A 57,671-nucleotide genomic window follows, 5' to 3' on the forward strand; every position below is an offset into this window, starting at 1 on the left:
ACTGGTCCTACGGGAGCCACTGGTTCTACCGGAGTTACAGGTCCTACTGGAATTACAGGACCTACTGGAGCTACCGGAACAACTGGTTCTACAGGACCTACCGGAGTTACAGGACCTACGGGAGTTACAGGTCCTACGGGAGTTACAGGTCCTACGGGAGCTACTGGTCCTACGGGAGCCACTGGTTCTACCGGAGTTACAGGTCCTACTGGAATTACAGGACCTACTGGAGCTACCGGAACAACTGGTTCTACAGGACCTACCGGAGTTACAGGTCCTACGGGAGTTACAGGACCTACGGGAGCTACTGGTCCTACGGGAGTTACAGGACCTACCGGAGCTACAGGACCTACCGGAGCTACTGGCGCTACAGCAACAACTTCTACAAAGGCTATCCTTTTTGGTGGTACTAATGCGGGATTTCAGCGCATAGCAGGATCACCTGGTGCAGATTCACAAACGCTCCCTTATGTAACAGCAGGAGCTGGTAGTGTTGTTGCGTTTTCTGCTTCTATAAATGTAAATAACTTAGGTACAGGTGTATATTTGTTGCGAGTATGTGATAATGTACCTACTAATCTAGCTTCACCGGGTGCTGGTCAAATAGTCTCTACAATTACGCTTACACTTACAGCCAATATTACTGGAACTATAGTGTTTTCGATTAAACCAACTGATATTGGAGCACAACCTGTAAAGGTATTTAATCCTAATCCAGTGGTAGCCCCTGCAACAGTTACATGGACTAGTACAATACCTGGTAATCCAGTTGCAAGGACAGATGCTATCTCACTTTTTATAACTCCAGGAATTACTCAAAGTGCTGTATACTCTGTATTTATATCTACTGCAGTTTAAAAAAATTAATACTATATACATACAATACTAGTTTTGAAGGACTAATATTGTATACGAATTTATGGTAGAGCCCAAGGGATATAGGGCTCTTTTTTTATGGATTAAGACTGGGATTTTACATTTGATATATACTAATCAAATTATACTTAGTTAAATGCTATAATTTGTATAATAAAGGCTATTCTCATGTCCCCTTATAGCATCTGCAGAGATCTTTATTAACCGTATATACAACATTGCGCTCCATAACTTTAAACAATTTAAACTAAAAAATAAAAATAAATTCTTAAAGAGAGGAAAAAAGAAAGAATGGGAGTTAAACAATTACTGTCGGAGGCACAACGAAATGAATTAATGGATTTATCACGTTTAACAGAATGGGATTTGGTAACATTTCATACCTTTTCTAAACATGACTTACATTTAATCTTCAAGCATCGTAGAGGATATAATCGTTTAGGTTTCGCTCTTCAACTGGCATTAATTCGTTATCCTGGATGGGCTTTAACTGAGTATAACGATATTCCTATGTCAGTAATCAAGCATATCGCAAGACAGCTACAGATTCCTGCAGAAGAGTTTTCTAAATATGCCAATCGTAATAACACATTATGGGAGCATCTTAGTGAAATTCGTGAGGAGTATAATTTCACTAATTTTTCTTCTAGCCATGAAGAAAATCTGTTGAAACATCTCACACAACAAGCTATGGAAAACAGCAATTCACTTCATTTAATTGAAATAGCACTGTCCATGTTACGGAAATCAAAAGTTATTCTTCCTGCCATGTATGTAATTGAAAATATAGTTTGGGAAGCCAAACAGCAAGCAGATCAAAAAGTATACAGTATTTTGTATGATGACTTAACATCTGAGCAAAAGAAAAGAATAGATGCTTTACTTCTACCCACAAATAATGGAATTTCGCCATTGGCTTGGTTAAAACAACTTCCCTCTCAACCATCACCAGAGTCTTTCCTCAAGGTTGTGGAGCGATTTGAATATGTAAAAGATATAGGGCTTGTAGTTGATACGAGCAAGATTAATTCCAACCGCCTTCGGCAGCTTGCAAGATTAGGATCAAAATATGAACCATATGCCTTTAGAAGGTTTGATGAAGTGAGAAGATACAGTATTTTAGTTGCTTTTATGCTAGAAATTACACAAGATTTAATCGATTATGCAATTGAAATACACGACCGTATTATGATGAATCTTCAATTAAAAGGAAAAAAAGCACAAGATGAGATGCAAAAAGTAAATGGTAAAAAACTGAATGAAAAACTTGTACAATTTATCAAGATATGTGGAGCACTTATTGAAGCGAAAGAAGTAGGAAAAGATGCTTTTACAGCTCTAGATGACGTTATGCCGTGGGATAAAATGGTGGAATCGGTTGAGGAAGCCAAACAGTTATCAAGACCTATAAGCTATGATTATTTAGATTTGTTGGAGACTAGATATTCTTATATCAGGCGGTATGCGCCTACCCTATTAAGGGTCTTCCAGTTTGGATCAACTAAATCGGCAGAGCCAGTACTTCAAGCGCTTCATACTATACATGATTTAAACATAAACGGAAAGCGAAAAGTACCGATGAGTGCACCTTTGAATTTTGTATCAAATCGCTGGCAAAAACATGTGTATGACGACGAAGGGAATGTTAACCGACATTATTACGAACTTGCAGCATTAACAGAGTTGCGAAATTACATAAGATCAGGAGATGTATTTGTTTCAGGAAGTAGACAGCATAAGGCATTTGATGATTACTTAATATCTGAAGAGGATTGGAGAAACATAATAAATGCGGAAAATTACTTGGCAGTTCCTTTAACGGTCGAGGAGTACTTAACAGAAAGGATTACTTCGCTAAACCAACGTTTGGACTGGTTATCAAAAAATAGTGAAAAATTAGAAGGTGTTGATATCAGCCAAGGAAAGCTATATGTGGAGAGGTTAGATAAAGGGACTCCAGAAGAAGCAAAAGCATTTAGTATCCGTCTACATAATATGTTACCAAGAATAAAGCTCACAGATTTACTATTAGAAGTTTCCAGCTGGACTGGATTTCATGAGCAATTTATTCATGCTTCAACGAACAAATCTCCTGATAAAGAAGAGAAGAATGTAGTATTAGCAACTCTGATGGCAATGGGTACAAATATTGGTCTTACAAAAATGGCAGAGGCTACTCCTGGAATCTCTTATAGACAAATGGCAAACACTGCACAATGGAGAATGTATGATGATGCTATGGTTCGAGCTCAGTCTGTTCTAGTTAACTTTCAACACAGGCGACAATTAGCAACATATTGGGGAGACGGTAATACATCGTCTTCAGATGGAATGCGGGTACCTATTGGCGTTCGCTCTTTACATGCTGATTCAAACCCGCATTATGGAACAGGAAGAGGAGCAACTATCTATAGGTTTATAAGTGATCAATTTGCTTCCTTCTATTTAAAAGTAATTAATACAAATGCCCGAGATGCACTATACGTCCTTGACGGTTTACTTCATCATGAAACAGACCTCATGATTGAAGAACATTATACAGATACCGCCGGATATACAGATCAAGTTTTCGGATTAACACATCTTCTAGGCTTCCGCTTTGCACCACGTATTCGTGACTTAATGGATACAAAACTTTTTACTATTAACGGTGTGCAAGAATATCCAAATGTTCAGTCACTATTAAAAGGGAAAATTAATTTAAAGGTTATTCAAGAAAATTACAATGATGTTTTACGGTTAGCATACTCCGTAAGAACAGGTAAAGTATCTAGCTCACTTATAATGGGGAAACTTGGATCTTATGCAAGACAAAATAAATTAGCAACCGCCCTTGGTGAAATGGGTCGAATAGAAAAAACGATCTTTACCTTAGATTATATTTCGAGTAAATCAGTGAGGAGAAAAATACAAAAAGGCTTAAATAAAGGCGAAGCCACAAATGCCTTAGCCAGAGCTATATTTTTCGGAAAGAGCGGAGAGTTTAGAGAAAGAGCCCTCCAAGATCAATTGCAACGGGCCAGTGCACTTAATATTATTATTAATGCGATAAGTGTATGGAATACGGTCTATATGGAAAAAGCCGTAGAAGAATTAAAAGATACAGGCGAATTTCGAGAGGATTTAATGCCGTATATATGGCCTTTAGGTTGGGAACACATCAATTTCTTAGGTGAATATAAGTTTGAGGGATTACATGCAACAAGTTTACAATCCTTACGCCCTTTGAATATAAAAGAGCCGATTTACTCTTAACGGAGTAAAATACGGCTCTTTTTTCATATAAATTTGCTTAGCGTGGTTTTTTTCCGAAATGCTGGCTGTACCCCTAGAAGTGATTAAGTAATATTTTAAAACTCTATATTTTGTTTTTTTACAAACCAAAAAGCCTCCAATCTAACTTGGGGGCTTTTGCTGTACAAATATATTTATCTAAACTAAAGGATTGAACAAAGACATTTCATCTAATGTTTAATTTATGGACTCGTGAATGGAGACCAGGCAGGACTACTGTCCGGAGTCAGGTTAATAGTAAGGCGAGACTGGTTGGATCCGTCGGCATTCATCACATAGATCTCATTGTTTCCGTCCCGATTAGATGTAAAGGCAATCTTTTGTCCGTCCGGAGACCAGGTAGGTTCGCTATCACTATTTGGATTATTGGTAAGGGGGATCTGATTAGATCCATCGGCATTCATCACATAGATCTCTAAGTTTCCGTCCCGGACGGATGTAAAGGCAATCTTTTGTCCGTCTGGAGACCAGGCTGGTTGGGTGTCACCACCCGGACTATTGGTAATGTTAGTCTGGTTGGATCCATCGGCATCCATTACATAAATCTCATTGTTTCCGTCCCGAATGGATGTAAAGGCAATCTTTTGTCCATCTGGAGACCAGGTAGGTTCGCTATCACTATTTGGATTATTGGTAAGGGGGGTCTGGTTGGATCCGTCAGCATTCATCACATAGATATTAAAGTTTCCGTCCCGATTGGATGCAAAGGCAATCTTTTGTCCGTCCGGAGACCAGGTAGGCTGGATGTCACTAGCCAGATTATTGGTAAGGCGTATCTGGCTGGACCCATTGGCATTCATCACATAGATTTCTTCGTTTCCGTTCCGGTTGGATGTAAAGGCAATCTTTTGTCCGTCTGGAGACCAGGCTGGTTGGGTGTCACTATCCGGAATATTGGTAAGGCGGGTTTGGTTGGACCCATCAGGATTCATCACATAGATTTCTCGGTCTCCGTCCTGGTCGGATGCAAAGGCGATTTTGCTAATTAAAACCTTTTTAATAATTGAGCAGATCGTTTTGCAACAAATATTTATGTTGTTTACAGTACCAGAATTATCGGTCGTTTCTTTAAGCTGAATCACTCCCTCAGTTATCGATTCTAATGTGCCTGATTCAGGTCCACAAGCTGTTTTAACGGTTATAAAATCATTTAATTCTATATTAGCTAATAGATTGCTACATGAACATGAACATTCACTTTGAGGCCCAGTAACTCCTTGAGGCCCTGTAATTCCTTGTGGTCCCGGAATCCCTTGCACTCCTGTAGACCCCGTTGCCCCTGTTAGTCCCGGAATCCCTTGCACTCCTGTAGACCCCGTTGCCCCTGTTAGTCCTGGAATCCCTTGCACTCCTGTAGACCCCGTTGCCCCTGTTAGTCCTGGAACTCCTTGTGAACCTATCGGACCCGTTGGTCCAGTAATTCCTTGATCTCCTTGTGAACCTATCGGACCCGTTGGTCCAGTAATTCCTTGATCTCCTTGTGAACCTATCGGACCCGTTGGTCCAGTAATTCCTTGATCTCCTGGAATTGGAACAGGAAATGCGCAAGGCATATCACAAGGGTTGAAGTGTTTTCTATAATTGGAGGACATAAACAAACTCCTTTATCGATCATATTTATTACATATAATGCAAAGGCAACATTTTTTCTTGTATGTTTATCCCCGCTTATCCAATAAATAGTCAGAACGTACATTATATTCATAAAAAATTAACATGATACTCCACTACATAAATTGTAGTTATTAAGTCGGAGGAAGGCACCTTAGGGTGTCTTTTTTCGGTAATTATATTAATCATTTGTAATGCATTCAAAGAGTTTATGAGAAGCTTGCTGGACGTCAACAAGGGCGATTCGCTAAACAATGTTACGAGATAACAAGGACATACTATGATTTGATTTCATCATAAAATATTTAACAATTATTACCATCTAGAGCAAACGCTCTCTTTTTTTATTTCCTTTCGACAAAATATGACATTATTCAAATGATATATTTGCTATGATTAGCTCGGAAATCTTACATTTTACATAACTGGAGGAAACGTAATGTATAAAAAACTAGGTACGATTGCTTTAACTGGAGCACTTGCTTTTAGCTTAGCTGCATGTGGAGAAACAGAAGTTAAAGAAGTGAGCAAAAATGATGCCCCTAAACAAGAGGAGAAAAAAGATAAAAAAGCATCTACTGAAAACAAAGTTTATAAAATTGGGGATACAGTAGAAGTTAATGGTCTACAACTAACTTTCAGTTCAGCTAAATTCGTTGAACCTAACGAATACATCAAAGCTGAAAAAGGAAAAGTTCTAGAAATCGCGTTCAATGCTAAAAACAACGGTAAGAAAGATATATACTTCGGAACTTCTGAATTAAAAATCGCTGATGCTGAAGGCAACCAATTCAAAGAGTACTTTGGTGGAGAAAATACTTTTGTAAACGAAAATATCGCACCGGGTAATCAAATCACTAACAAAATGTTATTTGATGTTCCAGAAGGAGATAAATTCGTAGGTACATTCAAACCTACATTTACTTTTGATGAAAAATCAGTGAAATTTGAATTCGACGTGGCTAAATAAGGAGAAATTTAAATGAAAAGAACAGCTGAATTTGTATTAGGGCTTATTGGTGGGATTTTTGGTATTATTTGTGCGTTTGTTGCATTATTAATCGGTGGTATGGGAGCTGCTTTCGAAGCTGATGGTGCAAACACTGTTATTGGCTTAGGATGGGGAGCTGTTGCTCTATCTGTATTAGGAATCGTTGGATCTGTTATGGTAAGAAGTAAAGCGAAAGTAGGCGGTATTATGATGACCGTTGCTGCTATTGGTGGATTTGTTTGTATCTCTATCATTTACTTATTACCAGGAGTTTTATTATTAATCGGTGGATTAATGGGAATCTTCCGTAAAGATAAAGCTGCTGTATCTGCGTAACACGAGCACTCGAAAGAGTGCTTTTATTTTACTCTCAGACATAAATAAAATTAGGGGTGATATATGTGAAAAAGGGATTTATGGGGATATTATTGGCTACTACATGTCTTATATTAACTGGATGTTTCGCGGACATGAAAGTCGTAGAAGAAGATGCTGCAGGAAAATTACAAGACAGCAAGTTGTCACCGTATATTGAAGAAGCTAGTTACAAAGCAGGTGGCCAAAAGGAAGATCTAACTCCAGTAAACATTAATCTAATTGTAGACGAGGGATTCTCTAATTTAGAAACAATGGAAAAATACGAAGTAATACAAGATGCTATTACTAAACTTGATGGATTGTCAATTGAATGCGGGAATGACAATCGATGCGTTTACGACACTCTACATGTTACTTATAACGACGACAAATACAAAATGAATGTTTATGATAAAGAATTAGTTATTAACGATAACGAAAAATACACTAGGTCAGATTATAATTTTGATATGAATAAAGTAAATAAAAAAGAAGAAACTGTTAATGCTACTACGAATTATGACTCAGCTCCTTTGTCACCTAATGGACAATATGCAAGTAACGGAATAAGCTATACGGTTATATTCGATTTTATGAAACAACAATATAACATCCTTACAAATAATGATGAAAATTACATCCCTGAAGTACATGATCCTCAAGTTGCTGAAATAGCTGCTAAACGTTTTGGAATTACAGCTGAAGAAGCTGGATCCATTTATGAGAAGGTACAAATGGATGCTTTCAACTAAAATATAGATTTGAACAACATTTCTCAATGTGTAAAGTAACTTAACATGGTAAAATAATATTTGGATGAGGGTCCGATACATATTATTAAAATTAAAGTGGTTCAAGTCGGAGGAAGGCACCTTAGGGTGTCTTTTCTTTAATAATACAAAAAAAGACGCATATAGCGCCTCTATGTTTTTAAAATATATCACCTATGTCGCTGTTCCACATACCTTCACGACAATTAATCCAACTATTCTCATTTAAAACTACTTTACGGTAACCTCGTAAAGAAACAGCATAAGTTCCGTCATACAAATCTTCAATGTTAATAATTTCATGAAGACCATCATATTCTCCAGAAGGCATCAATTGTACAATATCACCTTCACTTAATTCACTAATACTTGGTCTTGATAAAACTGGACTATGTTCCCCTTGTCTTACAAAAATCCTAAGTTGTTCATTACAATCAGGACAATCCCAAATTTTCTCCCTAGAATCCTCATCCCCATAAGTATTCAGATCAATTTTTTTCCATTCTTTTTTGCATTTAAAACACGCTATTAATTCATCTGAAAAATGAAACTTCAAATTTATTGCCATAATCCCACATCCCCTAAATTTAATTAATACATATATATTTTACATTTTAAATATGACAGGTACTAGTAGTATTTTAAACAAAAAAATAACAAGCTCTTATTATTGTATTTACCATAAAACTTCAATAAAATTTCACGTACTATATCTAATTGGTAAAACCAAATTCCACAATAAGGCATATTCTAACCTTATCCCAAACATAATAAAAACCCCCTAAATAGGAGGTTTTTATTAACTACTTATTAGGATTTAAATTATTCGACTTAATTCCATCTGGATTACTACGCATATACCCCTCTACGTAAGTCCCATCACTTCTGTAATAACCTTTTACACTATGTACCCCAGGATTATTATTGCGATCATTCGGATGTTCCGGAACTTGATCTTCTTCATATCTTTTATATTCTTCACAAGTAGTACAAGTATAATCATTTTTATCATCATAATATGTAAACCATTTATAAATACCAAAACCCGCTAATATAAATAAGCCAGTACAAATACCTAAAGTCACTAAAATCCCTAATGCTGATACTTTATCCCTCACAGTTTTATAAGTTAATAATTTTTTAAATAACCTAATAAAAAAAGGACCTAAATAACCTATCGCAAAAATACAAACAAGCCACACCCAAATTTCCATGTAAACAGTCCCTTCAAAATAACTAAGCACAAACACATAACTTCATAATAGCACAGTTAATAATTAAAACTCATTCTACCATTCATCCCCTTATCCTCTAGCCAAGTAAGTTATAATTCCCTTATTTATTCCTCTATCTTAATAAGTAGTTCCTTCTAAAGCTTAAACAATCTCATGTTTTTTTTGTTTTTCTTCGTAATTAATCTTGACTGAAGGTTTTGAGGGTTTTTATCATGTGGGAACGATTAAGGAACACGGCTGGAAGGCAGATTTATCCCCTACTTTGAAAGACTACAAAAAAGCAATCGATCAAAATAGATGGATAAGCGTCTTGTTTTCGCCATGCGGTCACTTATAAGGTATCCGTATGTATAGACCCTGTTCACTCAGCGATCTTCACCGCATACATCCTTTTTCTATGGCTTGTCCTTGTAATATCGTCCCTACACGACAAACTGAATGTACTCCCTAACACCGTAATGCTAACGATAACCATCCGAACCTTTTAGAGAATCGTCCCTGGGCAAGTTCTCGCCCTCCCTCACCAGAAGAACAGGATTCCAGTGAGGGGTGCTGTTTTTGTAGGCGTATACTTTGTACCCCCTGCACGACCAACAGCTAGCCACGCCGTAACACGTTCCCGCTAAATGTATGGCAGCACGGAATTACGGCTTATCAGTTTTTATTTACGTGGTATCAGGCAATTCCACGCGAACAAAAAACAAAAAGGCATCTCTAATACCTAAATCGTCTGTACATTCACAAGACTTCTAGGTTTAGAGATGCCCGTTATATATCTTTTGGACTATTAAATAATCAAAACTAGTATTTACTAGTTGATATTTATCCAAACAATGATAAAATGGGTATATCAAAGAAGCCTCGTGAAAAGGCATAGTTGTTTAAGGTTAGTGGTGGTACACTCCTTAAACGTTAACACTGTGGGTTAATACAGTTCATTTCTAGCCAAGTGGTGGTACACTAGCTAGAGCAAGTCATTCCCGCTAAAGGTTGGTAGCCGTTAGCATATGGGAGTGGCTTTTTGTTTTGTGTTCATATTCAATTGTTTTTAATTTATCTCGTTCAATCTTCATGATCTTCGTTTATGTAAAATATCAAATTGTGTTTTGTTTTGTAGAATGTTTCTTGTTGTTTATTACGTTACAACAAGCATTACCCTTTGTAAACAGCGAATTTGCGCACTTTACGAATAATATCCCTATTTCCCTATTTCCCTATTTCTACTTATAGATATAGGGATATTTCCCCTTTTCCCTATATCTATATTTCCCTATTTTCTTTGTTTTTGTGTCTACTATCTTCTCTACGAAATTACATATTTATTTCTTAACTCTCTATATTTCAGACATCAAAAAAATCTTTTGATACCAACGTTTTTTGTTATTAATTACTAACACTACGATTCTATTGCATAACCCAAATATCATTGTTATAATTTCTTTAAAGATATAGAAATATCCCTATTTCTATAGTTAGAAATATCCCTATTTCCCTATTTCTATTTTTCCCTATTTCTATAAAGGGATATAGGGAAATTTCAAAAACTATAACTGGAGTGTTAAAAAAAATGGCTATTACAATTACGGTAGGTAATTACAAAGGTGGAGTCGGTAAAACCACAAATGCTGTATTGAACTCTTATGAATTTGCTAAAAAGGGCAAGCGCACATTACTTGTTGACCTTGATCCGCAAAGTAACGCAACAAAGTCTTTAATGTTAACAAAATCCATTCTTAACCCTGATGAAATTGTTACAGTAGAAAAAACATTAATGAAGGGAATACAAGAGGGGAACCTAGACGGATTAGAAGTAGAAATTATGGAGAATTTACATTTACTTCCTTCTTACGTTGATTTCCAGGATTTCGCAAAATTCCTTTATAAAAATTGTTCTTCGGAAGCTGAAGAAGATCATTACTTTAAGGGATTGCTTGAAAAGATAAAACATAAATACGACTACATATTTATCGATGTCCCTCCAATGTCACTAGAAGTTACAAAGAACGCCGTTGTAGCTTCTGATTATGTTCTAATTGCTTTGCAAACTCAAGAACGTTCTCTAACTGGTGCTGAGAATTATGTTAATGAACTTATTAAGCTAAAAGAGCAATATGATCTTGATATTGAAGTAGTTGGTGTTCTTCCTGTCCTATTAAAAAACAACGGTAAGGTTGACGAATATATCATGGAAAATGCTCGTGAAATTTTCGGTGAGGAAAACCTATTCAAAAACATCGTCCCTCAAATGGAACGTATTAAACGATTTGATGTGAATGGTATTACTGAAAAAGATAGACATGATATGAATGTAATTGAACTATACGAAACGATTAGTGATGAATTGTTATCTCGTATTGATATGTTCGAAAAAATGAAGGTTGGTGTGTAAAATGGCGAGAACTCCTGGTTTGTTAGGTAGAAAGAAAAGTAACTTTGAACCTACTGAGCCTTATGTACCAGAGCAAGGACAAGCTGTAGTGGAAAATACTGAAGTACCAGCTGCTCCTTCTCAACCTAAGACCGAAGAAAAACAAGTAACTCGAAAAGAAAAAAGAAACGAAAAAACTGAATCAAAAAAGAAATTTAAAAATCAGCAAGGCAGCATTAAAATTTCTAATCAATCCAAAGAAGAACTTGAAGTATTAATGAAACTTACAAACACAAAATTCGCTTATGAAATCATCGATTTACTTATAGATCGCTATGTAGAAAATGAGCTAACGCCTGAACAAAAAAGGAAATTCAAACTGTTAACAGAGATTTAAAAATATAGAAATATCCCTTTATAGAAATAGGGATATTTCTATATTTTCGTCTTCCTCTCTATATAACAAGCAAAATAGTTTTATCAGTTTAAGATCAAAAAACTAAATAGGAGTGGTACCTGTGGAAAATAAGAGTAATTCTTTTGTAGTGACTTTGACGCCTATTACCGAAAGTTCAGATTTAACTATTCAAAGCGATCATACTGACATGGAAAAGGGCAAGCAAGACCGAACTTTACCAGAAGAGGACAAGCTCTTTGAAAAACCTAAGAGAAAACTTACTACGAAAGAGTTACCAAAATCTTTCCGTGTCTCATTAGAAACACATACAGCAATTTCAACACTTGCCACAATTGAAGATATGAAAATTTATGAAGTTATAAATATGTTAATCGAAGAAAAAGTTGCTGCATTACCTGAACCAAAACAACAGCTAGTAAAAAACGCTGTAAAACAGGTGCTTGAAGTGAAGAAGAGTCGAGAATAGGAATGAAGTTATACTTTATTCCTATCTAAATAAACTCATTTATAAAAAAGGAATGGCATCTTCGGAAAATAAAAGTAAACCTTTTGCAGTAACTGCGATGCCTATTTCCGAACGTTAAAATTCAACCATTCAAAACGATTACACTAACACGGAAAAGGAAATACATAAAACAGCAGCACCCCATGTGACTGCGAAACATATGAGGGAATAATAATGCGTAAAACAATTAAGGTTCAAAGAATGATTAATAGTAATGGCAGAACTAAAATGAAAACAGACTTCACGTTGAGAGCACCGAATCTGCCGAGATTTACTAAGAGAAGAAATAGGCGTTCAAACGTGCCACTAGATGATTCTGCAGCGATGGTAATATGGATTGCTTCGGGTTTCGCTTTCCTATCTTTTACAGTGATGTTACATTACCATGATTTCTGGGCAACTGTGTTCGGTGCTATTTTCTTATTGCACTTAATACCATTTTTAACTGTCTATCCAAAAAATCTTACAGCTTATGGCAAGTTGTTAATGAAGAACTTAAAGTCTAAATTAGACCTAAAACAAACTATAGTAAGCGTACTGGTAACGTTAGTATCTATCATTATATTACTTCGTTTCGTGATGTGGTTTCAAATTAAAGCATGGTATATAGAATATACATTAGGAATTTCATCACCATTCTTAATAATCGCACCTCCATTCGCACTATTCATTGTTGTTGCCTTTATTAAGAACAGGTACACAAAAGACATTGCGAACTCTATACTATTTTTAATTGTAATAAGTAATATCTTATTCTATTTGATTAGCATTACAAAGAACATACTCCATCCTATGTCGCTCTCATTTACTACACTTATGTTTGGAATTCCATTCTTAACTTGTGTAATTCCATTGGTATTTTTCATCTTCGCTCTCGTAGTTGTAGCCTTGGACAAAAGGAAGGAAAAATATAAAAGTATCACCTGAAACACTTAATAAAATAAAAACCATTTGCACAATGAAAGACATGGGAAATTATGAGCTTATTGATGAAATATTAGATTACTACATTTCTAATAAATTGAATGCACATGAGCAAAACATCCTAAATGACATAGTTTCTGATAAAAAATAAGCCCTACATATGTAGGGCCTTCTTCATATTACTCTACTCACCAAAACTTCCACCACGGCTTCTTCTCTTTCGCTGCTGCAACCTCATCCCGAAATTCCTGCATCATTCTCTTCGTCTCTTGCATCTCACGTAATGTCTTCATAAGCGTTTCATCCCGCGCTTCCAATCGTTTTTCCACTCGTTCATTATGCGCTTCTACACTTGCTTTGATTTCTTTGTTGTTTTGCTTCGCCTGGTCACTCAATCGCTTCTCCATCGCTAGCATGCTCTGATTCATTTCTTGCGCCATAACGCTGTACTGTTCCTGTAATTGCTGTTTAATGTGGAATGGCACTAAATCCGTTTCCTCGACTTCTTCTTGAATTAGATCCGGATTAACTTTTTCTATTTGCTGCGCAATCATCTTCGCTGCCTTTTCTAGCGTCATACCGTCATGCTTGCTGAGTTCAATTAATCTCTCAATAACCATAATGTCGCCTTCTGAATATTCCCGTCGGCCGCGCTTGTCCTTCTTTACAGTAAATCCCTCTCGTTGTAACACTTCCATGTACTTTCTGAGTGTACTATCGGATATTCCTAGTCGTTTGTATACTTCACTAGCGGAATAAACAATCTCGTCCGTCATAGCGTCACAACACCTCCTAGTGAGAGTATTCCATGATGTTTAAGATTTTCCTGCAAAGAAAAATCCCTATTTGTACAAGGATTAAAACTAATTGTTATTACATTTGTAGAAACGATGATGAGCTAGAAGTACTTATAACCCACTGAGATAATATGGAAGTCAATACTAACTTTACAAATTAATTTATGCTATATTCACATTTATAAGTGGGCCATATTAGTATTACATCATTAATAAAAAGAGGTGTTTACGTGAAGGTTAGTAAATTAAAAGTTATTTGTTTATGCTTGATTTTGTCTACTGTGATTATGGGATGTACAGAGACACAAGATACTTCCACAAAAGAGACGGTTTCTAAGGAAAAGAATAAGAATGATGAGGCAAAAGAGCGTTCCAGTTCGAAGGTAAATGCCGTTCCTAACATCGATGAGAAATGTGCAGATGTATACAGTAAAGAAGAGTGCGAGCAGTTTGCGGCGTATACACAGTCGGATGCGGGTAAGCAAGAGGCGCAGGTATCTAAAGAAAAACCTGTACAACAAGAAGGTAAATTTTCAGGTAGGGAAGTGTACGAGAAGATGTACTGGGTATTAGAGCAATGGGGGAGCGGAAAAATATACCCTGCTCAGTATAAAGAAGGTATGGTACGGAAAAGACAAGATGGGCTATACTACATCAATTCTACGTACGAAATCCGTGGAACGGTGGGAGGGGATGGTGTATATCCATATGAAATGTTAGTGAGTGATACATTTGACCTTAAAGATGCGTACCTCCCGGGGACATACGGAAAGTATTCCCGACCAATGCAGTATGATGCAATAAACGAGTACAACAGGAAGTTAAAGGAACAGGAAGCGATTCGAAAAGCACAGGAAACACCGGAGGATAGGGAACGTCAGCGACAAGAGGAAGAAGAAAAAGAGAAAAAACGCAAAGAGGTCAATGAAAGTATCTATGGGAAAGATGCCGTAGAAGGTAAGGAGATTGACATGGATAAGAAGTCGTTTGGAGAATAATAAGCCGGAGGAGTTCATATGTGGGATAAGATTTTAGATGCTCTTACTACTGCAGCAGTAAGAAGCCCTATTGGGAAACCACCTACGACAACAAGGAGATCTAGAGGTACAGTTGAAATGGCACTTGATATTGGTAGAGAGATTGAGGCTAAACGATATGCCGAGAGGAATCCAGGGAATCAAGAGCCATTACCAGGTGCGTTTGTGTACTGTATGTTAGGTGTTGTGGTGGAGCATTCGGGTATTTATATTGGCGGGGGTAACGTGGTACATCTGAATGGACGGGGGGAAGTAGAGGTTGTAACGGTTGCTAGTTTTACAGACCATTTCACAACAATAAACCGAGATATCTTTATACCTATGGATGCAGGGGATAAAGTTATTGGTAGTAGTGAAACTTTGGTGAGATCGCTTAGTATGGTGGGGAAGGAAAGAGATTATAATATATTTCTAGATAATTGCCATCAATTTTCTGCGGGTTGTATTACAGGTGATTACGAGAGTGCAAACAACTTTTTGACCTGGGTTAAAAACGAGTTCAATAAAGAAGTGGGAAGGAGTTGCCGTTGGGGGCGTTGGGATTGGAAATCTAGCCCTTTTAGGAATATGGATGAAGGTGTTATTTACCTATAAATATGTAATAGGGTAATAAGCATACAGCAAGATAGCGCATATTATTAAGTCAAATATACGAAGAAATGGTAAAAAAACTTTCAGAGAATAAATTAAAAAAAGCCGCCCAATTAAGGACGGCTCTTGTTTTACTTGTCAAATCTTACATAGTCATCTAAAATCCATTGACTACCATCAACGTTATACAAACCATCGTTATATCCCTTGATTGCTTCGCGTTGTAACACTTCCACGGACTTTCTAAGGGTGCTATCACTTATTCCTAGTGTTTATATACTTTACTAGCGAAATAAACAATTTCGTCCGTCATAACGTTACAACACCTCCTAGTGACAGTATTCCATGATAGTTAGGATTTTCCTGCAAAGAAAAAAGCTCTTGTTTTTTCAAAGAGCTTTTTTACGTGATATGAAAATAAATCATATTAATTTAACAGCATCTACTACATTAAGGGGTATATAATTTCCTTCTAACATAGGTTTAGTAATCATTTCTCTTTCGCGACAATTACGGATTCTTTACATAAGACTTTCTTTACTTGCTTGCAGACTTTAACATTTCTAATATCTTTTTATTATCAATTTCAATATTACCATCAAATGGCGTTAAATTTGAATATTTACCTAAATTAATCTCTTTAACCATTGGTATATTAGGGGTCACTATACATGTCCATCAACTTAAGAAAACTCACTACCCCCAAGTGTAAAAAACGTTATCCTTTCTAATCTAGCTTATTTAGAAAGAATAACGTTCCTTTGGGAGTGATTGGCATGTATGGTGACCCCTAAAATACCATTCTGTTAGGAATATATGCGTTTTACTGGTTTTCATTTTATCTTTGCACCAGAACCCTCCTTATAACCAAAAACGAATTAAGGTAAAATTAAAAGGCATGAGCCCGGTAAGCAATACCGAACTCATGCCCTAACAGTTGCCTAATGAAATAACCTGTCTAGCTTTATGGGGTCAGTTCACTTTAATGCTGTCTTATCAACTTCGTCTTCTTCAACTTACCTTTCCTTTCTAAAGTTATTCCATATTTAACTTCTTTCAGTCCATCTTCAGACCTTACAATAACATCTAACTTCTCTGAATTATTTACAGTATAAACTACAGATGATGATGCATTATTAGTTGCATCTACAGTTATTTCTGGTAATTCTTTATTAGCAGCTAATTTAATTGTGTAGTTGTATTTATCAGCTGCAAAACCTTCTAAACCTTTCCCATTAACTTTTATATCATTTACAACAAAATCTGAATTTTGTTTTTCCCTCTCTTCAAAAGCTTTTATTTCTTTTATTCCTAAAGATTTACCACTTGTAGATTTCATCTTTATTCTTAATACCTTTGTCTTTACCATATCAAATTTATATTTATTTGGAGTTGTTGATGATGTTACATCCGGATTCGCAACTAAATTTGTTACAGTTGCCCAATTTTTATCATCATTTAATGGGTTTTCACTATCGCTCAATACTTGTCCCGGATTGCTTGGTAAAATAAGATCTTTACCAATATAGTATTGGATTTCAAAATTACTTGGAATATTACATCCCAAATCCTCATAGAAACTAATTTGTAAATTATTTATATATTTTTCTTCTGGTACTCCAGTTCCAAATATAATTCCAACCCAATCACTATCTCTAGACGTACTTTGCCAGTTTGTCCACCTTGTATCATCCTTATTATCATTTATATGTTTTACACTATCATTTGGAACTTCATTGGTAAATGAAGCTATTGCCATAGGTAAACTAAATCCATTCTTAAAACCGGCAATATTATCCCCTTGCACAGTTTCATTAGTTACTCTGATACTTGCAGTTACAGCTTTATCTGTTCCGTTTACTATTCCATTTATAACAAAAATTCCAACTTTACTTAATAACTCTTTATCATAATCTTTCCAAGTAACAGGAAGATCAACTATTGTTCCATCTGTATAGTAAGCCTTTACCGTTTGTGGAAGATTTGGCTCTACCTTTACATTCGTTGCCATTGAAATATTTTGTAATGCTGATAATCCTTTTACAACAACGCTTGCCTTCACTTTTAAAGCTTGTCCCTCAACAGTTCCTTCCACTTCAAATACTCCATACTTATTATATAATTCTTCTTTTACTTCACCCCAAGTAACTTTTACCTCTCTAGGTAATCCAGTATCATAGATCGCCTTTACCTTTTCTGGTAATATTGGTGCAACTCCCTTATCAGTTTCTATATTTACTTTTTCATAAGAAGTAATAGTCTTTTGGGTAGTATTCTTTCCAATATTTATTACGATATCGTTAGTAGTAACAGTCTTACCTCTATAAGTTACCTCTGCATGTAAAGTTACTGTTCCTTCTTTATAAGCATATAACTTACCATTTTCTATTTTAGCTTCTCCTGTATTATCTGAAGATAAATTATATTTTATTTGTAGCTGATCTGATCCAATTAAAGAATCATCTTCTAGTTTACCCTCTACTTTAACATTAACAATATCATCTTCAATTATATCCTTCTTAGCTAATTCTATTGTTGCTGAAGTTAATTGTGGCTCACCTTCTGAAAAATTAACGATATAATTATTAATTGTTCCGTCTGCTGCTATTACAATAATAGTAGCGATACTATCAGCATGTAACGCCGGAACTACAAATACACTTGCATTATCCTTAGCAGTAGCTGTAACTACTGGCACTTTTGATCCATATGGTAGATTCATTCTGTATTCATTACTATTTTCATTAAAGTTTTCAACAGCTACACCATCTACTTTAATATCACTTAGTAGTGCTGTTCCTACCTTTTCTACTACATCAGAATAAACATAGAATTCAGTAAGCCCAACTGCTTTATTAGCTGCCGTATCTTCCTTTAATAAAGCTCTTATTTTTGTTGTGTTTACTTCATCAAAAGTAATTTTTTCTATACCTTCTGCTGAGAATCCTTTTGTTTTACTTTGATTAGAAACTCCAATCCACTCACTACCATTCCAATATTCAACTAAAATCTCGCTTGGAATAGCAACTCCAGAATCACTATATAATGAAATCCCTATTTTATTTATAGACTGCTCTTTATCGAATTCAATACCAACATAATCATCATAATTTTCTCCAGGTTTACCCCAGTTTGTCCATCTATTTTTTGGATTGTTCCCCTTAGAAACCACGCCATCATTTATATCATTTATACTATCCCATCCCGTAGTATATGAACCAAATGCCTTTGGATAAGCTTTCCCTTCATTTAATGCCATATTTACTTCTTTAAAATGATCAGATACAACTACGATAACTTTAGCAGTTAAGCTTTCTACTCCTGCAATCTTGCCTTCTATTGTAATCGTTTTAGGGGAATTAACATCCTCTGCTGTTAACTCTCTCTCCCAATTTACTGGGTACTTTTCTATACTTCCGTCATTGCTTACGACTGATACTTCTTTTGGAAGCTTAGCTTGTTTGCCAACAGGTATTAACATCCTAGCATCTAATACAGCAATAACGTTCTTAACAATTACTTTTATATTTACTGAACTATCACTACCTGCTACCTTTCCTTTAACTGTAAATATCCCAGGAGTTTTTACAGCATCCGCTGGAACTGCATCCCAAGTAACATCTACTTCTTTTTTAGTTGCGTTTGAATAAAGTGCTGTTACTTTCTCTGGAAGTTTTAGTTCCCCATTAATAGGTACGATGACATCGTTTACATCATATCCTACTATTTTATCTTCACTTAACTCTTCTTTTGGAACAGTATATACTGTTATATTATCCGAAGAAATGCCTTGACTTGTTGCAGTCAATGTAAATGAGCCTGCATTTTTTGTTGATTGAACGATAACTAAAGCCTTACCATTAAACGCTTTTCTCTTATTATCTTTATATCTCTCAACACTTGCAGCATTACCATTGTCTACTCCTACAATCTTACCATTACCTTTCACGTCAAAATTGATTAAGTTATCAGCATTTGGTACTAAAGTTCCATTTTCATCAGTTACATCTACTGTTATAAATGATAAATCATATCCATCTGCAGTTATAACTTGCCTATCTGCACTTACATCAATCTTTTTAGCATCCTTAGCAGTTTTAACTACATCTCTCGCCACTTCTTTACCATTTCCGTCCTTTGCAACAGCAGTTAATTTACCTGGTTTATACGGAACTCTAAATTCTAAGTGAAGTTTACCATCCTTAGTCTCTTTATATGTTCCATTGTAACCTGCATTTGTAACTTCATATCCTTTACTTTCTACTAAGTTACCTAAATCAGTACTTGTTACATCTTCATTAAAATATAAGTCCACAGAATTAGTATTTGTATAGGCATATAATAATATCTTATCTCCGTCAACCTTTATGCTATCATTATTTTCCCAATTCCAGTGTGGTAATAAATGAACCATTGGCTTATCTGACCATTGACTTTGATAGAAATAAAAAATATCTTTCTCAAATCCAGCTGTATCTATAGCACCAAAATATGAAGATTTTGATGGGAATTTATCGTATGGTGCTGGCTCTCCTATATAATCAAAACCTGTCCAAATATATTGACCTAATACAAACTTTCTATCTCTATCTATCTTCCATGATGATTCTGCTGTTTTACCCCAAGGAACATAATCATTATCATAAGAAGATTGTTGCAAATCTGAATGATGATCCCATACGTTTGTTTGTTCAGGATGGGCATAGGCCCCCCTACTTCTTAGTGCTGAGGATGTTTCTGATCCATAAATAATCCATTCTGGATATTTTTTATGAAAGAAATCATAATAATCCTCACCATAATTAAATCCAGCTGCATCAACCTTATCAACTGCCTTCTCATGTTCACCTTCACCCAATTGGAATAATGACTCCCCATAAGTAGTTGGTCTTGTATTATCTATCTCTTTAACCCAATTATCGAGTTTTTTGGCAGTTTCCTGTCCTTTTTCTTGATTACTTACCCATACTTCATTCCCTACTGACCACATTATTATACTCGGTGCATTTTTCCCTCTATTAACCATTCGCTTAAGATCATACTCTGCCCAGGTCATATCTCCATGAATAGATTTTTGTTCAAAAAACCTTGCATAATCATAGGTTTTCTTTGCTAAATACCATCCATCAAAAGATTCTTCTACAAGTAAAATCCCCTCTTCATTACAAATATCTATTAAGTGTTGAGATGCAGGATTATGAGTAACCCTTATAGAATTTACTCCCATATCTTTTAACTTTTTCACTTGTCTTCTTATTGATGTTTTATTATCAACAGCACCTAAAGCTCCTTGATCATGATGCATACTAACGCCTTTAAGCTTCATTTGCTTCCCATTTAAGAAAAAGCCATCGTTAGGTGTCATATTAAACCATCTCATACCAAAATCTGTTTTATACTCATCCACTATTTTATTATCAATTATTACAGTAGTAGCTACCTTATATAAATATGGATTTTCAGTTCCCCAAAGTGTTGGATGTTCAACAGCTACATCTGCATTAAATTTCTTAGTAGCACTTGCACTAACTACTTCAGTAGTTATGTTTTCCGCTACGCTATTTCCTTTCGCATCTAATATAACTGATTTAACACTTACCTCTTTATCTGTAGATTCCTCATTCATAATGTCTGTTTTAATATTAACTTTAGCTCTACCTTGTTTGTATTCGTTTTCTAAATCTGGTGTAGTTACATAAGTACCATACTCTGCAACATGAACTTTTTCAGTCACGGTAAGGTTTACATCTCTATATATACCACTACCTGAATACCATCTACTACTTGGCTGCTGATTTGTCGCCTTTACAGCTATAACGTTTTCCGTAACACCATCACATACTACATCATTTGTAATATCAAATGAAAATGGAGTAAATCCAGAAGGATTGTTACCAATCTGCTTGCCATTCACATAAACATAACTATCCATGTATACTCCACCGAAGTTAATGCTTATTTTCTTTCCTTCCATCTCCTTAGGAAGTACAAAGCTCTTTCTATACCAACCAGTTCCTCCATCTAGATATCCACCTTCATGGCGTGCTGGAGAATCTTTATTAAAATCTAACTCTATGCTCCAATCATGAGGTAACGTTAACTTTCTCCATTCACTATCATTAAAATCTTTTTCTTTCGCTCCTGCTACATCTCCTAAATTGAATTTCCAATCATCGTTAAATGATACCGTTCTTTGTGATTCATTATTTGTAGTACTAACTATTTCACTCTTATCTTTTGCTATAGTCTCTGCCGATGTTGTTATCCCTAAAGAAGTTGTACATACTACTGTAGCTATAGCTAAGCTTAATATCTTATTAAACTTCATACCTTTAGTTCCATTCATTTTCATTCTCCTTTTCTGTAATTTTTCCCTCAACTTAATTTTAATAATAGAGAGAAAGCGGTTACATGATTGAACATAAAAAACCTAACGAACTACATGAATCTCCTTCTTATAATCCCCCCCTGAAAGAATATTCTAACAATAAAAAAACTGTCTGTTTTATGTCATTTTGTGACTTTAATTTAACCTTTTGTTGCATTTTTTCCCTTCTTTATGGCGTCCCGCCCACATTTTAACGAAAATATACTTTAAGCAAATTTCGACATAAAATGAGCCGAATTTTCTACTCTAAGAAAAATCCGGCTCTTATTTTTAGGCTTGTTGTAAAGGACGAAGAGATTCTAACGTTGTAGTATCTTTCATATTAAATCGGTACTCACCTAAAAAGTTGATATGCTCCCATCCTAGTGGTGAGATATGTTTTAATAGTTCTTCGTTAAACCCATGCGTACTTCTTAACATCTCTACAGCCTTACTTAAATATACGGTGTTCCATATAATGATGGCATTAATGAGAATACTTAATACACTTGCTCGTTGCAATTGGTCTTGGAGAGCACGTTCACGGAATTCTCCGTGTTTCCCAAAAAATATTGCTCTTGCTAGTGAATTCATTGCTTCCCCTTTGTTTAACCCTCGTTGAACTTTTCTACGTAACGTTTTATCTGAAAGATAATCTAAAATAAAGATAGTCTTTTCAATTCTACCCATTTCTCTTAATGCCTTTGCTACTTTATTCTGGCGAGTATAAGAACCTAACTTGCCCATAATTAGTGCACCGGACACTTTTCCTTCTCGAATTGAATGGGCTATACGTAAAACGTCATCATAATTTTCATAGATCAATTTCATATTCACTTGTCCCCGTATAAGACCTTCTATATTTGAAAAATCTTTAGGTGAACCAATTGTATACAATTTAGAACTCGATAAGTCCCTTAATCGGGGTGCAAAACGGAATCCTAACAGGTGAGTTAAGCCAAATACTTGGTCAGTATAGCCGGCTGTATCCGTATAATGCTCTTCAATCATTAAATCAGATTCATGATGAAGTAACCCATCAATCACATGTATAGCATCTCTTGCATTCGTGTTAATAACTTTTGTGTAAAAGGAAGAAAATTGATCACTTACGAATCTATATATAGTCGCTCCTTTACCAGATCCATAATGTGGATTCGAGCTAGCACTCAAAGAGGATACCCCAATTTGAACCCGCATTCCGTCCGATGATGAAGTAGTACCGTCACCCCAGTAAGAAGCCAAGGGTAGCCGATGTTGAAAATTAACCAATATTGCTTGTGCACGATTTAATGCATCATCGTACATACGCCACTGACTTGCATTAGCTAACTGATGATAAGAGATATTTGGTGTAGCCTCTGCCATTTTCGTAAGTCCAATATTTGTTCCCATAGCCATAAGTGAAGCAAGAGAAATAATGATTTCTTCCCCTTTAGGTGGTTTGTTTGTGGATGCATGAATAAATTGTTGCTCGAAGCCTGTCCAGTTCGCTACTTCTAGAAGTAGGTCTGTAAGCTTAACCCGAGGTAACATGTGATAGAGTTTAGCACTTAGTTGTTTGGCTTCCTCTGGAGTATCCTTTTCCAAACGCTGGAGGTGTAGGTTTCCCTTGTCAATATCAACTCCATCTAATGAGTGAGCATTGTTAGAGAATGTTTCAATTCGCTTTAATAGAGTTTGTGTTCGTTCCGCTATATACTCATCGGCATGTGTAGCAACTGCTAAGCGTGTTCCAATTTCTTTACTATCAATCCAATCTTGAGATGGTACTAAGTATTCATCAAAATCTTTATGCTGCCGGCTTCCCACAATAGAAATATCTCCAGAACGTACATAATTCCGTAGTTCGGTAAATGCAGCTAATTCATAGAAATGTCGATTAATGTTTCCATCTTCGTCGTATATATGTTTTTGCCATCTGTTTGAAACAAAAGCTAATGGGGCCCCTTGTGATACTTTACGTTTTCCTGAGTCATTTAGTTCACGGATGACGTCTAAAGCGTTTAATACAGACTTAGCATAATTTGTAGATTGAAATTCTAAGGCTCTAAGTAATGTAGGAGTATATTTTCGTAGGTAATTGTATCGGCTTTCTAATAAATCAAGATAATCATAATTTATAGGTCGAGACAGTTGTTTAGCTTCCTCTACAGAAGCTACAAATTTATCCCAGGGCATGACTGTTTCTAATACCACAAAAGGATTCACATTTTCTTTTTTAGCTTTAATTAATGCAGTTCCTAAGTCTGCATAATGAAGAATTTTTTTATTTAGCGCTTTTCCGTTTTTTTTATGGATTTCCTCTTGCTGCTTTCTTCCCTTTAATTGAAGATTCATCATTTGTTTATCATGAATCTCAAAAGCTTGATCAATTAAATCCTGAGTTAAATCGAATAGATAAGCCACCAATATGGCATACTTTTTTATCTCTTTAAACCTTCGAAATGAGAAAGCTTCATAGCGTGCTCCCATTCGAGATAGTTGTCGTAGTCGATTAGGATGTATCCCTTTTGTATTAATGTTTAACTGTAGTCCTTTTATGTATTCTAAGCGCTCAATAACCTTTAAAAAAGATTCTGGTGAAAATTGACCAGGTACTTCTTTTAACCAAGCTAAATAAGTTTTTGAAGAGTTAGGCATGAAATGGAGCAACCCGCTTAGTTTTTCCTTTTGTGAAAAGGTTAAAGATGATGTTAGCATCTTAAATATGCTTTTCTCTGCTCGTTTACGTGTTTCCCATATTGCTCGTTCTATAATTGCCATCGAAGGAAGTATAATCTTCCAAGTACGGAGTTCTTGCAATGCTATTTCAATGAGATATGTTGTATTTCCATTATTTAATGCATGTGGTTGAAGAAATTTAGATAACTTTCGATAGTCAGCAATTGTAAAGTTACGAAAACCGTATTCTTTTCGAATCTCTTCTATGTGTTCATATCGTGTAGCGTCTCGTTGAGCATAGAGTCCCCAATCTTCTGTATTTACACCAATTTGTGTAGCTACAAACTCTAAAACGACATTCGGAATATCTCCTACATCAGATAAGGGCCATCCTGAATATCGTAAAACACTTAATTGAATAGCAAAACCTAGACGATTATAATCCCTCCGATGGCGATTAATGATTTTGATATCATGCTGACTGAAAGAAAAGTATGTACTTAATATCCATTCGCTTATATCAGAGGGGATTTGCATATATTGCTTTCGCTCTTCTGCTGTAAGAAGTCCTCTTACTCTCACATACATTAGAATTCATCCCCCTTGTATTTATTATTTCGCTTTCTGCAGATATCGATACAATGTAGCTCTTGAAACACCTAAGGTGTTACATATATCTTCAGTAGAATAATTTGGATCCTTCATTAAAGATTTTGCCATAGAAACCTGTGTTGTATCCATCGCTTTAGGTCTTCCACCCAGACGACCACGTGCACGAGCGGCTGACAATCCAGCTTGTGTACGTTCTTGAATCATTTCTCGCTCAAATTCAGCTAATGCTCCGAATACGTGAAAAATGAGTTTCCCTCCACTTGTAGAAGTATCCATATTTTCCTGAAGACTTCGAAAGGCAATTCCTTCTTCATTTAATATATTGATGGTTTCAATAAGGTGCTTGAGGGAACGACCCAAGCGATCTAATTTCCAAACTACTAATGTATCGCCCTCGCGTACGTAATCAAGAGCTTCATCTAATCCAGAGCGCGATGAGGTAGATCCACTTACTACATCAGTAAAAATCCGTTTGCACCCAGCTTGTATAAGAGCATCTTTCTGTAAATCCAAATTTTGATCATGTGTGGATACACGAGCGTAGCCAATTAACAAATTATCACCCCCATATTCTTTTGTATTGTCTCATAACTCATAAGATAAAGGAATAATGAGATTTTGATTTTAAGACAAGTTTTGAGACTGGAAATATAGCATTCTTTTAACATCGAATAGAACAAATCAAAAAGTCTCAAAAACGGAGGTTTCTGAGACTTTTTGATTTATTATCTGCTGTTCCATAAACAATGTTTTAGATAATAAAATAAAGTACTAAGCTTTCGATATGAAAGCTTACATCCCTGAATCATAATTTTTATAGAAGTGAAAACGGAAGCCCCAAAGTAGCAACTTTATAATAAATAAAAATTACTCTTTATGTTTTGTTAGACCTTCTGATAAACATTCGATCATCTTTTTCATCATCTTCGAAAAAGTCGGTTCTCCAATCTCTTGACGATGTAATGGAATAAGTATGGCTGTTCGAAAAAGGCCAATAAGTACTTCGGGATCATCTTCTGTAACACCTTTTTTCTGTAAAAACTTCACAAACTCTAAAGAACTATTTAAATCTTCCTTTGCATGTTTATCTAGAAGTTCCTTAGGAAGTCTTTTCACAATTCGATCATATTCACCTCTTTGATAAAGACTTTGTAAAAATGGGTTTTGTTCTATAGTTTTAAAAGATAATTCAAAGAAACGAATTAAAAGTTCTTTTGGCGGTAGAGACTCACACATAATTTCTGAAATAATTGTACTTTTTACTTCTTCCTCTTTTCGCAATACTGCGTAAAACAACTCTTCTTTTGATGAATAATATGAATAAAAAGAACCCTTTGCGATTCCACATGCATTTACTATGTCATCAATACTAGTTTTAGAGAATCCATATTGAATAAACAGCTCTTTACTCTTAACGAGAAGATTTTCATGTATCTGTTTTCTCTGCTCAGATGAAATTCTTGCCATAATGTATCCCCACCTATTTTTATTTGACTATTTATAGACATTTAGTCAAATATCTGATAGGTTTATTTTATTGAATTATTTGTATTTTGTAAATACATAAATGTTAGCTGTGATAAAAGGTCGAATTATACTAAATAAAGGGGAAAAGATATGGCAATAAAAAATAATATATTAATTCATGGATTTGTTGCACCGGGGTTTGAACTGGTAAAGGATGAGTTCATTAGAAACTTTAGTGAGAGAGGGGAAGTTGGAGCGGCCTTTTCTGTATACATTAATAATGAAGCAGTCGTTGATTTATGGGGTGGATATCGAGATCGACAAACTCGTGCAGAATGGGAAAAAGATACACTTGTTCAAGTGTTTTCAGCTACAAAAGGTTTTGCTGCATTGGCTTTAAGTTTAGCGCATTCGAGATGTTACATTAACTATGATGAGAAAGTGTGTTCATATTGGCCTGAGTTTGCTCAGAATGGAAAAGACAAAATAACCGTTAGACAGCTCTTAGCACATCAAGCTGGATTGTCACCTCTCAATGAACTTAAAATTGATATGTTAGAAGACTTAGATACCTCTCGTCTATCAAATTCCCTTGCTGCAAGCAAACCTGCTTGGGAGGTTGGGAAAATTCAAGGCTATCATGCCTGGACAATTGGAACCTTAATTGGAGAACTGATTAAAAGAACAGACCCTAAACATAGGACCCTAAAAGATTTCTTTCAAGAAGAAATCGCAGAACCTCTAAAAGCAGAGTTTTATATTGGTCTTCCTAAGGATATTTCTGAAGAGAAAATAACAACTATTGAAGGAATAAATCACCCTATTCAGTTACTTAAGGGGATGACAAAGTTACCTATAAAAATGTTACTTGGTTTTCTTAATACAAAGTCATTAGTAGCTAGAAGTTTAGTAGATCCAAAAAAATTCGTTGCAAATGATAATTTTAATCATCGTCCTATTTTATCTATAGAATTCCCTTCAGGAAATGGCGTGGGGCAAGTAAGAGCAATGGCGAAAATTTATGGTGCTTTTGCTAGTGGTGCAAAAACTCTCGGATTAAGGGAAGAAACAATAAATGAATTAAGGAAAAGAGCTATACCTCCGACATCAGGGTATTATGATCATGTGAATTGTATAAACATAGCCTATTCTTTGGGATTTTGGAAACACTTTTCAGATATGAAATTCGGGCGAAGTGAAAGCTCTTTTGGTCATCCAGGCGCAGGAGGATCATTCTGTTTTGCCGATCCAGATGAAAAGTTAGGTTATGCTTACGCGATGAACAAACATGGATTTGGCATGGCCAATGAACCAAGAGAACTTGCACTAAGAAAAGCCCTATACAGTTGCCTCTGAAAAAAGTGAAAATAGTTAGGGATATTTTCATTTTGTATGGTTTTTGGCTATGAATAGTAGAGTAAACATCAAATATTCAACAGTTTAAGTAAAGCGAGTCATCTTTTTATTTTAAGAAAAAAGATGACTCGCTTTATGCTGAAATTGGCTTAGCGTATATTTTCGTTAAAATGTGGGCGCGACCCCATGCCCATCAACTTAAGAAAACAGATTCACCCCAAAACGAAAAAATGAGCTTAATTCTCATATATAACTGTCGAGAGATAAAATTTTTGTTTTGGTGGTGCTTCAAAATATTAACTTGATGGCGATGTGTCTATACCCCTAATAGAATTTTATTCATTTCCTAGATTCCATAAAACGCCTAAAATCCCTACTTATATTTAAAGAAAGTAGGGATTTAAAGGCCGTGAATATTATTAACTACCTATGATTGGCATAGAATGCATATACTCCGAGCTTTCTACTTGTTTTACCATAAATGCTGCAATATCCTCACGAGCAATGTTAAAACTCATTTTCTTGTCTCCAAAGCCGACTTTGACTTTGCCTGTATAAGGTGAGTCTTTTGGAGCCATAAAACGAACAATAGTCCAGTCTAAATTTGCTGATTGAATAGCATCGGTAATAGCAATAATTTCTTTTTTTGCTTTTGAAAATAAAATTCCAGCCATAATCCCAGGAATTATGGTAATAAAGGAGCGGGCGTCCTTTGAATAATGCACACTCGGGGTAGCCCAGTCGATAATACGGGACACACCAAGCTCCTTCATAGCTTTGATTATATTTTTATGACCCTCTAAAGAATCCATTGATTTGTAAGTGAATTTCATAGAAACACCCAGTGCAATGATTACGGCATTACAGCCAGTAATGGCGTGCTTAATATTCTCATATTCATTAAGATCCCCTGGGAAAACTGTAAGCTTGTCGTGTGATAAATTCAATTTATGAGGATTACGAGCATAAGCGTTGACTTCATAGCCTTTTTCTAATGCATGTTTTACAACAAATTTACCGATGCCTCCAGTGGCACCAAATACAGCTATTTTCATTATACTTTCATTCCTTTAATTTTTTGTGGTTAATTGACAGTTCTAATTTACCAAAGTACAATAACTTCACACAAGTACAATTTTATTTGATACATAGTATCTTTTTAGATACTAAAGGGGGTTCTTTATGATAAATAAATATGATGAAAATAATATTACTACATGTCCAGTTGCTCCGGTGCAAAAGATTATTAGTGGGAAATGGAATATGGTAATTATTTATTTTTTGAGTCAAGGGACTATGCGATTTGGAGAACTTCAGCGAAAGCTGCCATATTTGACACAAGCAACACTTACAAAGCAACTTCGTAGTTTGGAAGAATATGGATTAGTCCATCGTGAAATATATAAGCAGATTCCACCCAAAGTTGAATATTCCTTAACAGAAATAGGAGTAAAATTTTTGCCTGTCTTGTCCTCATTAGAAGAATGGGCAATACAATATGAGCAGCATCGAACATCAAAAGTTTAAGCAAGATATTATAAGAATAATTATTACAGGGGTACCGCCCCATCGCTATCAAGCTAATATAAATTAGTATCCCTACAACGAAAAAAACGCTATTCTTTTTGTAGAAATATACAGAAAGGATGGCGTTTTTGATGAATCCTATTATTTCAAATGAACTAAATCTTTTCGCACAAGAGCTACAGTACCATTTATCTCCAGTAGTCCTACAAGATATTGCCAAACAAGTTGGCTTTGTACAGCGATCTAGTAAGTATCAAGCAAACGAACTAATTGCCCTTTGCGTATGGCTCAGTCAAGAAATTGCTAGCACATCACTTACAAAATTGTGTAGTCAGTTAGAAGCTTCCACTGGGGTACTTATGAGCTCAGAAGGACTGAATCAACGCTTTAATCGGGCAGCTGTCGCATTTCTTCGAGAAGTCTTTACTTCTCTTCTCACACAAAAACTCTGTTCAAATCACTCACTTTATGCACACGTGATCTCTACTTTCAATCGTATCCGTATTTTAGATGCAACAGTATTTCAACTGCCTGACCATTTCGCCGCTGACTATCAAGGTTCAGGTGGGAGTAGTAATACGGCAGGCGTGAAAATCCAATTGGAATATGATTTACTTAGTGGTCAATTTCTTAACGTGCAGCTTGGACCAGGAAAGAATAATGATAAAACATACGGTACCATCTGCCTTGAAACCGTAGAGGCGGATGATTTGTGTTTACGTGATCTTGGTTACTTCGATTTAGGAGACTTACAAACTATTCATGATAAAAAGGCTTACTATATCTCGCGGTTGAAGCTGAATACACGCATTTACATAAAGAACCCTGAGCCAGAATACTTCAACAACGGCACGTTAAAAAAGCAAACAGAATACATACAGCTTGATATGACACAAATGATGTCGAGCCTAACCCCTGGTGAAACGATAGAAATCTTTGAGGCATACATTGGACAAAATCAGAAGCTTCCAGCACGTGTCATTATCCATCGTTTAACCGATGATCAAACGCAAACACGCCTGAAAAACCAAGCGATACGTGAAAAGAAAAAAGGCATTGCCATGAAAGATAAAAGTAAACGTTTAATGGGTATGAATGTATATATCACGAACACGTCGCTAGAAGAAGTACCAACGAACCACGTGCACTCATTGTATTCACTTCGTTGGCAGATTGAAATTTTGTTTAAAACGTGGAAGTCATTTTTTAAAATTGATGCATGTAAAAATATTAAAAGAGAGCGCCTAGAGTGTCATTTATATGGACAACTCATCGGAATCCTCCTCTGTTCTTCTACGATGTTTCAAATGCGACAGTTTCTGCTTGAAAAAACAAATCAGGAGCTGAGTGAATACAAAGCGATTTATATGATTAAAGATTACTTTCCGTTACTGTTTCAAGCGATAGCCGTTGGCACAGAAGAACTTTTAAAAGTTCTGCATCGTCTTTATCTACTACTCAAAAAGAACGGTCGTAAATGTCATCGATATAAGAAGATGACCGTCTTTGATATTCTAGGGATTGTGTATAAAACGACGGTGAAGCATAGACAAGCTGCCTAGCGAAAAAATCACGTTTTAATAGGCTTCTTTAGCATGCCTACTTTTCTATCAATTGCTAGTTTTGAAACAAGGATCGTTTCACATCTAGAAATTTACTTGGTTAGCTTGATGGGCATGTGGCGGAACCCCTAATAAGCTTTAAAATTTCTTTCGTAGCTTCCTTAGAAGTATCTTCTTTTTCACAACCTATAACAACAGAACTAACTAATAGAGATGCTAAAATCGCTTTTTTCATAAATTACCCTCCACATTACTATGTGTTTATTAATCTTTAAACACAAAAACATCATATTATACATAATTTTCCATCGCTACTTAAAGTTAAGTCTTTAGCTATAAATATCGACACATTTCTCATTGGAAATCCAAGTTCAAACAACTGTGAAACATTTAAATAATCTTTGTTATGGAAACTTAGTTTTAAGTAGATTTTTATCTTGTGCTTAAAGTAAAATTAAGACAATTGTTCTAAGTAGAATCTTCAATATGGAACGAATCCGATGTTCTATAATGTAATATTTCAACTTAGAATAAGAAACAGATAAAAAGAAACAGATAAAAAAATTAGGAGAGGCGGAGGACGATTGAAGAAAAAAGCATTATTTGTTATGGGGGCTGCTGCAATTTTAACATTATCAGCATGCAGTGACGAAAAACCACAACCTGTAATTAATGTGGATGAAGTGAAAGAGAAAGTATCCAAAAAAGAAAGTAAAGAAACTTCTGGAGACAAAACCGGATTTAATGTAATTGAGCAACAAAAAAAGATTGGTGGAGGCACGTTTAATGTAGATAAATCTCTATCAGGTATTGATGCAATCGATGTTACAGAATTAAAAGACGGGATAATATTGGCTACTGAGTCTGGAGATACCTTTAAATATGTATTTAGTGATAAAAAGAAATGGAAGAATCCTGTAACATTTGATAATTCAAATTACACAAGTGATGAAGTGAAAGGGAATAGATATTTTGTAAAAAAAGAATCGAAGTTACATGTAAAAGAATATACAGTGGGTGATCCGACCGGGAACACAGTCACTAAGGATGGCATTCCATTCGAAGAGCACCAATCACGGATTGACCTTATAAAAACTTCAAAAGGTCCAGGTGCTCTAATAAGTAATTCTAAAACAAATAAGTACGAACTTTACTTAAACGACAAGCGCGTTGCAGACTTCACAGATGAAAAGCATCTGCTTCCAGAATATCTTGGTTTAAGAGAGAACCCTCTAGATATCAACAAATATGCGGACATTGAAAATCAAAAATTATATGTTTCGTACCAGTTAGCAGATAGAAGTTATATTTATCAGTTCGATATGAAAACTGGGAAACCATTGTTTGAAAATGGAAAACTTAAAGAAGTATTAATAGGACCAAACGCGAAAATTTTAGGTGATAACAACGGAAATATCTATGTAATGGAAGAAAGTGAAACGATTACAATAACAGCATACGATAAAAACTTAAAACCTTTAACAGAGAAGTTTGAGGTTCCTGTTAAAAATCCTGCACTAACAACATTCACTATCGCTGATGATGAATTACACATTTGGAGCTCATATGAGTTCGAACTAGAACCAATGCTAGAATTAACGAGAGTATCTATTCCTAGCTTCGGAAAAAAATGATATAAAAATACTAAGTTGAAATGTAAAAAAACTTGTAGAGGTTGCTAGAGAAGTGGAGATGGATTCTCGAGTTCGCAAGTGTTTGGTGAAGGTATGGAATGGCAACATTCAAAATCATTTATTTATGGGTGAGTATATGGGGTCACCATACATGCCCATCAGCTTAAGAGATTTTAATACCCTTAAATACCAAAAAACGTTATCCTTTCTAAATAAACTAAATTAGAAAGGATGACGTTTTCTTATGCATTTTTCGATTCAAGATGAATTACAATCATTTGCGGAAGAATTACAACGATATGTTACACCTGTATTCTTAGAAGAACTTGCAAGAGAAATCGGATTTATAAAACGAAAACGTAAGTTTTCTGGTTCAGACTTAGCTACTATTTGCATTTGGATCAGTCAACGAGTAGCAAGTGATCCCTTGGTTCGATTATGTAGTAGGCTTCATGCAGCGACAGGCACTTTACTCAGCCCTGAGGGCTTAAATAAACGTTTAAATGCGAAAGCAGTTTTGTTTTTAAAACATATTTTTTCTTTACTGTTAGAACAAAAAGTATGTGAACAAACACAAATTTCTAACCACCTCTTTTCTTATTTTGGACGAATCCGTATCCTAAATGCCACCGTATTTCAAGTGCCAAATGCTTTAGAGAATGTATATCCAGGCTCTGGAGGGTGTGCCCAAACAGCTGGAATCAAAATTCAACTAGAATATGATCTGCACAGTGGGGAATTTCTTAACTTTCAAGTTGGACCAGGAAAAAATAATGACAAAACATTTGGTACGGAATGCTTAGATACCTTACGACCAGGAGATTTATGTATTCGTGATTTGGGTTATTTTTCATTGGAAGACTTAGATCAAATGGATCAACGAGGTACATACTATATTTCTCGTTTAAAATTAAATACAAATGTATATGTGAAAAATCCAAACCCGGAATACTTTAAAAATGGTGCAATAAAAAAACAATCGGAATACAAACAAGTTGATGTGAAACAGATTTTAAATCAACTACAGCCTGGAGAAACATTTGAATTAAAACATGCTTATATTGGTGATAAACAACAACTGTTTTCACGCGTTATTTTTAATCGATTAACAGAAAAACAACTTCAAAAAGACGAGCGAAAATCTTGGAGAAAGAAAAATCCAAAAATAGAACGTACTCAGAGAAAAGTAAAATGGTAGCGGGATTAAACGTGTACGTGACGAATACACCTTGGGAATGGGTTCCGATGGAACAGGTACATGAGTTATATACTTTGCGTTGGCAAATAGAGATTGTCTTTAAAACGTGGAAATCACTCTTCAAAATAGACCATTATCGTAATGTAAAACAAGAACGATTAGAGTGCCACTTATATGGAAAGCTAATCGCTATTTTCCTGTGCTCCTCTACTATGTTTAAAATGCGTCAACTTCTTTTACAAAAGAAGAAAAGAGAATTAAGCGAATATAAAGCGATAGGAATGATTCAAGATTATCTATATCTTTTGTATCAAGCTATACAGAAAGACACTCAAGAAATAACAAAGATTCTAATCCGTCTATTCCACCTACTACAGAAAAATGGGCGGAAATCTCATCGATATGAGAAGAAAACTGTCTTTGATATTATGGGTGTTGTCTATGAGTATAGTAGACTTAGAAAACAAAAAAAAGCTGCATAATTTAAAAAACACAACCTGTTAGGGTTTATTTGGTATGCGTATTTTTAAAATATACTCCTATTTTAAGAATGTTTTAACCTAGCTGGACGAAAGTTCAGTTTGTTTCCATCCTTAAGTTGATGGGCATGTGGCGTTACCCCACATCCATCAACTTAAGGATTTAGACTATTTTTGAAGTTAAAAGCACGTTACTATTTTCTTATGTTAATGAGAAAGGGTGACGTGCTTTTTATGAATATGCACCAAAAACAAGAGTTATCTTTATTTGCCGAAGAGCTATATCGATATATGTCTCCCGCTACACTTAATCAATTAGCTATAGAAGCAGGCGGAATGAAACGAAAACGCAAGTGCCACGGGCACCATTTCTTATCTTTGTGTGTATGGTTAAATCAACAAATCGCTACTACCTCTCTTACCCAACTTTGTAGTCAATTAGAAACTTCAACAGGAATTTTATTAAGTCCGGAGGGACTTAATCGACGATTTAATTCGGCTTCAGTAGCCTTCTTTCGCACTGTATTTACTACACTTCTACAAGCTAAAATTGGAGGAGTATCTAAGATTTCTCATTCTCTTTCTTCTTATTTTGAACGGATTCTCGTCCTTGATTCTACAACTTTCCAAGTTCCAGATCGATTCGCAACTACTTATCCTGGTGCCGGAGGATGTAGTCATACAGCTGGTGTGAAAATTCAACTAGAGTATGACTTATTGAGTGGAAAATTTTCTGATGTGGAAATTGAACCAGGAAAACGAAGTGATCAGGCATATAGTGCGACTCGAACAGGCATGGCACAAAAGAATGAACTATATATTCGTGACTTAGGATATTTTCGTCTACAAGACTTTAAGTCTATTCAAGATAAGCAAGGATATTATTTATCGCGTCTTAAGTTACCAACTAAAATATATAGAAAAGAATTCGAAACAGTGGTATTTAAAACAAAACCCGCTCAATTGAGACCGGTATATATACAAATTCATTTGGAAGACATCATGAAACAATTACAACCTGGCCAAGTGTATGAATTACATGATGTATATGTAGGGAGTAAAGACAAACTGCCTACTCGCATTGTGGTTTATAGATGTACTGAGGAGCAAAAACAGAAACGACTACGTGATCGAGCTATTCGCGAAAAGAAAAAAGGAATTACATATACAGAGCGTACAAAACTTTTACAAGGTATTAAGGTATATATGACAAACATTCCTATGGAATGGGTACCAAAAGAGAAAATTTATGATCTATATTCACTACGTTGGCAAATTGAGCTGTTATTTAAAATATGGAAATCTTGGTTTCAAATTCATCGTTGTAAATCTATTAAACAAGAACGATTAGAATGTCACCTTTATGGGCAACTCATTAGTATTCTATTATGCTCTTCTACTATGTTTAAAATGCGAGAACTCCTGTTACGCAAGAAACAGAAAGAGCTAAGTGAATATAAAGCGATGTACATAATTAAGGATTATTTTTTACTTTTTTACCAAGCATTACACAAAAACACCCAAGAATTATCAAAGGTTCTCCTTCGTCTGTTTAACCTCCTACAGCACAACGGACGAAAATCTCATCGATATGAGAAAAAGACAGTCTTTGATATTTTGGGTGTTGTTTATGAGTATACCACTTCTACTCATCAGGTAGCATAGTAAAAAAATTGAAGCCCGTCAGGGTTTATTTGATATGCCCACTTTTATAAAATCTATAAAAGATAATAAAAAACTATATGGAAAGACCGCATTTTGTATAAAAATATACCTTAAGTTGATGGATGTGTGGCGTTACCCCTATAGATACTTCCTTTATATAATAAATATTTTATCATAAGTAAATATTATTATTAAAATAATAAATATATATTTTACCTATTTTTAATTTACCCTTAAAGTAAAGGAAACAATATAGATGGAGCGTCCCTGTTTATATGACTTCAACATTTGTTTTTGATAATGCAGAAGTAGGAGCACAACACTTCACAGGAGAAGATCCAGGATTTATGTATTCACACCTGGGGAATCCAAATGTAAGAGAACTGGAATCTGGAAAAATCCAACTAGATAAAGAAGGTGTAAAAATGCTAAACCCATTGGCTTTAGAATTAAATCATGTCATTGAAGAACGGAATAAACCAGTATATGAAATGTTTTCAATGTTAGGAAAATCCTTGTATTTCCCCAAAGGGATTGTCAGCCAAGCTGGAGAGGCAAGGGGGAAAGCGGACCGATTCAATGCAACAATCGGGATGGCTTCAGAGGGTGGACAACCCATGTATATAGATGTGATTCATAAAAACCTTTCCTCATATAATCCGAAAGACCTGTATCCGTATGCACCACCCGCGGGAAAACAGGAGCTGCGTGAGGTTTGGAGAAAAAAGCTTCTAAAGGATAATCCTTCCCTTGAAGGAAAAGAATTTGGTACCCCGATTGTGACGAATGGGCTGACCCATGGCTTGAGTATCGTATCCGACCTGTTTGTGGAAAAAGGCGATTCGATTATACTGCCAGATAAGTATTGGGATAACTATCATATACTTTTCAACATCCGCCACGACTGTGGGACCGTGACCTATCCTTTATTTACGGAAACAAACAAATTTAATGTAGAAGGTATGCTGAAGGCCCTTTTATCCTGCAAAAATGGTAAAGCGATTCTTGTGCTTAATTTTCCGAATAATCCTACCGGGTATACTCCTACGGTGAAAGAGGCAGAAGGAATTCTTGATGCCATCAAGCAGGCAGCGGATCTTGGGGTTAATATTGTTGCTGTTATGGATGATGCTTATTTTGGATTATATTACGAAGATTCAATCAAGGAATCTATATTTGCTCGTTTAGTAGGATTACACCCGAATGTCCTCCCAATTAAAATTGATGGGGCAACGAAAGAAGAGTATGCTTGGGGTTTTCGTGTTGGGTTTCTCACATTTGGAATTCAGGATCCTCTGGTTTTAGAAGCGTTGGAGAAAAAGACGATGGGTTCCATTCGAAGTACCATCTCATGCAGTCCACACCTTTCCCAAACAATCATTTTGGATGCCTTGTTACATCCTGAATTTGAAATGCAGCGCAAGGAGAGAAATAAAGTAATGGAAGACAGGGCCAGACGAGTCAAAGAGATCTTAGCTGACGGGAAATATGCGGATGAATTTGAACCTTATCCATTCAACTCAGGATATTTCGTATGCCTTCGCATAAAACATTCTGATGCTGAAACACTAAGGATCCACTTGCTCAATCAGTACGGAGTGGGTACCATCTCCCTTGCCAAGACAGACCTTCGAATTGCATTTTCCTGTGTGGAATTAAAGGACCTAGACCGCCTTTTTGAACTTATCTATCAGTCTTGTAAAGAATTGAATCAATGTTATATAAAGCTATGATATTTCAGAAGTTTTTCCTGAAGCATACCTCGTTGGAGAAGGAAATAATTGATTTTTGGATTGAGACCATATTTTAGTTATTCCATTATAGGGCGCGATTGTTGAAGATCAAAGGTAGAAAATTATCAAACTTTTTTATAAAACTGGAACTTAAATATGTTAGAAAAGAATCTATTTTGATCAATCCTTTTTTCAAAATAGATTCTTTTTACTTACCATAAAATACGGGTTTATGAGATATTTTTGATCAAACTTTATTCCAAACCAGTTTATCCTTAAAAAGATATTATGATTTACTATAAACAAACCACAGCGATTACGGACTCAAACCCTTCTATTAATATATAATTTTTACACATCTAGAAAAATTGAACCCTGGTGCTTATTAAAATAAGAAATACTCGTCCTAGGAATAAAGGAAAACCACATTTTCAAAATCCAAATAGAGAATAATATAGCACTATGGCTCACCTACTATGATACGATTATAAAAATGAAATATCAAAAGGAGTTAATATTATATGTTAAACGAAATTGCAACAAAGCCACTTTTTATATTGTAGCAATAGACATTGTAATCAATCCCTACTCAATAAATTTCATATTCATCTAATATGTCTTTCAGTTCAAACCAATCATCATCTTCAAAAACATTGTCGAGTTTCGATAACTTAAATTTCAATTTCTGTGCAAAAATATAAATGCTATCAGCCAGTTCAATTAATTGGTTATTATCTAGCTTATAAAGCGTATCTCCATATAAATATTGCCAAACATATTCTGTTACTTCTTCATCTTGTTCAGGCGAGTTTTCTATACATTTTATGATATAAATAAAATCTTCTTTAATCTTTTCGTGTACTTCTTCTAATACTAATTTTTTTGGTATCTGTATTTGATTTTCAGTTAGCGATTGTATTAATTTTTCTTTTTGTTTTTTACTCAAACTATCGCTATTAAACTTAGTTTTTAAATCAATTAATCGATCGTATTCGGTATTGATTAAATTTATAATTTTTTTCTGATTAACTTTAAGAAAATCAATATCGCTATCAGTATAAATCCCGTCTGTATTAATCCTTCTAATTAAACTGTTTATATTCTTACCAATATAATTTATTTCTTTAGTTAAATCTCTATAAACTTTCATATCAACATTAAGTTTAAAATGTGTTTTTGCTGAATCAATAACAAAAGCTGAAGTTGATTTATATCCCAATTCTACAGCTTTATTTTTTATCATTTCTTTATCTTTTTCATCTAAAGTTATTTGCAAATATGTTTTATGAATAAACCCCATAATTTCACCACCAATTTTATAAATTAATCGAGCAAAGCGACAATAAATATATAAGTGATTTTGCAAAAAATCGCTTATATATTTGTAAAGGTCGTAGGAATCTCCTACCAAGTCAAAAACAACGTTTTTGGGGATTACCATGGTAATCCCGTAGCTTGCCCATTTACTAATACCCCAAAATCGTAACACCTTTTCCAGTTATGTGTCATAATATGTTAAACATTTCATAAGGAAATTGGTATGGAAATGGTGAATATAGATGATACACAAAGATTGCAATGGAATTTGTAGCACAAATCTTTAAATTATCGGCACAAGCCTTATTACATGTTTGAAAATCATTAACAAATTTACAAGAAAATAAAAAATGACCTACAGAAGATAATATTCTTGATGAAAACCCAAAAATTAGTAAACAAGAAATCAACGAACTTATTAAAAAGAAGAATAAAAATGATGGTGTAATTGCTTTAAACATAATGTCACAAATTATGTTTAAAGCAGCACTGGAATCAATACGAAATATCCTAGAAGATATGACAGTTAGTTTAATAGCCACTGACATTTTCAGCAGGAAACAATTATTTTATCTACTTTGAGTAGTTAATTTATTCTAAACAAAAATGGACTTCCTTCTCTTTATGCATTATGCTGGTCAAATTTATTACGAAAGCATTGAATTTCTTTACTTGTTCATCCATTAAAATCCTTTTATTTTAATGTTGGTCTAGCCAATAAGCAAATAATTCGCTAACACTTATGTTATGGCTTTTTGCAATTCTACGAGCTTTTTCCTTATGAGATGGTGTGAACATAAGTGACATTTGTTCCTTTTTTTCTTTCCCTTGTGGAATATTAATTTCAGGATTTTTAGGAAGCTTTAACCATCTCATATTCCACACCTCAACTCCAATTTCTACAAAGGAATCTGTTAGCTCCCACTTAATACCTTCACTTCTATGCTCTATAATCACTCCTTTTTCATTAATCCACTTCTCTCCAACCTCAGTAATTGCTAACATTTGTTGAGTATTTCTCATTTCCACTCTCTCCTTCTCTAATGAGATAACTATTTTTCATCTACAATATTGACTTACAAATCCTTTAAACTTAATCTCCTTCGAGATAAGGAAAATAGTCCAATGTTTGAAAAAGAAATAATCCATATGCATATATTATCACCAAACGAACACTAGCTCTATAAGAACTTAAAATATATTAAATATCTAACTTTTTTACTTATTTAGTTAGTATATCTAACTTTTATGGTATGTAGATGACTTAATAACTATACTCGCACTATGAGAACATTAGGACAAACTATTAAATATTTTAGAAAAAAGACAGGGTTAATCCAAGAAGATTTTGCTGAAAAATATGGATTTAGTCATGGACAAATGAAGCATTGGGAAACAGATCGACATCAGCCGGATGTTGAGAGCATCAAAACTTTAGCATCGATTTTCCGCATTTCTACAGACACACTTCTCAACTTCGAGAACGAGCAAGATGATGCATTATTATCATTGCTACAAAAAGACGTCAAAAAAGCTTATGAGGGGCTTGATGGTCGTCAGAAAGGACGTTTTGCAAAACAAGTTTCGTTGTATGTGAAAATGCTGCATGAAAACAAAGATATACTATGATTTGATTTCATAATAAAAGAAATCATTTCCATTTATCCGAAGGGACTTTACATAATTTTATATTATTTCCAAAGAGAGCTTAAGCTCTCTTTTTTTATTTACATTCAACAAAATATGGCATAATTTGTTGAATGTTTGATACGATAAGATCGAATATCTTACATTATATATACAAAAGTAGGAAGAAATTCGTCATAATCCCTCCATATGTTAATTATTTCATAAAATATTTTAAATCTATAAATTTCCCTGTATAATTTTTGTAAGAATCTTAATCTTTAGAAACGGAGTGAAAAATATGAAAAGTTTTGGTACCTTAGTAATTTCTACCGTCCTTTCAGCAGCCTTATTATATTATAATATCGATTCCTTTTATAATAAGTTCACATCAGGGAATACATATTACTGGGTAAACGGTATCCTAGCTGCTGGATTTCTTATATCCTTAATTATCAACATAAAAGATATCATCAAGAAAAACTACACAACTTCTGAATCGAATTAAGGAGCCTATTATGTTTCCTTTTTCTATGAAAAATAAAAAAGCAGCGGATTCGCTACTTTAATTCTTTAGCTTTAGCATAAATAGTAGAGCGTGGGACACCAGTCATTTTAAAAATATCATTCACACTTAAACCATTTTCTTTTCTATTAAAAAATAAGTTCATGGCTTGTTTCACTTGTTTTTCATCCTGCCCTTTACGTCCCATATGTTTGCCCATCGCTTTAGCCCTTTCTCGGCCTTCAGATGTTCTTTCATTAATTAAATCTCTTTCAAACTCAGCAATAGCCCCTAGCATAGTAAACATCAATTTACCTGCAGGTGTCGAAAAATCTATTTGTTCTTTAAGAAATACCACCGCTATTCCTCGATCAGCTAATTCATTTGCAATCTTATGTAAGTCGAATATTGATCTAGCTAAACGGTCTATTTTACAAACAACAAATTTATCTCCATCTCTCATATACTCTAATGCTTTTTGCAATTCTTCTCGATCGCTATTAGCTCCACTGTATTTTTCAGAATATATTTTGTCACATCCATAATCTGTTAACATTTCAATTTGCGCATCTAAATTTTGATCTTTTGTACTTACCCTTGCATAACCAACAATAGCCATCCAAATCACCTCAAAATAGTCTAAAAGTCTTAAGAATTATATACTTTCATTTTAGACTATCTTCTAGACATTAACAACTATCCATTTACCAAGTTTTTAATCTATAAATTTTAATTGTACAAAAGGATCAACTTTTAGACGGGGAAGTAAGACATTTATTTTCGTTCGTTTGTTTTGTTATCTTTCCTTAACAACAAACAAGACGCCACCCAGATCACGGCAGCGCCTCCGAAAATTGATATTTGTTTAATCAAGCTTATTTATCTTCACGTCAATTATATTTTTCTTTGTCTCCATACCCCATTCTCTTTACGATAAGTATTTTTGCCATTCATGAAGTCAGCTGTATTACCAGGAATTCTATATTTTTTATCCTTTTTCTTTGCCTTCTTCTTCAGACTTTTCTCTTCTTGAACAGTTTGCAAATCCGCCTTCCATTGTTTTAACAAATCCTTTTCACGTCGCATCGAATTTGTGCCCCTTGGTTTAAATGTGAATCCAATAATTAGATTCTTCCTATTTATATACTCATTTAAACCAAATGTCCATTTTGTACAAAATAAAGAGCACCTTACGATTGCAGGTGCTCAAATATATGAAGTGGGGCTACCCCATACTCCAACATATGCTTGTCCTTATTAAAAAGTGCAAAATAAAAAGAGTACCCGTCATTAGGTACCCTTCAACAAATAAGTATCGCGCTCCAAGTTTCATCTCATATGATAACTCGTCCCACGAATTCATCATATGCTTGTCTTATTAAAATGTTCACTGGTTTAATGTGTAATTTCTACATAACAAAGAAAAAAGCACCCGTTATGGATGCTTTTGGATTATCCTAAGAAGACAGTTGTCGCAATCTTTACAGCAAGTCCCTTCATTACTTCAAATGGGATATTCCCGCCTTTTTCTGCAATAGTTTGTTTCAATTTATTCCACACTGTATCATTCTTAATTGCATCTAAGAACTCATGACCATCCCATGTTATAGTGCTATGAATCCACATAGGAGAATTATCACCATAGAATATCTTATTTTCTGTAAAACCAGCTTGTTCTAATAAATTCAAGTGATAAACTGCTACCTTCCTATCAATATCAGATGGAATATTCAATTCCTTGCTATTATCATCTTGTTCCTCAATAATTACCAGCAACTTTCTAACTAACTCCATATCCCTTTTCATTTGCAATTCCCCTTTTAAATTTAATTATCCTCATTTATAAATTGTAGCATTATTTACCATTAGAGAAAAAAACAAAAAGCCACCACCGAAGTGACAGCTTTCAAGGGGATGAGAGAAACCTTCACGAAAGGGGAATTTCGAAATGAATCAATTTAAGAGTAAATTTCTTACTCTTTTCCAAGCCACCGCATCATGAAATTTTTTAGCTCTAATTAGCTACGTGCTTTACGTTCGGTGGCTAGAAGAAGACTAAGAATATTCTCGTTTATCCTCCGTAGAGTCGGTCAATAATCCAGCTGTCCCGTGCCTTCGCTGACCAATTTCGTTTACGAAACAGAATAATTTATATCAAGACGTGTACATTTCTTCCGACGCCTTGTTTGAACCAATATACAAGGAGGACAGATAGGGCTCTGCCTATATTGGCTCAAACAAAGAGCGGAAGCTCTCTGCTCGTTTTGTTGTTTAAAAGAAGAACCTTGACTTACATTAGTTATTATCGTGAGCAATCCCTTATAAGTTAATTGTTACTTCTCTTATAACATGCAGTTCATTCAATCGAACGAACCATCATCCCATTGGCAAAACGATCTAGTTTAAACATAGAAATCAAGAAATCACATGACAGATGTGTTTTTACTACCTATGAGCCTACAAACGAAAGGCGGCACGCTTATACACTCATCGAGAAGTAAAACAGCATGACGAATGCGAGTCATCCCACACCCGCCACACTGGAATATGTCATTGTTAATCTTTTAAGGGAATCTTACCACCCTCACCACGGATTCCTACCGCCCCTGCCCGCCCTCTCGCCGGTACACGTTAAGGAGTGCTAACCCTCTCGTAATGAGGTTGTATCTATAATTTACCGTTATTTTCATTTGCAAAAACTCCCCAAAAAATATGCTATTTCTCTGCTTTTTCTCTACCATTTTTAAATGATTCCTAATGTAGTAGCGATCAGTTTAATGGCACTTTTCTTCTTCTCGTAGAAGTATGAGTTCTTCATCATCAATTCGTTTTGTACGAATGAATCTTTAACTGGTTTATTATCTAGAAACTTCATAGTAATAATGTTTCTTTCATCTTCATCCAGAATGTTATTTAACGCTTTTTCAATTTGTTGTACCTTCATCCTACTTGTTACCCTTGAATCATGTAATTCAGGAAATAAACTGATTCCCTCTTGCTCCACTTCATTACTAAACCGCATCTTAAGTGCTCTATATTCTTTTAAAATGCTTACTACTTCCTTTTGTACTTTCTTATCATCGATAGCCGGTAATAATGTTAATTGTGTTTCCATGAAGGAATCCCCCTATATCAAATTTTGGTTTTTACATTCACATCAGGTACGTGAAATTTTACTATCTCTTCGTTGAATAAGGGAAACATGCATAGCTAGTAGCCCCCACCATCCACTCTGCATGGTTCCGTTATCCATTAAGCCTTTAATGATTTACGTTTCTTGTTGGCTATCTTCTCTTTAGCTGCTTCGATGTTATTTGCTACTTTCTTATGGTCCTGATCAAATTGAATCATGCCATCAAACATAACTAGAGCTACTGCTTCATCAACGTATTGCAAGTAATCAACTGGCGCTCGTTCTGTCTGTTCCACTAAGTACCCGTAAATATCAAAGTCCGCTCTTGGTATGGACTTCTTACCTTTTGGCTGCTGCGACATCCTTACGTATGATTGAATGACTGATAGTGGTACTACAAATACTGACTTGTCCTTACTGAACTCTATAAGGAAGAAACATATTGCTCCCACCTTCTCTGCTTTCTCCAGGTAATCCAATTAGTGCTGCGCGATGTTCTTTAAATCAAATCGTCCGGGATTCTCTGTAGATTTTGCTTCAAATGCTATAGCTCGTCCTTTATACACGCCGTCATAGTCTACTGTACTCTTAGCTTCATAGTAACCACTTAATACACGGCCACCTTTACTTTTTAACACCTTCACAGGAGTCGGACGCTTGTTTATAAGCGCCACTCCCCCTCTTTGATACATTTCATTCGCTAGATTGATAAGCATCTCAAATGCCATTCCACGGTTACCTAGTCCCATTGTTATTTCCTCACTTTCTATTAGAAGGATTATTTTATTAAGTTTCTACCAAATGGTAATTAATATATAATTAAACTATTCAAATCTTAGGTGGTGAAGCAAATGACTGATACGATCCGAATTGTTCTTTTCACTCTTGTAGGAATAAGTGCCGTATTTTCTGTAATTAAAGAATTTCAAAAAACAGAAAAAAGAAAATTTTGGATTACATTCGAAACTTTGATTCTAATCGGGGCAGCTTGGATGTTAATAGGGCTTCTCATGTAACCTACATAATTAATAAACCCCCTGAATAAAACCCAATATTCCGTCAATACTGTATATGACATTAGATTTTCTCCTTGTTCCCCCTTGGAGAACCGAGCAGTTAGCTTTTGCTAGCTGCTCTTTTGTTTTCTGCAATTGGTTACATTTATCTGATGCTCTTAACGTAATATTACGTTAGAATATAAAATAGTGAAATATATTGAGCTGTTATACCATTACCCTAGGAAACTAGGGTTTTTATTTCTACAAAATGAAATTTTTGTATTAATCTTCATCATCTAATCGAATCAATCGCAACCGCTTTGTACTGTTACCACACACTTTTTCATAACTTGGAGCTAACATGCACCTAAGCCAATCTAATGATTTATTTGCCTTTTCACTAACTTCTAATATTGTCCCCTCTGTAATAAACTGATCACCTTGATACAATGCATATACTCGCTTGTCCCATGGAATCATTCTTATTCCCCCATAGATTTATATTTTTCAAACTTCCCATTCTTCCGGAGAATATTCACTAACTGCCTGATAGTCGTCTCCGTTCTCCCTAAAGATAAAGCGATTCCCTTCACCTTTCCGAATCCATAATACTTACATATGTAGGCTAATTCTTTCGTTGTGTACGGTTTCTTATGATTCGGATGGTAATCGGGATGGTACTTCATTCTGCCCTGTGCATCGTATTGAACTTCCACCCTGATTACTTTCCTTTCAAATAGCGTTGTTATTCAATTGCCATTTTCACTTTTTCTCGTTCCACAATTCGATATGCAATATTTCATATTTCATTATCTCAATATCACTTTATTAGATATAACTTTATATAAATGAGTTTCTATAACGCGGCAAATCAGCATTTGTAATTTAATTCCTTATTTAAAATATCTAGAATATTATTTTAAACACTATATTCGGATAGTTATATTGGAATTTCTTGCTCTACACATCCATATAAGTTTTGTGTATTATGTAGCAGAAGAGTAATTAAAAGACTTACTCTTTGCTATTGAGGGAAGAGCCTGAGAGCCATATCAGGCTCTTCTTTGTTTATATACCACGTAATCAAATAACGCTTTTGTTTGACTTTAGTCCTTATATAAGATGACTAGACACTAACATTTTTCTGTAGTACAATTCCTATCAGAAAAATATTAGGAGATATATTTATGACTTTTGAAGATAATCGTAAATTAGGCATTCAACAAGGATGTATAGTAATAACAGATCAATCGCAATATCTTGTTGTTAAAAAAAATGAAAATTATTCTTTATTAAACATCGCAACTGCGGAATGCATAAACTTTGAAGTTTCACTTGAACATCTTAAAGAAATGGTTCAAGTAGATTTAAAAGAAAAAATTCAAGATATCATTCCACCAGAGAATATTAAAATCGTAGCTCAAAACAGAATATAAAATAGATTTTCAAAGAGCACTTTCGATAGTGCTCTTTTTTCATGAACAGTTTCAAATAACTATTTTATTTAAATATCCACTCCTTTAATTAAATAATAGTAGATAATTGCCATATTCCTCTTAAATACTCAATGAATATATTAATAAGACATTTAATAATTAGGAGGCGAAATTCATGCACCATTTTAAACAAGATCCACATATACCTTTTCCATGCGCTTTCCCTTTACCAGAAATTGGACCAGCTGGACCTACTGGTAGCACGGGTCCCACTGGTGCTACTGGAATCACCGGACCTACTGGGATTGGAACACCAGGACCTACTGGGCCTACTGGAATTACTGGGATTGGAACACCGGGACCTACTGGACCTACCGGGCCTACTGGATTTAATCTTCCTGCTGGACCTGCTTCTATTACCTTGACTTCTAACGACACTACTGCATGCGTATCCACCCAAGGAAATAATACTTTATTTTTTTCGGGTCAAGTATTAGTAAACGGTATTCCTACTCCAGGAGTAGTAGTCAGCTTTTCATTTAGTAACCCAGCTCTTGCTTTCATGGTTCCTCTTGCTGTTATCACAAACGCTTCAGGTAACTTTACTTCTGTATTTCTAGCGGCTAATGGACCTGGAACAGTAACTGTTACTGCTTCACTACTTGATTCTCCAGGAACAATGGCTAGCGTCACTATTACCATAGTAAATTGTCCATAATGGATGGACTAAGAAATCTATAGTAAGATGTGCACTGTAAATCAGTGCTCTTTTTTCATTTGGATATTCCTTTCAAATGAAGTCTTTAATTTAAACTTTCTTAATAAAATTCAAATTCGATTATTTATCAAAAACTTAAAATATATAAATGCTACATAAAACACCTATTAAGATTGCTGTGATTCGCACTTTTTATCTCACGAACGTTATATACTCAAAGTGCGATAAGCCATAATCGTTCTCCATGAAATATCTCTCTTATACAACTATTAGTTATGCCTCGGGCGAGGAGCAATCCTGTCACCTTTCTTAATCTTGATTACCTCATAATTTACTGATTTGGTAACATTAAAGTCGTTATCCCCAGCAAATACTCTCTTTAACACCCTCGGGCGTATTCAATGATTGAAATATTATCTGCAATCACCCTAACCTCTCCTCTAAATCCACTATCAATAGTTCCTAAAGCTACTCGTAACTTTGTATCACGCGTCATACCGCTACGCGGTCTCACTTGCATTTCATACCCTGGTGGAATTTCAAAAGCCAGGCCTGTAGGTATTACCTTTGTTTCTCCTGGATTAATAATGACATCTTCTGCTGCAACTAGATCAAAACCGCTATCCCCTGGTTTCGCATATTTTGGCAGTTCCACATCTTTCACTCGCTTAATTTTCACTCTCAATTTCATTTTTCCCGCTCCTTATAAGTAACTTTTCAACTTCTCTTTCTGCTTCTTCAATACTTCCAAGGAAAGTTTCGTCTTCCGCTTCTCGTTATCCAATCCCACCAAGTGATATTCCATCTTACGAATCTCGCTCTCTACTACTTCGATTTCACTTTGTACCTGCACCGCAGTTTCTTTTTTCATTACTTACCTCCCTTTGCATCGCTAATTAACTTAGTGATTTCGAAAACTAAATTTCCCACTGCTTCCATTACTCTTCATCTCCTTTCAATAACCGCCTAAGTTCCTCACATGACCCCTCATATAAATCACGGCCATCAGGTAATTTAAATACATGCCTATCAATCAACCGTTCTATTAACCTGTCTTGCTCGCTCATGCTACCTCCTGATTTGTTTCTTTTTGTACTTGCGTGGTGGTTTTGTCGCTGCTTCGTACGGATTCATATTCCTTTTAACTCTTTGATAAAATGCTTTATTACTAATCCCGTTCGATTCCGCTAAAGGGATGTACTCTTCGAATCCTTTTGGTGCAGTAGCTGCCCGATATGGCGTCATGCCGTTACGTTTTCGTCTGTAAAAGGTGGATTCACTAATCCCATTTTTCTCAGCTAATTTCAGTAATTTTTTATTCTTTTCATTTCCTTCCCAGCTCGTACCGACTGGTGTCGTTATAGCACGTTCCAAACTCCAATCCAGCCCCTCCATTCGTTGATCTACATTTTTCTTGCTAACGCCAATTTCCACAGCCTTTGCATAATCTTTTAATGTTGGCTTCTCCATTTGCTCCCTCCTAATCCAGTGACATAATTTCATCTCGTGTACGATTAGAAATATTTACCTTAATTTTCTGAATATACTTACCATGTTCTTTCACCGCCATGCTCCATGCTTCGTCTTTTGTTTCAACATCGAACCAGTCTATTTTTTGTCGCTCGTCCTGGTCATAAAAGTGAACTTCATACGTTATGACGTTATGCTGTAAGAACCTATCAGCCGTGCTTGTTGCCGTATAATCAAAACTGCCTACAACATCCTCCAGTGTTAGTTGTTTCATGCCCCTAATCCCATTGGACGAGATTTGATTTTATTCTTATCGGCCTGATCCATAATCAATGCTGCGATTTCTAATTGGTGTCTTCCTAACTCTTTTGCGATTTCAAGGATTCCTTTATCTTCCTTCCACATTTCTTGTAATCGAATTACTTCGCTTTCATCAAACACCAGGTCCAATTCTTCTAGAGCAATATATAAGTTACGACGCGATTTCTTCATGTACTTTCCCTGCTGCAATGCCATTGTGTAATTTTCCTTCTCCAAACCCGTTCCAAGTCGTGGCATCCCATTTCCCCTCCAGCTGTAATTTATGAATTTCTCTTAAATCCGCCATAACGGCATGGCGTCTTCTATCCACCTCTTCTGGACTGCGATTCCCTGCTTCGCAAATACATGGTGCGAATTGATACATACCCATTCCGATACCGTTCTGAATTACTCCCGTTCCGTTACATGCACACATCTTAACTCCCCCTTTTAAAATGGCAATGCTTTTCTTCTATAATCCTTTGTATCTTTGAAAACTAACGCCCTAAATTTATTGAAGATACGTGATACAATCCTTTCGTCATACGCACCCTCTAAACGCTCTCCTGTAAGGTTCGTTGTGAAGATAGTAGATTTACCCTGCCTTCCATCGAAAACATCAAATAACACCCTATTAATGAAGTTTGTTGCTTTTGTATTGGCATCTAATGCACCTAACTCCGCTCCTAAATCATCGACTATTAATATTTCTGCACTTACTAGGCTTCGTATAATTGCATCTTCAGTTAATGTAGAATCTTTACTGAACGTACTTTTTATTTTCCGTAGCAATTCGCCAACTGTAACGAAGACAGCTGACTTCCCTGCTCCTGCAAGCTGATCTGCGATAGCATAAGCAAGATGTGTTTTTCCAGCTCCACAATTTCCGGCCATAATCGTGTTAAACACTTTTCCGTTGAGATAATCCGTTGCGATTACCTTTGCAAATTCAAGGTTCTTTGCTCCTTCATCGCTAGTAGGTTGGTAATTATCAAAGTTAGCTTTCTTAATGTTGCTATCAGCAATCATGCTCTGTTGGTGGAACATGAATTTCTTCTCATTCGCTTTATCTGCATCGTATTTTGCTTGTTCCTGCTGCTGAAGCTTTTTACTTTCGTTTTCAAGGAAGCATCGAGGGCAAACAACTTGTCCGCCGAACTTCATCTTATTCATGCCATGTGTATCACACACATCAGAATCCATAGTCATATTCACCTTTTTGGCTATATCTGTTGGTATTGCTGCCGCCGCTCTCTGCATTGTTTTTCGCTCCTTTTTTAGAATTCATTTGAATAGTTAGTTGGTCGAACTTCTCACGTAGCTTTTTAGGAGATAAAATGTTACCTTGCCAGAATGGATCAGCTTGGCACCAATCAATAACATCCTTAATCTCTTGTAGTTCACGATTGTCCTTTTCGCGCATTAATCTAAAGTCGTTAGCCCAAGAATCGAAGTTAGGTTCTTTTTGTTTAGGATTATTCCCTTTAATTTTTTCAAATAGATACTTAGCCCCGTTGGTGTCGCAAGTTTCAAACTTGTGACGAGAAGGTTTTTCCTTTGTAGTAATCTTTGTTGTAGTCTCTGTAGTAATCTCTGTTAAAGAATTAACCCTTTCGGTAAGTTCCATTTCACCCAAAGGGGGATTTGGATTTTCCCCAAAGGTCAAAATGGATTTTACCCTTTGGGTAACTTCGGAAATATTCAACTTAATATGATTAGTAGGAGCACCATTGAATTTGAATTTTTGAACTTCCACAAGCCCTTTACTTATAAGGATTTTAATTGCCCTGTCATATTGCTTAGGTGTGATTCGAATTTCTTCTTTCCAATCCTCACGGCTTTTAGCTAACCAAAACTCTCCGTTCTTCTTAACTCGCAATTTACTTTTTCCCTGTTCGTTAGGCATGTACCAATAAACGATTTGGCCTAACAAAATTCCAGCAATTAAATCTTCAGTTATATCAACATAAGCGAGTCGCACCATATATCCGCTTCTTGCAAATGTTTCTAGTTGAAATATGTTGCTACTCATTTAGTTCACCTTCTTCATCCAACATTCATAACTCACTAAATCTTCCATTCCTGTAAACCGAATCTTATCTTTACCTCTGAATTTACCTTCATGATAAAAAGTTTTTTCTGCTCTATACACTCGCTTGATTGGCGTTACGTAGTCATAACCTCGTTTTTCCAAATCACGAACTGCTGTTAACATTTCCTTCATTGATCCATGTCTTATCGGTACCTGGAACATCATGCATTCTCCCTTTCGCATACCGCCATGTCGCCTTGAATTTTGATTATTTTATATCCTGGATAGCGATCAGGAGTAATGTACTCAATGGCTTTTGCTTTCGCCTCTTTTTCATTTCGTGCGCCCTTCCACACCCACGCCGGAAGGACGACTTTTGATTGGTTTTTATCTAACATAGGTTTTTCACTCCTTACCCTGCTTGGCTATACTGCGTTTCCCAACCGGACAATACTTGTATTGCTTTAGATGCTAACTGTGAGCTTAAGTCACTTAAATTTTCAACATTAATATTACCTTTTAAAGTATCTTCAACTGTTTGTTTATCCGTTTGTGTTAGTGTTGCTACATGTGCTATCTTTGCGTGTATCATTTTCATTTGTTTCTCTGATGCTTTACCATTACCGCTTCCTTGCGGTTTACTTGGAGTTTGTCCGTTATTACCTTTAGGTTTAGCTTTGTCCTTACCATAAGTAGCGCCGTTACCATCGTCATCTTCACCTGTGTTCAAGCTAAGGAACGCCGCTAGTGAATAGCGTCTTGCGTATGTGATACAACTTCCTACTGCTTGCGGATCGTTCTTCACTGGCTTCATTGTTAGTTCGTCGCTTTCTAACCACTCGCCACTCTCATGTAAGAGAAGTGTTTTTAACGTTACGTTTTGCCCGTCACCACTTGGTATTTGCATAATGCTTAATCTGTGTTTAGAAAGGATTGGTCTAATTTCATCTATAATTGTGTCTAGTGTTGCGTAATTGTTTTTAAAGAAAGGATTATCTGCATCTTTAGCAATTTTGTTAACCTCTGAATTGAATTGCACTAATGCTTTAGCTAACTCTGTGATAGTTTCGCTCTTATTCATCGGATTCTCACGCCTTCACTCTGACGTAATGTAATACCATCCCACTTCATCCCATCTTTAACCGCTGCAAGTAATAACTTCTTATCAACCTTAGGTGGCTGAGGAATCATGTATTCTGGTGGTACAACCGCATCCTCTGCGATATCTAAACTTGCTGGGTTCTTTTGAATGCCGACTGTTACGATTGTTCCTTTGATACGTTTTAAATCCGTTGCTGTCATTTGTTGGTACAAGTAATCTTTTAAGCTCTTGCAATTGTTTTCGATTGCCTTTCTGCGTTCTGCTAGACGCTTTTCTTCTAACTTGATAGCATCTACATCAGCTTCAAGGTTGCGAATCACTAACGCTGTGTTTTGCACTTTATCCTGAATGCTTTCTTCAATCGCTTGTAATGTATCTTCTAACGCCGATGGATCTACGCCATCCTCAATCATCATTTGTAACTCTCTATAGTTAGAAGTAAGTTCATATAATTTCATTTTCTTATCCTCCTAGAACGGCATAGCGCCATGCGGTTTATTTGTTAAAACTGTAATTACATAGTCGATATCTAGCTTCCTTATGCTGTCTTGTTCTTTTTCGGACATTTGTTTTAAAGTTTCGATTGCACGTTCTTTTTGCTTGTCTAAAACATCTTTCATTTCCACATTCCTCCTTATTTACTTAGAAGAAACGACCATGTTATAATAGAGGTACATAATAATTTAGTCGTTTCACGGACCAGTCGATTAGGCGTAATCGGCTGGTTTTCTTTTGTTTTGGTGCTTTCACGCATCGAAATATCCAGGAACCTTTCAATAAGGTGGGGGACCGATATTAGATTACTGAATATTCCAACAAACAAAGACTTGTCTTATCCTTATAGGATTTCTCTCCTTTTTGTCGAATTACTTAGACTGAAGGAGGTGTTTTTTTGAAAACAATTGGTTTAAACGCTAACGAATTAACAGCTTTAGGGCTGCTCTCATATGGAAAACATCGCACCAATATGGTAGAAGATGTTTTAAATGAAAATTTCCCTGAAGAGCTACAAGTAGTATTAAGTACTATGTCAAAGGCAGAACAAGTTAAATTTCTTGAGCATCAATCAATTTTTCAAGCTGTTGCTGAGATGATTGAGTTGAATAATAAAGAGATTCAGCAGCAACTAAAATCCTTGGATTTAGTTCAGAAGTAGCTAAATACTTCTTTGCTACTTCATTGAAAGCTTTCACAATCAGTAATTCATTCTTTAAAAACTGAGCCTCTGTTGCAGCAGGGGCTATTCCTTTATTTTTCGTCATAATTATTACTCCTCTCTATTTAGCTAGGGTGATATATTTCTTATGTGCTTCCTCAACCTTATCTGCGCTGTTATGTATCCCTCTAGCTCTTAAATTCTTTATGATCCACAAGAGTTTCTTTTGCTCGTATTCATCCCGCTGCTGTCTATTCATCAATTTTCATCCTTCATAATCCGTTTCTGTATGCGTTCCATAAGATATCCCAATCCTAGAAAAGCGAGCAATACAACTAATACCATAAAATGTGAGAATGAACTTTCTTCCATTATCTAAACCGCCTCCTGTTCTTGTTCTCTCTTCAGTCGGTCTATGATGTAGGCTTGTCCTTTTGGTGTTACGTATGTTGTTGTCCATGTGAACGGTTCTCCATTCGGTTTCTGTTTAACACCTTGTGCGATTTCGAAGTATCCTTTTTCAACCGCCGGCTGTGTTGGTTCAGTGGATCTCTTGAACATTAAGTTCCATTCTCTAATTTTTGCAAATAACTGGCCCAATCTTAATATTGTGTTTAGCTGCCAATTTAGCAACTTCACTTACTTTCAGAGATTCATTTGATTGCATACACGCTTCAGCGAATGTTACTAGCGGTTGCTGCTGTACGATTTGTTGCTGTGCTGCTGCAAGCTTTTCTTTCTCTTCTTTTAATTTAGTGAGAAGACCAATCGCAAAGTCTGGGTTAGTTACTGCTTGTTCTAGGACTTGGTCTGTCATGTATGCTCCGTGTTTTCTAATAGAAGGAAGTACTTCACTTGTTACCCACTTTTTAAATGCTTTTGCTTGTGGTTTGCGTGATCGTAAGATTGCTGAGTACAACCCTGACTCATTGATAACAGTTAATTTTTGAACCCCTTGAACGGTCTGTATATTGTGCAGACCCTTTTCATCTTCGTCTAATGTTCTCGTCATAGCACTTGCTTCACTGAATTCTAAAATGTCAGACACATCTTTTGCTACGAACCAAACATCTTCCCCCTGCTTCACTGTTCGAACCTGACCGAACTCCTCATTATTGAACACTTGTAATTGGTTCATTTTTTGTCCTCCCTCTAGTTCACGAAAAGTGAACACTTAGTTAAAAATAATAGTTAACGTTTCGTTAACCTTCTACTAACTCATCAACCGTTACTCCATATAATTTAGACAGTAATCCTAACCTATATAAACTCGGTTATCTTTTTCCTGACTCAAGTTGTGAATACGAAGATTTTGTTGAATATCCAAGAAAATCCCCCACATATGCCTGACTATAACCACATTTCTTACGTAACGCCTTGGCTTTTTCTATATTTAATTTCATGTTTATCACCTTTGTTCGTTTCGTTAATTTGATTATAACAACAAGTTCACGTTTTGTGAACAATTAAATTAATTTTTTTCCAGAAACATTTAATATGTTGTCTTTGAGTGAACTTTTCTGTTACATTTTAATTAGATGTTGACTAAAAAATAAATTCTCGGTATAGCTTGATCGTTACAAAAAGGAGAGAATACAAATGAACCATCAATTAATTAGCAAAAGGGTTAAAGAAATTAGAACGGAAATACTCAAAATGAGTCAATCCGAATTCATTAACGCACTTGGCCTAAAAAGTAAATCGGCAGTTTCTATGTGGGAAAATGAAGAAATTGAAAAATGCCCCTCCAGAAAAACATCTTTAGATATAGCTAAACTTGCAAATGTATCTGTATCTTATGTCTTAGGCGAATCTGATCAAAAAGATTCAGAGATGGCCGCGAAAGATGAATTAGAAGTTCTCATGTCACAAATAAGAACAAAAAATCCAGAAAAACAAAAAGAACTTTTAGAAATAATACGAAACCTCGTTAAAATATCAGGCGATTGATAGTTTTAAATGCTACCAATCGCTTCTTTTATTTTCAATAATATTTCATATGATGTTGAGTCCCCTGTGTTCGCTGCACGCACAATACCGCTTAACTCTGTTTTAATTTCTGTCTCTATGCATTCAACTTGTACTTCTTCCATCCCAACATCCTCCAGTATTCTCATGTTAGTTTGCGAATTAAATCACAATGATTCTATAAAACCTTATTTTGAAAAATACAGAACTTTCCCCAGAAAGCACAAAAACGAACGTACGTTCTTTTAACTCTTTATTATTTTTCTATTAATATATTATTCTAAATTGATAACGCTAAAACCCCAACCAATGATGATACTTGGATTTGGAATTAATAGATAAAATAAGACATTTACTGACATTCAAAGAGCTTATAAGGAGATTAATGTATGTCAGCAAGGTCGTTTTGCTAAGTAAGTTGCATTGTACGTGAAAATGATGCAAAAACAAAAAAGATATACTGTGATTTGATGTTAGAAAAAATCAGTCCTAAATTTAAATAAACATAATAAGGAAGCCTATTAGCTTCCTTATTATGTTTATTATTTTTAATTCATACTATTACAGTTCATTCAAATTCATAATAGGATTTTCCAAGGGTAATGTATTAATTTATTTCAAATACATTCTAGTAGTAAATTTTCATAAAAAAAACTTTAACGAACTAACAAATTATTTTTTTGTTCCACGTAATTTTACTTTTAATTCGTCTAAAATCGTGTTAACTCGTCTATAATTTGAGCTTTGGGATGCCGTAATTAAACTCTCAATTCTTGTATTTTTAAAATTCAACTGATCCAATGAATGACTATCAACTACCCTAGTCCATCTTTCCTGCATTCTGCTATTAGAATACATTAACTTATCCATCATTGTTTCATCTGCTGGGAATACCATATTAAAATAATGCTCCCATTGTTCCTTTGATAAAGTTTCAAGAATTTTATCTAAGAACGTTTGCGCACGATCAGAAACACCATAGCTATTCCCTATCTTACAAGCTAATGTTGCAGATACAACAGCACCAATTGCCGGTTTTGGTATTGTTGTTCCCATTGACATTAATGATTTTGCAGCTGCAGGTTCGTTATAAAAATTATCAAAACCATAATGAACATCTAGTAAGTTTTTGGCAACAGTAATAAATGATCTTGAACGTAAATCCTCTGGAACATAATCAAATCCTTGCACTTTTAAAAGCAACGATTTAAAAGCAGACACGAGTTTTTGATCCCCTTCATTAATTGCCTCAGCATAAGAGAATCCTAATGGATAACGATCATCTGATAGAAGGTCTTCCCAAACAGCTGGAACTATAGTACTCACATTAGCAAATACATTCTCTTGCTCTCCACTTTTAGTTCTTTTTATAAGATTTAATAAGGTGCGTACTGTTGTTCTTTTATAAAAATAAGGCGCCAACTTTAATGTTTCAATAACTGAGTCTTCTGCGGGAATTTTTTCTGTTTTTAATCTATTCCTAAATGATGAATATTCTATTATAAACCCATCTTCTTCAAAACCTAATACATATTGAACACATATGCCCACATTATTTAAAGTATCTAAGGGATTAATTGTGTCTCCTTCAGGTGCTTCTCTTGATGAGTAATGCTGTATTAATTCAATTACGTGCATAAATCTCATTTTAGCGGTTTCATTTATAATTCCTAAATCAGCCGCCAACCTTACAGTTTCTATCTCAGAAAGTGAATCTAAGGTGTCCTCATCGGTCCTACCTAACATCTCGAGAACAAAATCACTTCCAAAAGACATCACTCTATCTCGTAGTATATTAAAGGTTCTTGTCCAGGTATATTCAATAGCCATATCGTACAATTCATTATCGAAGGCTTTTACTATGGTATGTAC

At 35.3% G+C, this 57,671-nt stretch carries 58 protein-coding genes and 5 pseudogenes (1 of these 63 running past the window's edge); 24 read left to right on the forward strand and 39 right to left on the reverse strand.

What is annotated here, in order from left to right; all coding sequences use genetic code 11:
* Positions 1-858, forward strand: a pseudogene (locus ACTFNE_RS25540) (collagen-like triple helix repeat-containing protein); the annotation flags it as partial.
* A 309-nt stretch (positions 859-1,167) separates the two neighbouring features.
* Positions 1,168-4,131: a Tn3 family transposase gene (locus ACTFNE_RS25545; protein ID WP_000538373.1), complete on the forward strand. Its 2,964-nt coding sequence runs from the start codon at positions 1,168-1,170 to the stop codon at positions 4,129-4,131.
* A gap of 221 nt (positions 4,132-4,352) precedes the next feature.
* On the opposite strand, the gene ACTFNE_RS25550 is transcribed toward ACTFNE_RS25545, so the two are convergent.
* Entirely contained in the window at positions 4,353-5,762 is a 1,410-nt protein-coding gene (locus ACTFNE_RS25550; RefSeq protein ID WP_439998450.1) for a DUF5050 domain-containing protein, read from the reverse strand.
* Between the two features lie 458 nt (positions 5,763-6,220).
* Here ACTFNE_RS25550 and ACTFNE_RS25555 point away from each other — a divergent pair, with 458 nt between their 5' ends.
* The 3 genes from ACTFNE_RS25555 to ACTFNE_RS25565 all read left to right on the forward strand — a co-directional run bounded on the left by ACTFNE_RS25555 (position 6,221) and on the right by ACTFNE_RS25565 (position 7,881).
* Entirely contained in the window at positions 6,221-6,751 is a 531-nt protein-coding gene (locus tag ACTFNE_RS25555; protein ID WP_439998452.1) for a DUF4352 domain-containing protein, read from the forward strand.
* A 12-nt stretch (positions 6,752-6,763) separates the two neighbouring features.
* Complete coding sequence (locus ACTFNE_RS25560) at positions 6,764-7,108, forward strand: DUF4064 domain-containing protein (protein ID WP_439998454.1); 345 nt, start codon at positions 6,764-6,766, stop codon at positions 7,106-7,108.
* Positions 7,109-7,188: 80 nt separating this feature from the next.
* On the forward strand, positions 7,189-7,881 hold the full coding sequence (locus ACTFNE_RS25565) for a hypothetical protein (protein WP_439998456.1): 693 nt from the start codon (positions 7,189-7,191) through the stop codon (positions 7,879-7,881).
* A gap of 178 nt (positions 7,882-8,059) precedes the next feature.
* On the opposite strand, the gene ACTFNE_RS25570 is transcribed toward ACTFNE_RS25565, so the two are convergent.
* Positions 8,060-8,467 (reverse strand): hypothetical protein, encoded by a 408-nt coding sequence (locus tag ACTFNE_RS25570; protein ID WP_439998457.1) that lies wholly within the window; start codon positions 8,465-8,467, stop codon positions 8,060-8,062.
* A gap of 235 nt (positions 8,468-8,702) precedes the next feature.
* Complete coding sequence (locus ACTFNE_RS25575; RefSeq protein WP_439998459.1) at positions 8,703-9,113, reverse strand: hypothetical protein; 411 nt, start codon at positions 9,111-9,113, stop codon at positions 8,703-8,705.
* Between the two features lie 1,588 nt (positions 9,114-10,701).
* On the opposite strand from ACTFNE_RS25575, the gene ACTFNE_RS25580 reads away from it, so the two are divergent.
* The 4 genes from ACTFNE_RS25580 (at position 10,702) to ACTFNE_RS25595 (ending at position 13,352) form a co-directional block, all read left to right on the forward strand.
* Complete coding sequence (locus ACTFNE_RS25580; RefSeq protein WP_098009690.1) at positions 10,702-11,523, forward strand: ParA family protein; 822 nt, start codon at positions 10,702-10,704, stop codon at positions 11,521-11,523.
* Position 11,524: 1 nt separating this feature from the next.
* Positions 11,525-11,899, forward strand: coding sequence for a hypothetical protein (locus ACTFNE_RS25585; protein ID WP_439998461.1), 375 nt, complete (start codon positions 11,525-11,527; stop codon positions 11,897-11,899).
* A 187-nt stretch (positions 11,900-12,086) separates the two neighbouring features.
* The gene (locus tag ACTFNE_RS25590; RefSeq protein WP_439998556.1) at positions 12,087-12,386 is read left to right on the forward strand and encodes a hypothetical protein; all 300 of its coding nucleotides are present in this window, start codon (positions 12,087-12,089) and stop codon (positions 12,384-12,386) included.
* Positions 12,387-12,599: 213 nt separating this feature from the next.
* A complete protein-coding gene (locus ACTFNE_RS25595; protein ID WP_087995132.1) occupies positions 12,600-13,352 on the forward strand; it encodes a hypothetical protein in 753 nt (250 codons plus the stop codon).
* Between the two features lie 185 nt (positions 13,353-13,537).
* On the opposite strand, the gene ACTFNE_RS25600 is transcribed toward ACTFNE_RS25595, so the two are convergent.
* Positions 13,538-14,125, reverse strand: coding sequence for a DUF3967 domain-containing protein (locus ACTFNE_RS25600; protein WP_439998463.1), 588 nt, complete (start codon positions 14,123-14,125; stop codon positions 13,538-13,540).
* A gap of 251 nt (positions 14,126-14,376) precedes the next feature.
* Here ACTFNE_RS25600 and ACTFNE_RS25605 point away from each other — a divergent pair, with 251 nt between their 5' ends.
* Both ACTFNE_RS25605 and ACTFNE_RS25610 read left to right on the forward strand, forming a co-directional pair.
* On the forward strand, positions 14,377-15,144 hold the full coding sequence (locus ACTFNE_RS25605; RefSeq protein ID WP_439998465.1) for a hypothetical protein: 768 nt from the start codon (positions 14,377-14,379) through the stop codon (positions 15,142-15,144).
* Between the two features lie 18 nt (positions 15,145-15,162).
* Complete coding sequence (locus tag ACTFNE_RS25610; protein ID WP_439998467.1) at positions 15,163-15,777, forward strand: lecithin retinol acyltransferase family protein; 615 nt, start codon at positions 15,163-15,165, stop codon at positions 15,775-15,777.
* A 979-nt stretch (positions 15,778-16,756) separates the two neighbouring features.
* Here ACTFNE_RS25610 and ACTFNE_RS25615 read toward each other — a convergent pair.
* The 4 genes from ACTFNE_RS25615 to ACTFNE_RS25630 all read right to left on the reverse strand — a co-directional run bounded on the left by ACTFNE_RS25615 (position 16,757) and on the right by ACTFNE_RS25630 (position 26,884).
* On the reverse strand, positions 16,757-22,120 hold the full coding sequence (locus tag ACTFNE_RS25615; RefSeq protein ID WP_439998468.1) for an Ig-like domain-containing protein: 5,364 nt from the start codon (positions 22,118-22,120) through the stop codon (positions 16,757-16,759).
* A 312-nt stretch (positions 22,121-22,432) separates the two neighbouring features.
* Positions 22,433-25,393, reverse strand: coding sequence for a Tn3 family transposase (locus ACTFNE_RS25620; RefSeq protein ID WP_439998470.1), 2,961 nt, complete (start codon positions 25,391-25,393; stop codon positions 22,433-22,435).
* Positions 25,394-25,417: 24 nt separating this feature from the next.
* The gene (locus ACTFNE_RS25625; RefSeq protein ID WP_439998472.1) at positions 25,418-25,972 is read right to left on the reverse strand and encodes a recombinase family protein; all 555 of its coding nucleotides are present in this window, start codon (positions 25,970-25,972) and stop codon (positions 25,418-25,420) included.
* Positions 25,973-26,284: 312 nt separating this feature from the next.
* On the reverse strand, positions 26,285-26,884 hold the full coding sequence (locus tag ACTFNE_RS25630; protein ID WP_439998474.1) for a TetR/AcrR family transcriptional regulator: 600 nt from the start codon (positions 26,882-26,884) through the stop codon (positions 26,285-26,287).
* 150 nt (positions 26,885-27,034) lie between these two features.
* On the opposite strand from ACTFNE_RS25630, the gene ACTFNE_RS25635 reads away from it, so the two are divergent.
* Positions 27,035-28,240, forward strand: coding sequence for a serine hydrolase domain-containing protein (locus ACTFNE_RS25635; RefSeq protein WP_439998476.1), 1,206 nt, complete (start codon positions 27,035-27,037; stop codon positions 28,238-28,240).
* 419 nt (positions 28,241-28,659) lie between these two features.
* Here the strand turns inward: ACTFNE_RS25635 and ACTFNE_RS25640 are convergent, their stop codons facing one another.
* Complete coding sequence (locus ACTFNE_RS25640; RefSeq protein ID WP_439998478.1) at positions 28,660-29,295, reverse strand: NAD(P)-dependent oxidoreductase; 636 nt, start codon at positions 29,293-29,295, stop codon at positions 28,660-28,662.
* A 127-nt stretch (positions 29,296-29,422) separates the two neighbouring features.
* Between ACTFNE_RS25640 and ACTFNE_RS25645 the strand changes: the two genes are divergently transcribed.
* Complete coding sequence (locus ACTFNE_RS25645) at positions 29,423-29,767, forward strand: winged helix-turn-helix transcriptional regulator (RefSeq protein WP_439998480.1); 345 nt, start codon at positions 29,423-29,425, stop codon at positions 29,765-29,767.
* A gap of 131 nt (positions 29,768-29,898) precedes the next feature.
* Entirely contained in the window at positions 29,899-31,329 is a 1,431-nt protein-coding gene (locus tag ACTFNE_RS25650; protein WP_439998482.1) for an IS4 family transposase, read from the forward strand.
* 100 nt (positions 31,330-31,429) lie between these two features.
* Here the strand turns inward: ACTFNE_RS25650 and ACTFNE_RS25655 are convergent, their stop codons facing one another.
* Entirely contained in the window at positions 31,430-31,564 is a 135-nt protein-coding gene (locus ACTFNE_RS25655; protein WP_439998484.1) for a hypothetical protein, read from the reverse strand.
* Between the two features lie 349 nt (positions 31,565-31,913).
* On the opposite strand from ACTFNE_RS25655, the gene ACTFNE_RS25660 reads away from it, so the two are divergent.
* The 4 genes and pseudogenes from ACTFNE_RS25660 (at position 31,914) to ACTFNE_RS25675 (ending at position 38,038) form a co-directional block, all read left to right on the forward strand.
* Positions 31,914-32,963 carry a hypothetical protein gene (locus tag ACTFNE_RS25660; RefSeq protein WP_439998486.1) on the forward strand — a complete coding sequence of 350 codons (1,050 nt, stop codon included), beginning with the start codon at positions 31,914-31,916 and terminating at the stop codon, positions 32,961-32,963.
* A gap of 244 nt (positions 32,964-33,207) precedes the next feature.
* A pseudogene (locus ACTFNE_RS25665) lies at positions 33,208-34,643 on the forward strand (IS4 family transposase).
* 231 nt (positions 34,644-34,874) lie between these two features.
* Positions 34,875-36,305, forward strand: coding sequence for an IS4 family transposase (locus ACTFNE_RS25670; RefSeq protein ID WP_439998488.1), 1,431 nt, complete (start codon positions 34,875-34,877; stop codon positions 36,303-36,305).
* Positions 36,306-36,580: 275 nt separating this feature from the next.
* Complete coding sequence (locus tag ACTFNE_RS25675; RefSeq protein WP_439998490.1) at positions 36,581-38,038, forward strand: aminotransferase class I/II-fold pyridoxal phosphate-dependent enzyme; 1,458 nt, start codon at positions 36,581-36,583, stop codon at positions 38,036-38,038.
* 589 nt (positions 38,039-38,627) lie between these two features.
* On the opposite strand, the gene ACTFNE_RS25680 is transcribed toward ACTFNE_RS25675, so the two are convergent.
* Positions 38,628-39,338 (reverse strand): hypothetical protein, encoded by a 711-nt coding sequence (locus ACTFNE_RS25680; RefSeq protein ID WP_439998558.1) that lies wholly within the window; start codon positions 39,336-39,338, stop codon positions 38,628-38,630.
* 716 nt (positions 39,339-40,054) lie between these two features.
* Complete coding sequence (locus tag ACTFNE_RS25685) at positions 40,055-40,378, reverse strand: hypothetical protein (protein ID WP_062922882.1); 324 nt, start codon at positions 40,376-40,378, stop codon at positions 40,055-40,057.
* 261 nt (positions 40,379-40,639) lie between these two features.
* On the opposite strand from ACTFNE_RS25685, the gene ACTFNE_RS25690 reads away from it, so the two are divergent.
* Both ACTFNE_RS25690 and ACTFNE_RS25695 read left to right on the forward strand, forming a co-directional pair.
* Positions 40,640-40,984, forward strand: a complete 345-nt coding sequence (locus ACTFNE_RS25690; protein WP_439998492.1) for a helix-turn-helix domain-containing protein — start codon at positions 40,640-40,642, stop codon at positions 40,982-40,984.
* Positions 40,985-41,282: 298 nt separating this feature from the next.
* A complete protein-coding gene (locus tag ACTFNE_RS25695) occupies positions 41,283-41,489 on the forward strand; it encodes a hypothetical protein (RefSeq protein WP_439998494.1) in 207 nt (68 codons plus the stop codon).
* A 52-nt stretch (positions 41,490-41,541) separates the two neighbouring features.
* On the opposite strand, the gene ACTFNE_RS25700 is transcribed toward ACTFNE_RS25695, so the two are convergent.
* The 5 genes and pseudogenes from ACTFNE_RS25700 to ACTFNE_RS25720 form a co-directional block, all read right to left on the reverse strand.
* Positions 41,542-42,105: a recombinase family protein gene (locus ACTFNE_RS25700; protein ID WP_439998496.1), complete on the reverse strand. Its 564-nt coding sequence runs from the start codon at positions 42,103-42,105 to the stop codon at positions 41,542-41,544.
* Positions 42,106-42,380: 275 nt separating this feature from the next.
* Positions 42,381-42,572, reverse strand: coding sequence for a hypothetical protein (locus ACTFNE_RS25705; RefSeq protein ID WP_439998498.1), 192 nt, complete (start codon positions 42,570-42,572; stop codon positions 42,381-42,383).
* A 366-nt stretch (positions 42,573-42,938) separates the two neighbouring features.
* The gene (locus tag ACTFNE_RS25710; RefSeq protein ID WP_439998499.1) at positions 42,939-43,292 is read right to left on the reverse strand and encodes a DUF2513 domain-containing protein; all 354 of its coding nucleotides are present in this window, start codon (positions 43,290-43,292) and stop codon (positions 42,939-42,941) included.
* Between the two features lie 937 nt (positions 43,293-44,229).
* Positions 44,230-44,601, reverse strand: a complete 372-nt coding sequence (locus ACTFNE_RS25715; RefSeq protein ID WP_439998501.1) for an ArpU family phage packaging/lysis transcriptional regulator — start codon at positions 44,599-44,601, stop codon at positions 44,230-44,232.
* Between the two features lie 137 nt (positions 44,602-44,738).
* Positions 44,739-45,368: pseudogene (locus ACTFNE_RS25720) on the reverse strand (Holliday junction resolvase RecU).
* Positions 45,369-45,470: 102 nt separating this feature from the next.
* Between ACTFNE_RS25720 and ACTFNE_RS25725 the strand changes: the two are divergent.
* A complete protein-coding gene (locus ACTFNE_RS25725) occupies positions 45,471-45,635 on the forward strand; it encodes a hypothetical protein (RefSeq protein WP_439998503.1) in 165 nt (54 codons plus the stop codon).
* 264 nt (positions 45,636-45,899) lie between these two features.
* Here the strand turns inward: ACTFNE_RS25725 and ACTFNE_RS25730 are convergent, their stop codons facing one another.
* Complete coding sequence (locus ACTFNE_RS25730) at positions 45,900-46,097, reverse strand: hypothetical protein (RefSeq protein ID WP_242215736.1); 198 nt, start codon at positions 46,095-46,097, stop codon at positions 45,900-45,902.
* Between the two features lie 2 nt (positions 46,098-46,099).
* Entirely contained in the window at positions 46,100-46,333 is a 234-nt protein-coding gene (locus ACTFNE_RS25735) for a DNA-entry nuclease (RefSeq protein WP_439998504.1), read from the reverse strand.
* Positions 46,334-46,804: 471 nt separating this feature from the next.
* Here ACTFNE_RS25735 and ACTFNE_RS25740 point away from each other — a divergent pair, with 471 nt between their 5' ends.
* Entirely contained in the window at positions 46,805-47,053 is a 249-nt protein-coding gene (locus ACTFNE_RS25740; protein ID WP_439998506.1) for a hypothetical protein, read from the forward strand.
* Positions 47,054-47,212: 159 nt separating this feature from the next.
* Here ACTFNE_RS25740 and ACTFNE_RS25745 read toward each other — a convergent pair whose 3' ends face one another.
* The 16 genes and pseudogenes from ACTFNE_RS25745 to ACTFNE_RS25820 all read right to left on the reverse strand — a co-directional run bounded on the left by ACTFNE_RS25745 (position 47,213) and on the right by ACTFNE_RS25820 (position 53,295).
* Positions 47,213-47,509, reverse strand: a complete 297-nt coding sequence (locus ACTFNE_RS25745) for a hypothetical protein (RefSeq protein WP_439998508.1) — start codon at positions 47,507-47,509, stop codon at positions 47,213-47,215.
* A gap of 30 nt (positions 47,510-47,539) precedes the next feature.
* The gene (locus ACTFNE_RS25750; RefSeq protein WP_439022752.1) at positions 47,540-47,755 is read right to left on the reverse strand and encodes a hypothetical protein; all 216 of its coding nucleotides are present in this window, start codon (positions 47,753-47,755) and stop codon (positions 47,540-47,542) included.
* A gap of 285 nt (positions 47,756-48,040) precedes the next feature.
* A pseudogene (locus ACTFNE_RS25755) lies at positions 48,041-48,462 on the reverse strand (dUTP diphosphatase).
* 12 nt (positions 48,463-48,474) lie between these two features.
* Entirely contained in the window at positions 48,475-48,642 is a 168-nt protein-coding gene (locus tag ACTFNE_RS25760) for a hypothetical protein (protein WP_242305780.1), read from the reverse strand.
* A gap of 67 nt (positions 48,643-48,709) precedes the next feature.
* Positions 48,710-48,838 (reverse strand): Fur-regulated basic protein FbpA, encoded by a 129-nt coding sequence (gene fbpA, locus ACTFNE_RS25765; RefSeq protein ID WP_098663747.1) that lies wholly within the window; start codon positions 48,836-48,838, stop codon positions 48,710-48,712.
* 1 nt (position 48,839) lies between these two features.
* Positions 48,840-49,241 carry a hypothetical protein gene (locus ACTFNE_RS25770; RefSeq protein WP_439998511.1) on the reverse strand — a complete coding sequence of 134 codons (402 nt, stop codon included), beginning with the start codon at positions 49,239-49,241 and terminating at the stop codon, positions 48,840-48,842.
* A gap of 10 nt (positions 49,242-49,251) precedes the next feature.
* On the reverse strand, positions 49,252-49,515 hold the full coding sequence (locus ACTFNE_RS25775; RefSeq protein ID WP_439998512.1) for a hypothetical protein: 264 nt from the start codon (positions 49,513-49,515) through the stop codon (positions 49,252-49,254).
* On the reverse strand, positions 49,512-49,757 hold the full coding sequence (locus ACTFNE_RS25780) for a helix-turn-helix domain containing protein (protein WP_139303974.1): 246 nt from the start codon (positions 49,755-49,757) through the stop codon (positions 49,512-49,514). The genes ACTFNE_RS25775 and ACTFNE_RS25780 overlap by 4 nt, the downstream gene beginning before the upstream one ends.
* Complete coding sequence (locus ACTFNE_RS25785) at positions 49,714-49,977, reverse strand: hypothetical protein (RefSeq protein ID WP_439998514.1); 264 nt, start codon at positions 49,975-49,977, stop codon at positions 49,714-49,716. The genes ACTFNE_RS25780 and ACTFNE_RS25785 overlap by 44 nt, the downstream gene beginning before the upstream one ends.
* 14 nt (positions 49,978-49,991) lie before the next feature.
* Positions 49,992-50,750 (reverse strand): ATP-binding protein, encoded by a 759-nt coding sequence (locus ACTFNE_RS25790; protein ID WP_439998560.1) that lies wholly within the window; start codon positions 50,748-50,750, stop codon positions 49,992-49,994.
* Positions 50,734-51,573 carry a conserved phage C-terminal domain-containing protein gene (locus tag ACTFNE_RS25795; RefSeq protein ID WP_439998516.1) on the reverse strand — a complete coding sequence of 280 codons (840 nt, stop codon included), beginning with the start codon at positions 51,571-51,573 and terminating at the stop codon, positions 50,734-50,736. Before ACTFNE_RS25795 ends, ACTFNE_RS25790 begins: the two co-directional genes overlap by 17 nt.
* On the reverse strand, positions 51,574-51,795 hold the full coding sequence (locus tag ACTFNE_RS25800; RefSeq protein WP_439998518.1) for a hypothetical protein: 222 nt from the start codon (positions 51,793-51,795) through the stop codon (positions 51,574-51,576). It abuts the gene before it with no gap.
* A complete protein-coding gene (locus ACTFNE_RS25805) occupies positions 51,795-51,971 on the reverse strand; it encodes a hypothetical protein (RefSeq protein WP_439998520.1) in 177 nt (58 codons plus the stop codon). The genes ACTFNE_RS25800 and ACTFNE_RS25805 overlap by 1 nt, the downstream gene beginning before the upstream one ends.
* Positions 51,972-51,985: 14 nt before the next feature.
* Positions 51,986-52,654: an ERF family protein gene (locus ACTFNE_RS25810; RefSeq protein WP_439998521.1), complete on the reverse strand. Its 669-nt coding sequence runs from the start codon at positions 52,652-52,654 to the stop codon at positions 51,986-51,988.
* Positions 52,651-53,133 carry a siphovirus Gp157 family protein gene (locus tag ACTFNE_RS25815; protein ID WP_439998523.1) on the reverse strand — a complete coding sequence of 161 codons (483 nt, stop codon included), beginning with the start codon at positions 53,131-53,133 and terminating at the stop codon, positions 52,651-52,653. Before ACTFNE_RS25815 ends, ACTFNE_RS25810 begins: the two co-directional genes overlap by 4 nt.
* Positions 53,134-53,145: 12 nt before the next feature.
* Complete coding sequence (locus ACTFNE_RS25820) at positions 53,146-53,295, reverse strand: hypothetical protein (RefSeq protein WP_439998525.1); 150 nt, start codon at positions 53,293-53,295, stop codon at positions 53,146-53,148.
* A 272-nt stretch (positions 53,296-53,567) separates the two neighbouring features.
* Here ACTFNE_RS25820 and ACTFNE_RS25825 point away from each other — a divergent pair, with 272 nt between their 5' ends.
* Complete coding sequence (locus ACTFNE_RS25825; RefSeq protein WP_439998527.1) at positions 53,568-53,831, forward strand: hypothetical protein; 264 nt, start codon at positions 53,568-53,570, stop codon at positions 53,829-53,831.
* A 375-nt stretch (positions 53,832-54,206) separates the two neighbouring features.
* Here the strand turns inward: ACTFNE_RS25825 and ACTFNE_RS25830 are convergent.
* Both ACTFNE_RS25830 and ACTFNE_RS25835 read right to left on the reverse strand, forming a co-directional pair.
* Positions 54,207-54,969, reverse strand: a pseudogene (locus ACTFNE_RS25830) (BRO family protein).
* A 136-nt stretch (positions 54,970-55,105) separates the two neighbouring features.
* Positions 55,106-55,234, reverse strand: coding sequence for a helix-turn-helix domain-containing protein (locus ACTFNE_RS25835; protein WP_439998529.1), 129 nt, complete (start codon positions 55,232-55,234; stop codon positions 55,106-55,108).
* A gap of 196 nt (positions 55,235-55,430) precedes the next feature.
* On the opposite strand from ACTFNE_RS25835, the gene ACTFNE_RS25840 reads away from it, so the two are divergent.
* Complete coding sequence (locus ACTFNE_RS25840; RefSeq protein ID WP_439998530.1) at positions 55,431-55,781, forward strand: helix-turn-helix domain-containing protein; 351 nt, start codon at positions 55,431-55,433, stop codon at positions 55,779-55,781.
* A 5-nt stretch (positions 55,782-55,786) separates the two neighbouring features.
* Here ACTFNE_RS25840 and ACTFNE_RS25845 read toward each other — a convergent pair whose 3' ends face one another.
* Together ACTFNE_RS25845 and ACTFNE_RS25850 are read right to left on the reverse strand one after the other, a co-directional pair.
* Positions 55,787-55,924 carry a hypothetical protein gene (locus ACTFNE_RS25845; RefSeq protein ID WP_439998532.1) on the reverse strand — a complete coding sequence of 46 codons (138 nt, stop codon included), beginning with the start codon at positions 55,922-55,924 and terminating at the stop codon, positions 55,787-55,789.
* A 547-nt stretch (positions 55,925-56,471) separates the two neighbouring features.
* Positions 56,472-57,671, reverse strand: the 3' portion of a protein-coding gene (locus tag ACTFNE_RS25850; protein ID WP_439998534.1) for a hypothetical protein. It continues 120 nt past the right edge of the window; 1,200 of the gene's 1,320 nt are visible here — the last part of the coding sequence; the start codon falls outside the window, past its right edge — the gene reads right to left on this strand; the stop codon is at positions 56,472-56,474.

The organism is Bacillus cereus group sp. MYBKT111-2 (assembly GCF_051915205.1).
Classification (GTDB): Bacteria; Bacillota; Bacilli; order Bacillales; family Bacillaceae_G; genus Bacillus_A; species Bacillus_A paranthracis.

Bases quoted from the DNA above. Each gene is read 5' to 3' on its own strand.
- ACTFNE_RS25775 (WP_439998512.1), bottom strand. From the start codon at position 49,515: ATGAAACAACTAACACTGGAGGATGTTGTAGGCAGTTTTGATTATACG.
- ACTFNE_RS25600 (WP_439998463.1), bottom strand. From the start codon at position 14,125: ATGACGGACGAGATTGTTTATTCCGCTAGTGAAGTATACAAACGACTA.
- ACTFNE_RS25730 (WP_242215736.1), bottom strand. From the start codon at position 46,097: ATGATTCCATGGGACAAGCGAGTATATGCATTGTATCAAGGTGATCAG.
- ACTFNE_RS25610 (WP_439998467.1), top strand. From the start codon at position 15,163: ATGTGGGATAAGATTTTAGATGCTCTTACTACTGCAGCAGTAAGAAGC.
- ACTFNE_RS25565 (WP_439998456.1), top strand. From the start codon at position 7,189: ATGGGGATATTATTGGCTACTACATGTCTTATATTAACTGGATGTTTC.
- ACTFNE_RS25835 (WP_439998529.1), bottom strand. From the start codon at position 55,234: ATGAAATTAAATATAGAAAAAGCCAAGGCGTTACGTAAGAAATGTGGT.
- ACTFNE_RS25740 (WP_439998506.1), top strand. From the start codon at position 46,805: ATGACTTTTGAAGATAATCGTAAATTAGGCATTCAACAAGGATGTATA.
- ACTFNE_RS25685 (WP_062922882.1), bottom strand. From the start codon at position 40,378: ATGAGAAATACTCAACAAATGTTAGCAATTACTGAGGTTGGAGAGAAG.
- ACTFNE_RS25670 (WP_439998488.1), top strand. From the start codon at position 34,875: ATGAATATGCACCAAAAACAAGAGTTATCTTTATTTGCCGAAGAGCTA.
- ACTFNE_RS25695 (WP_439998494.1), top strand. From the start codon at position 41,283: ATGAAAAGTTTTGGTACCTTAGTAATTTCTACCGTCCTTTCAGCAGCC.
- ACTFNE_RS25840 (WP_439998530.1), top strand. From the start codon at position 55,431: ATGAACCATCAATTAATTAGCAAAAGGGTTAAAGAAATTAGAACGGAA.
- ACTFNE_RS25550 (WP_439998450.1), bottom strand. From the start codon at position 5,762: ATGTCCTCCAATTATAGAAAACACTTCAACCCTTGTGATATGCCTTGC.
- fbpA (WP_098663747.1), bottom strand. From the start codon at position 48,838: ATGAGCGAGCAAGACAGGTTAATAGAACGGTTGATTGATAGGCATGTA.
- ACTFNE_RS25690 (WP_439998492.1), top strand. From the start codon at position 40,640: ATGAGAACATTAGGACAAACTATTAAATATTTTAGAAAAAAGACAGGG.
- ACTFNE_RS25750 (WP_439022752.1), bottom strand. From the start codon at position 47,755: ATGGTAATAGTGACGCTAGCCATTGTTCCTGGAGAATCAAGTAGTGAA.
- ACTFNE_RS25820 (WP_439998525.1), bottom strand. From the start codon at position 53,295: ATGAAAGATGTTTTAGACAAGCAAAAAGAACGTGCAATCGAAACTTTA.
- ACTFNE_RS25650 (WP_439998482.1), top strand. From the start codon at position 29,899: ATGAATCCTATTATTTCAAATGAACTAAATCTTTTCGCACAAGAGCTA.
- ACTFNE_RS25645 (WP_439998480.1), top strand. From the start codon at position 29,423: ATGATAAATAAATATGATGAAAATAATATTACTACATGTCCAGTTGCT.
- ACTFNE_RS25715 (WP_439998501.1), bottom strand. From the start codon at position 44,601: ATGGAAACACAATTAACATTATTACCGGCTATCGATGATAAGAAAGTA.
- ACTFNE_RS25555 (WP_439998452.1), top strand. From the start codon at position 6,221: ATGTATAAAAAACTAGGTACGATTGCTTTAACTGGAGCACTTGCTTTT.
- ACTFNE_RS25785 (WP_439998514.1), bottom strand. From the start codon at position 49,977: ATGTGTGCATGTAACGGAACGGGAGTAATTCAGAACGGTATCGGAATG.
- ACTFNE_RS25630 (WP_439998474.1), bottom strand. From the start codon at position 26,884: ATGGCAAGAATTTCATCTGAGCAGAGAAAACAGATACATGAAAATCTT.
- ACTFNE_RS25640 (WP_439998478.1), bottom strand. From the start codon at position 29,295: ATGAAAATAGCTGTATTTGGTGCCACTGGAGGCATCGGTAAATTTGTT.
- ACTFNE_RS25560 (WP_439998454.1), top strand. From the start codon at position 6,764: ATGAAAAGAACAGCTGAATTTGTATTAGGGCTTATTGGTGGGATTTTT.
- ACTFNE_RS25705 (WP_439998498.1), bottom strand. From the start codon at position 42,572: ATGCGACGTGAAAAGGATTTGTTAAAACAATGGAAGGCGGATTTGCAA.
- ACTFNE_RS25790 (WP_439998560.1), bottom strand. From the start codon at position 50,750: ATGACTATGGATTCTGATGTGTGTGATACACATGGCATGAATAAGATG.
- ACTFNE_RS25845 (WP_439998532.1), bottom strand. From the start codon at position 55,924: ATGGAAGAAGTACAAGTTGAATGCATAGAGACAGAAATTAAAACAGAG.
- ACTFNE_RS25710 (WP_439998499.1), bottom strand. From the start codon at position 43,292: ATGAAAAGGGATATGGAGTTAGTTAGAAAGTTGCTGGTAATTATTGAG.
- ACTFNE_RS25570 (WP_439998457.1), bottom strand. From the start codon at position 8,467: ATGGCAATAAATTTGAAGTTTCATTTTTCAGATGAATTAATAGCGTGT.
- ACTFNE_RS25580 (WP_098009690.1), top strand. From the start codon at position 10,702: ATGGCTATTACAATTACGGTAGGTAATTACAAAGGTGGAGTCGGTAAA.
- ACTFNE_RS25725 (WP_439998503.1), top strand. From the start codon at position 45,471: ATGACTGATACGATCCGAATTGTTCTTTTCACTCTTGTAGGAATAAGT.
- ACTFNE_RS25615 (WP_439998468.1), bottom strand. From the start codon at position 22,120: ATGAATGGAACTAAAGGTATGAAGTTTAATAAGATATTAAGCTTAGCT.
- ACTFNE_RS25635 (WP_439998476.1), top strand. From the start codon at position 27,035: ATGGCAATAAAAAATAATATATTAATTCATGGATTTGTTGCACCGGGG.
- ACTFNE_RS25805 (WP_439998520.1), bottom strand. From the start codon at position 51,971: ATGTTAGATAAAAACCAATCAAAAGTCGTCCTTCCGGCGTGGGTGTGG.
- ACTFNE_RS25795 (WP_439998516.1), bottom strand. From the start codon at position 51,573: ATGAGTAGCAACATATTTCAACTAGAAACATTTGCAAGAAGCGGATAT.
- ACTFNE_RS25585 (WP_439998461.1), top strand. From the start codon at position 11,525: ATGGCGAGAACTCCTGGTTTGTTAGGTAGAAAGAAAAGTAACTTTGAA.
- ACTFNE_RS25545 (WP_000538373.1), top strand. From the start codon at position 1,168: ATGGGAGTTAAACAATTACTGTCGGAGGCACAACGAAATGAATTAATG.
- ACTFNE_RS25595 (WP_087995132.1), top strand. From the start codon at position 12,600: ATGCGTAAAACAATTAAGGTTCAAAGAATGATTAATAGTAATGGCAGA.
- ACTFNE_RS25655 (WP_439998484.1), bottom strand. From the start codon at position 31,564: ATGAAAAAAGCGATTTTAGCATCTCTATTAGTTAGTTCTGTTGTTATA.
- ACTFNE_RS25575 (WP_439998459.1), bottom strand. From the start codon at position 9,113: ATGGAAATTTGGGTGTGGCTTGTTTGTATTTTTGCGATAGGTTATTTA.
- ACTFNE_RS25800 (WP_439998518.1), bottom strand. From the start codon at position 51,795: ATGTTCCAGGTACCGATAAGACATGGATCAATGAAGGAAATGTTAACA.
- ACTFNE_RS25675 (WP_439998490.1), top strand. From the start codon at position 36,581: ATGACTTCAACATTTGTTTTTGATAATGCAGAAGTAGGAGCACAACAC.
- ACTFNE_RS25810 (WP_439998521.1), bottom strand. From the start codon at position 52,654: ATGAATAAGAGCGAAACTATCACAGAGTTAGCTAAAGCATTAGTGCAA.
- ACTFNE_RS25620 (WP_439998470.1), bottom strand. From the start codon at position 25,393: ATGTATGTGAGAGTAAGAGGACTTCTTACAGCAGAAGAGCGAAAGCAA.
- ACTFNE_RS25770 (WP_439998511.1), bottom strand. From the start codon at position 49,241: ATGGAGAAGCCAACATTAAAAGATTATGCAAAGGCTGTGGAAATTGGC.
- ACTFNE_RS25780 (WP_139303974.1), bottom strand. From the start codon at position 49,757: ATGGCATTGCAGCAGGGAAAGTACATGAAGAAATCGCGTCGTAACTTA.
- ACTFNE_RS25815 (WP_439998523.1), bottom strand. From the start codon at position 53,133: ATGAAATTATATGAACTTACTTCTAACTATAGAGAGTTACAAATGATG.
- ACTFNE_RS25680 (WP_439998558.1), bottom strand. From the start codon at position 39,338: ATGGGGTTTATTCATAAAACATATTTGCAAATAACTTTAGATGAAAAA.
- ACTFNE_RS25760 (WP_242305780.1), bottom strand. From the start codon at position 48,642: ATGAAAAAAGAAACTGCGGTGCAGGTACAAAGTGAAATCGAAGTAGTA.
- ACTFNE_RS25700 (WP_439998496.1), bottom strand. From the start codon at position 42,105: ATGGCTATTGTTGGTTATGCAAGGGTAAGTACAAAAGATCAAAATTTA.